The organism is Planctomicrobium stercoris, from assembly GCF_051465655.1.
Classification (GTDB): Bacteria; Planctomycetota; Planctomycetia; order Planctomycetales; family Planctomycetaceae; genus Planctomicrobium.
The window spans coordinates 2,998,924-3,056,594 of record NZ_CP195791.1; the positions used below are offsets into that span (position 1 = coordinate 2,998,924).

The window sequence follows — 57,671 nt, forward strand, 5'->3', positions numbered from 1 at the left end:
GCCGGCATTGAGCAAGGGGACCACGAGCTTCGGCGCTGCGGTGATCGGTGATGACCTCTACATTTACGGTGGGCATCTGGGTGGAGCGCATTCCTATGCAGTGGAAGATCAGTCCAATGAACTGCTGCGATTGAATCTGAAACAGCCTGAGAAATGGGAAGTGCTCGAGGGAGGTCCGCGCCGCACAGGTCTGGCGATGATCGCTCATGGCGGGAAGCTGTACCGCATCGGGGGTTTCGAGGTTCAGGGAAGCGAAGAAGAAAATCTGCGATCGCAGGCCGATTTTGCCCGCTTCGATCCCGCAATCGGCAAGTGGGAAGAACTCGCTCCGCTGCCGGACCGCCGCTCTTCTCATGACGCCGTTGTGATCGGCGACACGCTTTACGTGGCGGGTGGCTGGACGATGACTCCCGGTGATGAACTCGAACATGATTGGCTGAAGACCGCCTGGAGTTGCGACCTCTCACAGGCCAAGCCCGAGTGGAAGGAGATCACGGCCGTTCCGTTCCAGCGGCGTGCTGTCTCTCTCGCGACACGGGAAGGAAAGCTCTACGTCATCGGAGGGATGCAACCGGACGAAAAGACGACGACGCGAGTCGACATCTACGATCCCGCGACGGGAACCTGGTCTGTCGGTCCTTCGATTCTGGGGGCTCCGCTGGATGGATTCGGAACATCCTCCTTCGGATTGAACGGCCAGCTGATCACCACCACGATGTCTGGCTCGATTCAGCGACTCTCCGCTGACGGTTCGAAGTGGGAATTCATCGGGCAGCTTGCCCATCCCCGTTTCTTCCACGAAATTACTCCGTGGCAGCAGAGCTTGATCGTGGTCGGGGGAGCGAGCATGGAAACCGGCAAGGTGAAAGAACTCGAGCGCATCCCGGTCGATCACAGCGACGCTGCTGATCAGAAGGCTGCTCTCGTCAATTAACCGACCTCCGTTGGGGTTGATGACACGGTTTCGCTGGACTTTGGCACGTGCAGCGAAACCGTTTTGATTGTGGCCGAAGGCAAGGAGAAAGATCACGACGGAGACACTGAGGCACGGAGAATGGCCAAAAGAATCCAATCTTTGAAAATCATGAGGTATGAGGGACCAGACGAGCGTTTGGGTTTTCTGTTGGTTTCAATCGGGCTGATGATGACCTCTTGAATCCTCTCCGTGTCTCTGTGCCTGCGTGGTAAAACCTTTTTACGTTTTTTGAATCGGCCAACCGGAAGTGAATGCCTGCCCGTGGTCATCCACTTCCGGTACATTTGTTGATGATGACCTGTGGTATTTCCGTCTGGCGAACCGATGTTCTGGAGCAGAAGATGAGTTGGAGTCGTCGAGCTTTTTGTCTTGCAGCATTCGCACTGCTCACGGCTGCAAAGCTGAGTTTCGCGGACTGGCCGGGATTCCGAGGCCCCGCCCCTGCAGAGTTGAGCGCCGAAACACTCCCGGTTTCGTGGTCTCCTTCGGAACACATTCGCTGGAAGGCGGAAGTGGTCGGGGACGGACAGTCCAGTCCCGTGATCTGGCAGGACCATGTTTATCTCACCAGCGTGGAAGGACCTAATAAGGATGTCTATCACGTCCTGGCTTTCAACCTGAAAACTGGAGAGAAGCTCTGGCAGCAGTCTGTCCAGAATGCTTCGCCCATCGAAAGTTCGAATTACGTCAGCAAAGCGGCCCCCACGCCGATCGTCTCGGAGCAAGGGGTGGTCGTCCTCTTTGAAGGAGGAAATCTCCTGGCCTTTCAGCATGACGGCACACAGCGATGGGCCCGAAACCTCGTGGAAGAATACGGCAGCCTGGAGTCTCGACACGGTTTGAGTTCCTCGCTGCTGCAGTCAGGGAACCGTGTGATCGTCTGGATTGAGCGTGAAAACGATCCGTACATTCTGGCCATCAATCCGGAGACGGGAGAAAACCTGTGGAAGGTCGAAGGGCTCGGAGTCACCTCCTGGAGCACCCCCATCGTGCTGACCGTGGACGGGAAAGAGCACTTCGTCTTTTCCGGCATGGGACTGATGCGGGGGATCGACCCGGAAAACGGTTCGATTCTCTGGAAGCTGGCTGGGCTGACCGGTAACGCCACTCCTTCACCATCGGCAGTCGGGGACGGCAGGCTGCTGATTGGAGCCACGGATGGTCGTGGAGAAGGGGGCGGCGGAAAGGCAGCCGACTCCAACGGACTGGTCCAGGTCACTCGCACCGAATCCGGCGAGTACGAGGCCAAGATCCTCTGGCGGGCCAAGCGAGCCACCTGTTCATTCGGTTCACCAATCGCGCATGACGGGTTGGCCTACTTCGTCAACCGGACGGGAATCGTCTTCTGTCTGGATCTGGAGACGGGTGAAGAAGTCTATGCAGAACGGACTCCCGAAAGCTGCTGGGCGACGCCGCTGGCTGTGGGGGACCACATTTATCTCGTCGGGCAGAAGGGGACGACCACGGTGATCAAGTCCGGCCGGCAGTTTGAAGTCGTCTCCGAAAACCGTCTGTGGGAGAAAAACCCTGAAGAGGGCCCTCCGGCAATGGGCGAAGGACAGATCCAATACGCCGTCGCTGCGATCCCCGGCTCTCTGCTCATCCGCACGGGCGAACACCTGTACTGCGTCGAGCGATAATTTCCATCAGTACTTCCAAGTTCTCCGAGCAATCATCGTGAGAGGTCAGAGGTCGGAGAACAGAGGTCAGAAAATTGCTTGTTTTCCAGTGTTTTTCTGACCTCCGACCTCTGTCCCCTGACCTCTTGTTTCGATCCGATCAGACTTGGAACTACTGTCAATCACTGAGCTGAAAACCGGGGGAGCGGACTTAATGCGTTCATCCACCCGGTTTTGGCATTCAATTTCCCAGAACGGATCGAGCCCATTGAATTCCCACCGCTCCCCAGAACAGAGCACTGTAACCCGCCAGCAGGACCACGGTTTTTCAGAGGGCACTTTGAAAATCCGCGGCCGGAGCATCCGATTTCTCCCTGATTCCGCTAAACTTCGCACCCAGTTTGAAACGTTTTGATCTGGCGGTTTTTGCGGATACTGGTGCAGGCATGTCGACGGAAGTGGTGTTGATCACGGGCGCATCATCTGGGATCGGCCGTGAGTTGGCCCGGCTTTTTGCTGCTGATGGTGCTGAGTTGATTCTCTCCGCACGGCGGGAAGAGCGGCTCGTGGAGCTGGCTGAACAGCTCAAGCGAGCGCATGGGACCGTCTCCACCATCATCCCGCTCGATCTTGGTCAGCCGGATGCTGCGCAGGAACTCTTTGACAAGGTTCAGGCCGCCGGCAAACAGGTCGATGTGCTGATCAACAATGCCGGCTTCGGGCAGTTGGGACAATTCTGGGAGATCCCGTTGCCACGGCAGTTGAACATGATTCAGCTGAACATCTCTGCGCTCGTGGCCCTCACCCATCTGTTTCTCCCCGGCATGCTGCAGCGGAAGAGAGGATCAATCCTGAATCTCGGCTCGACCGCTGCGTTTCAACCGGGACCAAACGTCAACGTCTATTATGCGACCAAGGCGTTTGTCCTCTCCTTTTCCGAAGCCCTCTGGAAGGAGCTTGAAGGGAGTGGTGTGTGCGTCACCTGTCTGTGCCCAGGGCCGACGCGGACAGAGTTCGGCGATGAATCCAACATGCACGACACGCCGGTCTTTCAGCACAATGCCATGCGGGTTGAAGACGTCGCCAGGGCTGGATTTCGAGGAGTGCGGAAGAAGAAGCGACTGGTGATGCCCGGCCTGGTGAACAACCTGCTGTCCTTCTCCGTCCGACTGACTCCCCGCTCCATCATTCTTTCGGTGATGACGTTGCTGCAGCCGAAAAAGAAGTGAACCGGGGCTTCAAACAAAGCCCCGAGTGACGAAAGTTATGATGGCCGCGCAAGGTGCGGCTGCAGGCTGGGGAGCGCTGGTTGCATGGGCCATCCCGCTGCGATCCGGCTGGCGATCTGGGACCAGGGGCGTACTCCACTGACGGCATCAGCCGCTTCCACGCTGGCAGCTCCGACGGCCACTGCGCACTGCACGCAGGTTTCCGGAGCGTCCCCGCGGGCGAAGGCAGACAGAAATCCGGCAATGGTGCAGTCGCCGGATCCAGTTGTTCCCACCACGTCGACAGCGAAACAGGGAGAGTAGATTTCGCGATTGGTCCAGGCTGCAATGTCTGCGGGCATTCCACGTCCCATCGATTCCAGTCGCTGCTGGTCGGCACTGGTTCTCAGGTAGATTCCCTGATTTCCAAGCTTGATCAGAACTGCGCCTGCCCCGAGCTTCAGGCTTTCTGCGGACAGTTGCCTGAGCAAGTCTCGATTCACATGTCGGGCCGGATCGAACCCGTCCGCTGCGACCGCGCGATCGAATGCGGGACGGTCGAGCATGAACATCAACTCATCCACGCTCGGGCAGAAGAGATCAACCGAAGGCAGGACACGACGCAGCAGCGAGTGCCAGTTGACCTGTCCGGCTGGTGACTGCGGATCGACCATGCACAGATCGAGAGAAACGGTCAGTCCAGCAGCATGGACCTTCTGCAGCAGCGCCGCGAGTTCACGTCCGTCGTCGGCATACATCCTCTGCATGAGAGGAGGATAGCCAAAGTGAAACAGGCTCGCGTCGGCCAGCGATTCCACCTGAACTTCGTCCGCGACAAAGGTGTCGTTGGCTCCCGGGCAATGCAGGAACGTGCGGTCGACTCCCGGAGGATTGATGACGATGGAGTAGCTGGTGGTCTCGCCGGGAACGCGGACCATTCCCTGGGAAAGTCCCGGTCCCTGCGCATCGAGCAGCCGCAGGATCTCTTCTCCGAAAAGATCGTCTCCAATCTTCCCCAGCAGCCGGACCGGTGTCCCCAGTCGATGCAGTGCCAGCCCGGTATTGGAGACCGCTCCTCCGGTGGAGCGGACTGCCGGACCAACATTGATCAAATACCCGGGAAGGATGGCCGGGGCCGGCTGCCCTTCGCGATGAACAAACGTGGGAATGACATCGAGGCAGACATGGCCGGCCACGATAATCGGGTGAACGCCAGTGGACATGGAACGCTCCACTCAAAATTGCTGAAACACTTCCGATATCGCTCTCTTCGACGAAACGTCGTCGTTACAGAGCGACGGTCGACTGCTCGGCATGGGAACGAAGTGCCGCTGTGAAGATCGCGTGTGTCTGTGCGGCTTCTTCAGGAGTCGCACAATACAATGGCTGGCTCATTCCATCGCGCCCGTGTGTGAGTTCATCACAGAAGGCCGCCCACATCTGCAGAATGGAATCGCTGAAGCCGAATTCAAAGATGCCGCCGGTGATCACCGGATAGCCCGACTTGTGCGGCACGTCCGCCACCTGCCAGGCCTGCGATCCGCCGCTGGTGTACGGCATCGACAGAAGCTGCTTGGGCTGCTGCGTGCTGTAACGGGCACTGAAATCGGTTCCATACACATTGAGGAACCAGCTGTTCGAATTCCCCGGAGCAATGCGCTTGGTCGAAATGGTCATCGGGAACTGCTGTGAATCGGTTTCGACTTCACAGGCGAGAATGGCATTGTCCCAGGTCTCGCACGGCACCGGCTTGCCGTCGGCGCCGGGGCGCTGGGTGATGATGTTCGAGAGCAGCGCACGCACATTCTTCGGATACCAACCGGATCGAAGCGGCACATGCAGCGGGTGCATTCCGAGGTCTCCCATGCAGCCGTACTCTCCGTTGATGTCGATCATCCGTTTCCAGTTGATTGCTTTGTTCGGATCGAGATCGCTGGAATGCCAAAGGCCCGCTTCCACTTCAATGATCTTTCCGAAGCGGCCTTCGCGAATCCACTGGGCGATCTGATATCCCCCCGGAAAGAACGGAAGTTCCGAAGAACATCGGACGAGAACATCAGGATTCGCTGCGATTGCAGCATTGATCTTCGCATTGGCAGCCTGGTCGATCCCGAACGGCTTCTCACCCAGCAGGTGCTTCTTGGCTGCGATAATGTCGCAGTAGATCTGCGCGTGAAGATTGTGGGGGACGGCACAATAGATGGCATCAATCGAATCATCTTCGAGCAGCTGCCGATAATCTGTCGTGATCCGGGCAACGCTGGGAACGCGGTCCGCGAACCAGGCGGTTGCCTTCTCGCTTGGGTCGCAAACTGCGGTGATCACCGGTTCGACATCGGTCTCAGCGAGGTGGCACCAGCGTCCTGCCGCTGAGGCGAATTCCTTCCCCATCAGGCCGCAGCCGATCAGTCCAAACCGAATCTGTTTCTTCTTGCTCATCGCAGGGTATCCAATACTGATTTCAGTGAATGTGCGGGGGCAGATTCGCACCTGCTCACTGTCCGTGGCAGCGATCGCCTGGTTTCGTTCGGCCACGGACAGGGCAGAGTGCAAAGATCCGAAAGCGTCTGTTGCTCAGCCGCTCTCAATTCGAATTACTTCAGGAATTTGGCTGCTTCGGCCGGTGTCGCTCCATCGTGGACGACAGCCATCAGCGCCCGGGTGATGCCGGCCGGGTTGGCGTGCTGGACCACGTTTCGACCGTAGACAATCCCTGCTGCCCCTTGCTTGATCACTTCCGCGGTCCGGACCAGCAGCTCTTCATCGCCGACTTTTCCGCCCCCTCTCACGAGAACGGGAATGTTGCCGGCGGTCTGAATCACGCGATGGTAATCAGCAGCGTTGTCGGTGGGGTCGGCCTTGATGATGTCCCCGCCCAGTTCCACAGCCTGCCGGACGAGCGGAACAATCTTGTCGACGTCGCCATCGACCATGTATCCGCCGGCTTTCGCGTTCGGCTGAAAGACGAGCGGCTCAATCATCAAGGGCATCCCGTAAGCCTCGCACTCCGGTTTGATCTTCAGAATGTTCTGGATGCACTGATCCGTCACTTCGGGTTCGCCGGGAATTCGGAACAAGTTGACGACCACGCACGTTGCATCCAGACGAACAGCCTGCAGTACCGGTTGTTCAATCATCCGGCTGAACAACGAACGGGGCAGATCTTTGCCATAAACATTGGCAATATCTGTTCGCAGCACCAGCGAAGGCTTCTGGCGACCCGCAATCGCCTGCAGGTGAACCGCCTGGCCGATGGTCAATTGAATCGCATCCGGAGCAGCTTCAACCAGCACGTCGATCGCCTTGGCGATGTCTTCCAGGCCAGCGAGAAACGGGAGTTCGTTGAAGAACCCGTGATCGATAGCCACATCGAAGCAGCGGCCGGACTTGGCATTGAAGAGACGATTCAGACGAGCAGTTTTCATGAGAGTTGGTTGCTTTCAGTTGTCAGTTTTCAGAAGTCCGGGAAAGAATCTCCAGATCCCGGGTTGCTATCCACGAATTCCTAATTCGTTGCGAGAATAAATTCGGTGTTCTGAGCGGTGATGGATCGAATCTCTGATTTGCTGAGAGACGCATCCGTCACCACAGCGTTCACTTTGCTCCAGGGTGCAAAGGTGATGGCCGAAGGTTGTTTCCACTTTCCCTGGTCCGCCACGATCACGGACTTGCGGCTGCGCTTGATGATGGCCTGCTTCACGGCCGTTTCCGAAATTTCGGTCGTGCTCGCGCCGTCGGCAACGCTCAAACCGGATGCCCCTAGAAACGCGATATCGCACCTCAGGTGATCGAGCCATTGCAGGCAGAGCCCTCCGACCAGCGCCTGGCTGATCGAACGGTATTCGCCTCCCACGCAGGTGATCCCTGCTGCGCAGTCACCCATTTCCAGCAGCAGTCCGACGGAATGAGTTACGATCCGCACATCGTCCCGGGCAGCCAGCTGTCGGCCGACTTCCACACAGGTCGTCCCGGCATCCAGATAGACAACGCTTCCCGATGGGACCATCGCTGCCGCCGCTTTCCCGATGGACCGCTTGGCAGCCACCGATTCCCGGCCCCGTTTGTCGTACGAGGGTTCGCCTCGCAGCGAGTCCCGGTGCACGACACCCCCATGCGTGCGGACGATCTCTTCCTGCTCTTCGAGTTCGAGAAGATCCCGGCGCAACGTCGAGCGTGACACTCCCAGCGTTTCCTGCAGCTGCGTGACGCTGCTGGTCGGATGCTTCTGAAGGTAGTCGAGAATGCGTGCGTGGCGCTCATGAACAAACATGAACAAATTTGAACAAAACGTCCACGCGTCGTCAAGCGGCGGTTCAATCTCCTGTTGGAAATCAAAAACGATCGCGCAGAGACGCAAAGCCGCGGAGAGGAGAAACAACGAGCACTCAAACGATAACATTTTTTCTCTGCGGCTCAGCGTCCCTGCGCGAGAACGTCTTTGCATCAGATGCTGGTCTCACCCTCTCAAGCCTTGTGAACAACAATTCTGCATTACCCTAAAGTCAATTCAGCAATCGGACTTCTGCCTCTTCATCAGTGGGGCTGAATTGCTATGCTGGAACGCCTCAGGAACACTTTTGCCACGACAGACCATCAGTGGCCAACTCACATTCAGAAGCGTCCCTTAGATGGAACTCAATATGAACACCTCCCCGCAGCACGTCACCATCAAGCAGCGGCTGGCCAACCGCGAACGTGTTAACGTTTTCGCAGTGGGCCGTTCGTTTCATCCCAATCAAGTCGAAATGTATGGCCTGCAGGGAGGGTTCAACGGATTCTGGATCGACCACGAACACACCGGTTTCACAATCGATCAGATTGAATCGGCAGCCAGAGCAGGTCGGGTCTGGGGCCTGGATTCTTTCGTTCGCGTCGCACCGACCGACTATGCGCTGGTGACCCGCTGCCTGGAATCGGGTGTGTGCGGAGTCATGGCGGCTCAGGTGTTCACCCCCGAGCAGGCGGAGCAGTTTGTGCAGTGGGCGAAATTTGCTCCGCGGGGCGTTCGCGGGCTGAATAGCGGAGGACACGACGGCAAGTTCGGACTTCTTCCGACCGCCGAATTCTGCCGGCAGGCAAACGAAAACAGTTTCGTCGCGATTCAGATTGAAACCCGGGAAGCTGTCGACCGCTGTGACGAGATTGCCGCGATTGACGGCGTGGACCTGCTCTTTATCGGTCCTGCGGATTTGAGCCAGGCCTACGGCGTGCCCGGCCAGTCCATGCACCCGGACTGCCTGATGGCGGTCGCGAAAATCGCTCAGGCCTGCGAGAAGCACGGCAAAACATTTGGCTCAGTGAGTGTGACGCCGGAGCACACCACCATGCTCCTCGACCAGGGCTGCAGCATGATCTCGATGACCAACGACATCCGCACCTTCCAGGACGGCATTGCCACAGTGAAGCAGCGGTTCCCGATGCTGTTCCCGTGAGAGCAGGCTCAGCGGTTACCTTGGCTGTGCGTATTCGCCACTGACCTGTCGAATGACCGGCCGGATGGCAGGCTGAGCAACTTCCGCTTCGGGGCGAACTGTGGTGGCCGGGAACGACTCCACCGTTGTGGTGATTCGTTTTGTCTGCCGGAAACTGAGCGAATTCTGCATCACGACCGTCATATCGACGATCCGGTCGACCCTGCTCTCTTTGGGCAGACCGGTATCTCGATAGATGGTGCAGCTCCCCAGCGTACTGCCGCCGTTGACCGTCACCTTGACACTTTCACCGCCGTCGGGGGAATGGAGTGTCGTTGATGGCGTAATCGTTCCACGCACGTCGATGACCGCAAGGCTGTCGCTCAGATCCTTAAGCGTGTACATGTTGCTGACATGCATTGGGATGGGGCGCGAAATCTGCTGCTGTCGTTCCCAGGAATCGCCCGGAGTCGTACGCCGACCATAGGGGAGCAGTCCGATGGTGTTGTCGACGAAGTTTGCAATTCCGGATTCCCCAGAGCCCGCTTCAATCCCCAGCATGACTTCCTGGCGGTGCTGCGGCGGAACATTTCGCAGGCAGCGGTCGACAAATTCGGAGAGCCCTTCGACCTCCACGATCTGGTTGTCTTCGCCGACCCAGAACGCGAACCCGTCGTTCACCATGTCCCGGTAGGCAATCACCCCCAGCGGCGCACTTTGGCTCGGCACGGTGGAGTCGAACTCGACACGCTCATCAGCCACTTCATGCTGATATTTCACACGATGGTAGCGGACCGACAGTTTTGTCCGTTTCTCGCGCTTTTCCTGGACACTGATGGCCATCATCAATTCCAGCCGCGAATAGTTTTTCACTGGTTCGCCCGACGGGGTTCCCTGGATCAGTTCCTGCTGGACAACTTTCCTGAGCGGAAACTGGTCGCCGGGATTCAGATTCAAGCCAAGTTCAGCAGATGGCGATTCGCTCGCTGCCCGGGTTTCTTCGGCAGCTCGATTGCGGGCACCCTCCTCGGTCAGCCAGGCCGGGAGTTCCACGTCGGCTTTATCGCTCTTCTTCTGCGAATTACAGGCGTACAGAAAGAGGCACAGGATCCCCGTGAGAAAAACAGTTCCCGAATGACGTTTGCAAGTTGACACGTGATCCTCCTGATCCTGAGCGGGAGCGACCCGCCTGATCCGGGACCCTCGTGGTCCCGGTACTGTCCGTAGATGCGGAAGCTATCACGAGATGGGGCAAGAGAGCCAGAGGATTTGGCCTAGATGGTGCCACCGAACAATCGCATCAGTTCGGAGCAGAATCGCGACTGCCAAAATGGCTTCAATCTTTTCTGCTTATGATTCATCTTGCGGTGCCACTTTGGCATTTGTGGTCTTTTCGCAGATCTTCTTCCTGAAATTAAATAATTCTCCCATATCAACTTGCGTCAACAAGAATTCCGAGACATGTTGGTATGCAGATTGCTTTCCCCGTTCTCAGCTTTGAAGGGAGCAAATTCTATGGCTTTTAAAATGGAGAAACTGACCGCCAAATCTCAAGAGGCGGTGCAGGCTGCACACGAAATCGCACGGGAGATGAATCATCGTCAGCTGACCCCGCTGCATCTACTGAAGGCCCTGTTGCAGGAGTCCGAAGGGATTCCCCGCGCGATTCTGAGCAAGCTGGGAGCGAACGTTTCCCAGTTGCAGAAAATGGTCGATGGCGAGTTGGCACGACTCCCCTCCTCCACAGGGTCGAATGTCGAGATTGGGGCCTCGCGCGAGTTGATGCAGGTTTTTGAAGAGGCGCAGAAGTTCGCCTCGACGCTACAGGATCAGTATGTCTCGACCGAACACCTGTTTGTCGCGCTGACGCGCGTCGAGGACGCTGCCAAGCGGCTCCTCCAGCTCAACGGGATTGAAGAAAAAGATATCGTCGAAGCCATGAAGGCGGTCCGGGGGGGCCAGCAAGTGACAGATCAACATCCTGAAGACAAGTATCAGTCGCTGGAAAAATACGGCAAAGATCTCGTGGAATTGGCACGCGCCGGAAAGATCGATCCGGTCATCGGCCGCGATCACGAAATCCGCCGTGTGATTCAGGTGCTCGCCCGTCGTCGGAAGAACAATCCGGTGCTGATCGGCGAACCCGGTGTGGGAAAGACCGCCATCGTAGAAGGTCTGGCACACCGGATCGTTCTGGGAGACGTTCCTCAGGTCCTCAAAGACAAACGGGTGATCGCTCTGGACATGGGGGCGCTTATCGCTGGGGCCAAGTACCGAGGCGAATTCGAAGATCGCCTGAAAGCGGTTCTGAATGAAGTCGAAAAGGCCTCGGGAAAGATCATTCTTTTTATCGATGAGCTGCACACTGTCGTGGGTGCCGGCAAGACCGATGGAGCGATGGACGCATCCAATCTGTTGAAGCCCGCACTGGCACGCGGCGAGCTGCACTGCATTGGCGCGACGACACTGGATGAGTACCGGAAGTACATTGAAAAGGATCCCGCGCTGGAACGACGATTCCAGCCGGTCACAGTCCGCGAACCGACGGTGGAAGACACCATCGCCATTCTGCGGGGACTCAAGGAGCGATACGAACGCCATCACGGCATCCGTATTCGTGACGCAGCTCTGGAAGCTGCAGCCACGCTGTCGGATCGTTACATCAGCGACCGGTTTCTCCCGGACAAGGCGATCGACCTTGTGGATGAAGCTGCGTCCCGGGTGGCGATGGAATTGAACTCTGTCCCGACGGAAATTGACGAAGTTCAACGCCGGCTCACACGATTGGAAATTGCTGCCCGCCAGCTGGCTGAGGAAGATGAAGAGCATGCTGCCAAAGAGCGGCAGGAAATTCAGGAAGAATCTGATAAGCTCAAACAGAAGCTTGCCAGCCTGAAAGAGCAGTGGGAATCCGAGAAACTGGGACTCGGCGACGTGAAGGGAGTCCGTGAAAAGCTCGAACAAGTCGAACTGGAATACGCTCAGGCGGAAGCAGCCATGCGTGAAAAGCAGGCCAGCGGTCGGCTCATTGACGAAGCGGATTACCAGAACCTTTTCAAGCTCGATCAGCAACGCAGCAAACTTCGCAAGCAGGTGGAGGCTCAGGAAGAAGAGTCTGAAAAGCAGGCTCAAAGTGATCTCGAACACCGCACCCGGCTGTTGAGAACGGAAGTCGGCCCGGAAGAGATTGCGCAAGTGGTCTCTGCCTGGACGGGTGTTCCTGTCAGCCGGATGATGAAGACCGAGCGGGAGAAGCTGCTGTTAATGGAAGACCTGATTCATCAGCGCATGATCAATCAGGAAGAAGCGGTTTCCGCTGTCGCCAACGCAGTTCGTCGATCCCGCTCCGGACTTCAGGATAAGAACCGGCCGATCGGTTCGTTCATCTTCCTGGGGCCAACCGGTGTCGGAAAAACAGAGCTCTGCAAAGCGCTTGCTGAGTTCCTCTTCGACGACGAGAAGAACATGATCCGCATCGATATGAGCGAGTTCATGGAACAGCACTCCGTGGCCCGCCTCATCGGGGCACCTCCAGGTTACGTGGGATACGAAGAAGGAGGACGCCTCACCGAAGCAGTTCGACGTCAACCTTACTCCGTGGTGCTGTTCGATGAAATCGAGAAAGCCCACCGGGACGTGTTCAACGTGTTGCTGCAGGTTCTTGACGACGGTCGCCTGACCGACGGACAGGGCCGGACTGTGGACTTTACAAACACGATCATCGTGATGACGTCGAACATCGGTTCACAGCTGATCCTGGAACTTGCCGAAGAAGGAGACGAAGAGAAGATTCGCGAAGTCTGCATGGAAGCGCTGAAGCGGGAATTCCGACCGGAGTTCCTCAACCGGATCGATGAAGTGATTGTCTTTCATCCGCTGGATCGAAATGACATTCGCAAGATCATCGAACTGCAGATCAAAAAGCTTCAGCGGCAGCTTGCCGAACACGAATACGGACTCGAAGTTTCCGACGATGCCAAGACGTTGCTCGCCAATGAGGGATACGACCCGGTCTACGGGGCGCGCCCCCTCAAGCGGGTCATTCAGAATCGCCTCCAGAACGCGCTTGCGAACGCAATTCTGACCGGCGAGTTCGCCGAAGGATCCACGATCCACGTCGGCACCCAGCACGGCGAATTGACGTTTGAGTAACGAAGTGAAATGTTCACCCCTGGCGACCCGCTTCTAGCGAGTCGCCGGGCGCATTTCTGGCTGTCAGAGATGTCCTCGAGGAATTTGAAGAAGATTCTTGACAGCCTGCCCTGGTCCCACTAAGTTTCGTTCGCACAGCGTGCTGCGGAAAAATCCGTCAGCCACGCACATTCGGTTCAACACTCAGGTGCGGAATGCCGAATGTTAGTGCGGAGAAATTGAGAATCACTCCAGTGGAATGGTTCTCAAACAGGCCCAACCCGGGGGATTAGCTCAGTTGGGAGAGCGCTTGCATGGCATGCAAGAGGTCAGCGGTTCGAACCCGCTATCCTCCACTCGAGAAAGCCTTGAACCGTAATGGTTTGAGGCTTTTTTTGTGGCTTCTTTCGGTACCGCCGGCAGATCGATCTTTAAGAAGGCCCGGTCGGTCATCTCTTGTGGGGGCGAAACTCCGCTGCTTCGGAGGGAGAATTGTTTGTACAGACCGTGGTTGTCGTCCGGCCACTGGGGGTGAGCACGGGCTTCCCTGCAGGATGGTCTCGACCCGCAGCGGGGAGCGGTTCAGAGCCTCTTCCCAGCCAGCCCCCGGAGGTCGCTACAGCTTGCGTTTGAGGCTGCGTGCACATCGTCCGAAATGGTGAAGATGTCCTTTGATCTTTTTGCGCTATGCCCCGGTGGCGTGGGGTGAGAGCGGAAAATCCGGAAACCCGCTGGGTGGTCGCCCCACTTTCCATTGAGGCTTATGACGGTGAGCCTTGCGGCGACGGGATGGTGTGGTAGACTGCTCCACCATGCGGCATCTCCTGATTGAGGGGATGATGCACCGGCTCGCTGAGAATACAAATTCTTGCAAGCCATGCGGTTGAGTCGAACAGTGCTGTGCTGGACGGAGCTTGCAGCGTCAATGAGACGTCAGAGTGTCCGTGGTGCGGTCGGAGAGGTGGCAGAGCGGCCGAATGTACCGGTTTCGAAAACCGGAGTGCCGGAAACGGTACCGGGGGTTCGAATCCCCCCCTCTCCGCTTATATTCTTCGCCTGATTCCGTAACTTTCATGTTCAATGGGGGTTACGGGATTTTTGCTTCTCTGTAGGCGACCTCCCGGTGCAAAGATGGTGCACAATTCGTGCGCGGGAGCTGAGGAACTCGATCTGGAAATGGGGTGACTGCATGTGCGGAACAAAGCAGAACTCGGTTGGCGGGTCAAAACCCGAAAGGAACGGTCGGTTCCGTTGGTTTCCGAACTGGTCGCTGTCCTGCGACACATCATTGGGAACTGAATGGCGGGGCCAGTGTTCCTACGAAAATCCTTGACGGAAGATCGCCAACCTTCTGTCATCGGTGACCGACGTCAACTGACGGCCGTCCTCAAGTCTCAGCTGCTCACGGCATCCACGTCCACATTGTCTCGGGACCAACAGTTTCGACTCGCCCGTGGAGTCTGGAGGGACGCAGCAGCGATTCGCTTAGACAACGGGCCTTCAGCTTCACGAAACAGTTCCCGCCGAAGTTGCGTCAGCTTCCCATTCAGCCGCTTCATGATGTGAAATCGATCAAACACCAACTCAGCATCCGGCAGGTTGTCCATCACCGCACTGATGTACGCGGACTTCCGGGACCGTGCAAACGAAGAATCGCCGGGCCAATCGTACGCCGAGGAATCGACTCCCTGGATCCATTCAATTTCAAAAACCGCATCTGATTTCATCCCGGGCTTCAGAGACTGGAGCCATGCGTCGGTAATCCCTTCCTCCGACTCATCGGATGAGTCCCTTTAATATCGATGAAAGAGCAATTGCAAGGGGGACGCCGTTGATGTCAATTGGATCGAAGTAATTGATTTGCTTCCCGTGTCTTCTCTCCGGTCCTGGACTCGGTGGCAGGGACATCGATCGTGATGGTCGAATCACTGGCAGGAAGATCTTTCTCGAGCTTGTAAGGAGGGAACAACGTTGTTCCATCCGGAGCAAAGACCCCGGGAGGTTGCACTCCATCGAAACCCGAAATGGTGAGGACATGTGGCCCACCGATGACTCCCTGGGGCCGAGTCATCGTAAAACGTCCCTCTTCGATTCGGACGAGTGTTCCAGGGCCGGAGTTTCCTTTCGAATCATCTGGAGCGAAGAGGACACTCCCTTTCGGCACAGGCACGCCATTGAAGTTGACGTCTCCTCGAATCACAAACCGTTTCGGGCCCTCCTGGTTCCCGGCTCCACATCCGGTCATCGAGAGGACCGCCAATAGCAGCACAATTCGTAATCGCACCCAGGTTCTCCATCTGACTCTTCAAAGCGTGAAACAGGGAAACGTTCTCAGAAGGCTTCAATGGGGAGGCCATCGTTTCGAATCCCCATTTGCTGGTAGGCGTTCAAGTGCATGTTCTGACTCATGAAGTGAACTGATCCATCGCACTTCAGAAAATGAACTCCCCCCGGGTGAGGACTGGAGAAGTAGGCAGACTTCTGGTGACCGGTGACCCCTGTATTCATGGGGTAATAGGTCCCGCCGCTGTTGACAGAGAATCCCCAGTCCTGGTTGTAGTCATTGTCAGCAGATGACCAACCCAGAGCCTGGTTGATGTTCGAACTGGGACCATACATTTTATCCCATTCTCCAACGAGGAAGACGTTCGTCGTCCCGTCGGTGATATCGCGTATCCGGGTGTTTGAATTGTGAGAGAGGACCCCATTTTTGTGAAAGGCGGGGTTTGCTGTATCAGAAGTCACGGAGCAGAAGTTGTCGCCTCCTCCGGAAACTCCTTTGTAACTCGACTTGTTTCCCCTTGCGTCATTTGTGTCCGAAGGGCAGAGATATTTGGCCAGTGGCTTTTCCCATGCCGAGTGATTTCGCGTTGATCCCCGCTCGTTGCGGGTGATGGTAAAGTGCTCCTCGGTACTGAACTCGTTATAGCGCGCGGTCTCTTCGAGAGCAGGGAGGATCGCCACTGTCCAGGGAGCCCGCCGGGCGCGGTTTGCGTGCGCAACAGTTGCAGAGCTGGGGGTGAAGACACAGGCACCCGTACTGCTGAATGTCAACGTGGTTCCTCCAGCCCCGCCCGGCGGAAACATGAAATACAGGTCGTGGTAGTTATGGAGCGCCAGTCCAATCTGTTTGAGGTTGTTCTTGCAATGACTGCGCCGGGCTGCCTCTCTGGCCTGCTGCACCGCAGGAAGCAGTAACGCAATCAAAATCGCAATGATCGCAATGACGACCAGCAGTTCGATGAGAGTGAATCCTCGTCGGGTCTGGGAACCACATTGAGTCCTGGTACGGGGCATATTCGCTTCCTGAACGTGTTGAACTGAATTAATCGATCACAATAATGCGAGTCTGATCCTGGTATTCGGGTGAGTCCATTCGAAAGAAGAACGACACGGTCCTTTGATCGTCCGAGATGCGGAGTTCGTCATACTGTTCCAGCCCGCGAGAACGGCGAGTCTCATACTTGATTTGAGGAGATCCCAGCAGAGGGTCGGTCTGCTGTAAGGCGTCGGATCCCGTCACGACAGCGGCAATCTTTCCGAAGAAGGTAATTGAACCGCGAGGAGCAAATGATGCCGACGAAGTTGGATCGTAGTGCACGAGGTAGCTGCTGACCGACGTTCCCGCCGCGATCCGTTTTCGTCCTTCGGCCGTGTCGACTTCCAGATCTTCCGTCAGAACGAAATGTCGCTTTTCAGGGAGAATCAACATGTGGTTGGGGGTGGGCGTTTCTTCGACGAGCAGCGATGCGGGAAGTTCAGTCTCTGTTCTGAACTGACCGGTGATTGAGCGGATGGTTCCGCGGGTTCGATCGACTTCCCGGAACGACTGAGGATCGAAAGCTGTTTCTGTCGCGAGTGCACGGGAGCGTTCAAAGCGGGCGGCTCGCGATGTGGTCAGATCCAGAATTTTCGAAGGGGCTCCGCTGTAATCCAGCAGACTGACCCTGGCTTTTCCCCGCCGGACAGAAACTTCGGTTCCCTTCAGCAAGTCATAACGGACCGAAAATTCAGTCCCGAGATCCACAATCTCCGCATCATTTGTCGAAACCGTGAACCCTTCTCCTCCAGGAAGGACGTGGGCCGTTAATGTTCCGTGGAGAAGCTGTACCCGCGTCTCATCTTTCAGTTTCAATTGAGCAGGCCCCACCAGGTCGAGGACCACGTGAGCGAGTTCAAAACTCAGAACTCCCTGATCAACGGTGATGGTATCTCCTGTTCGAACCACCTTTCCAAGTTCCAATGAACCGGAAGAGGTGACCGTGCTGCTCGTAAGGTGAGTGATGCGTCCTAATGACGAGCCCGAAAACGGGTTTGCAAAGAACATCCAGCTCAGTCCGCAACCGACCAGCAGCAAGGAAGCGGCCGACAGAAGAATGTAATTCCGGAAGACCCGATGTTCCCGGCGTTCGCAGGCCTCTGAAAACTCTCTCAACACCGACAAAGTCGCTTGTTCATCCGATTGCGGATCGGCTTTCTCGAGAAGTTTCCCATGAAAGTCAGTCCGTTCGACATAGGCATGCAGACAGGCCATGTCTGTGTCAAGCAGATGCTCAAGGCGCGCAATTCCTTCCGCATCGATGTTGCCGTCAAAGTAGGCATCTGCGAGTTGAAGAACTTCAGTAACGCGAATCTGGTCTGAACTCATCGTTGTTCTGAATCATCCTGAGCTGAAGACGTTTCTCAGGGAAACGCCGTACTCTTTCGAAAGACTTCCCATAAAGCTGAAAGTGAAACGCCGGCCAATGTCGCCGACGCTCTGATCCCCGTCCTTCAGGGCTCAATATTTCCCATCGCCCTGGTCACACACTCAGTCAAGCGTTTTCTGAGTCGCTTCAGACGGGTGTAAACCGTTGCGATGGGAATTCGAGTTCGGTTTGAAAACTCCACGAGATTTCGATGGGGGCGATAGCAATTCAATAAAAACTTCTGCTCTTGATCGCTCAGTTTTGCGATACATTCATCAAGACATTCGCGGCGCAATTCAAAAAGCTCTGCCCCTGCCGTCCGAACCTTCGCGACCTTGTCCAGAATCCCTTCGCGAAGCCCCAGTCCTCCCTGTCGGCGGCGATCGCGAACAAACGCTTTCGCCGATTTAAAGGCGACGGCTGTGGCCCACTTCGTAAAATTTGTCCCCGGTGTGAACTCCCAGTACTTTTTCCAGATGATTGCGCACACTTCCTGAACGACGTCGTCAGCGTCCGCTCGATTTCCGACGATGGAGAGTGCACATGCGTAAATGGTGCGGTATGCTCCCGACAGTTGATGCAGGAACTCGGCTTCATGTGAGGGCTCACTCAACTCCGCACGTAATTCATCGATGTCGAATGGATTCTGCATCTCAGTGACCGAGCTCCCGCCCGCAGGGAGGCCACAAGGGTGGTTCCATCACTGGAAAGCATTGAAACACGCATCTACCTCGTTTCCGATCCTCGTCCGACACTGGGAAGCCTATCTTCGATCTTCTCAATGGCCCGCACTGAGTGTTTTGAAATGAACGATCTACTAAGCAATGACAAAAGTCAGGAGCATTGGGTCAACAATTTCGTGTTTCTACTCACTTTTTTCGGGAACGAACGGACCAAGATTTCATCCTCGACGGAAACTGAGGTGAGATTGAGGTTTCCGTGGGATGGGACATCACAGTGGCGGAAAGATCCCGACCGCTTGGCAATGAATTTCTGTTCCAGGAGCCGGGAAGGAATCTGATTCTCATCCTCGATCTCGCGCCGGAGAAGATTCTTGAGCTCATCGCTCAGCTCACCCGACGGTGTGCTGAGCTTGACGAACAGTTGATTGCTGTCGTCGAAGTCTGCGGGCTCAATGACTGGCTGATCCGCATGCTGCGGGACTGCCGTTGTCACAGGGTGATCCTCATTCAGCCGGAGGAACGCAAACGCTGCAAGACCGATCGGCCAGCGCGGGCCGATTTGGTGACCACTGTTCTCCGATTTCGGCCACTGCCTGCCTCTCTTCTTTAGGAGCACAATCGGATCACATGGATCACGTGATCACGCAGCTGCCGGACGCTTTGGCGGTGGCGGTTGTTTCTGGTGCCATTTACCTGTTCCTGGGATTGGATTGACGTTCATGCGAGTAAGCTCGGCATGTTCGTATTTTCTTCTTTGGTCCCGGTTTCAGTTCAGGAGCCGGGTGTCCCAGGTCCGACATTGCGTGGAATGCACAATCTCACCGCTTTGTCGGTTATCGGCTCCGATTTTCTCAGCGGCGAGCACTCATTCGTTCGGTGGCCGATGTGAAATTTCTGAAGATCAGGAATTTCAAAAATTTCCCATTTTCAGCCGGGAAGAAGTCGAGACATGCGGAACACCCTCGATGATGCGTTCATCTCCTGCCTCTTGTAACCCGCCCTTCTCATTGAGAATTCCTGTGGAGCCTTCCCCATGTTGCCATCCAATCGACTCAGATCTGGTTTTACTCTGATCGAGTTACTCGTCGTAATTGCGATCATCGCGGTGTTGATCGCGTTGCTTCTCCCGGCGGTCCAGCAGGCTCGGGAAGCCGCCCGCCGTTCGCAGTGCAAGAACAACTTGAAGCAGATTGGTCTGGCTCTTCACAACTACCATGACAACTTCAACTCCTTCCCGATCGGTGCCCGGCACGGTCAGGGAGAGGACTACGGGGTCTCTTGGTGGGCTGGCCTGCTGCCGGGTCTTGATCAGGCCAATCTTTTCAACGCCCTCACGTTCGAAGGGCCGAATACCGGTCTCGACAGCAGTCCGGGAACTGAGATGATCGGGCGAACCAATATTTCCGTTCAGCTGTGCCCTTCAAGTCCGATGCCTCAGCCGGCTGACTGGCAGAAACGCTCGACTTACATCGGGATCTCCGGCGCGTCCAACACAAGTACATACACTCAACCGGCCAGCAGACTTGCCGGAGCAGCGGCAAACTGCTGTCCAGACACTGGCGATACAGGCGGCGGCTACCAGTCGACCAGCGGAATGTTCGAACGGAATGCGGTCGTCCGGATGCGAGATGTCACTGATGGGCTTTCCAATGTCATGATCGTTGGAGAGGTCGGCGGGTACATGGTCACTTCAACCTTCGCATCGACGATCGGCACGACCGGAGGGGGTTACGCGGCACACACCATCAGCGGAAACCGGGTCTACACCGGCGGTTCGGGGCCACACTCGTGGTTGATGGGGACGAGTGGGAACTGGGCTCCAGGGCCCTCAGTGACTCGAGTGTTCAACCTGACGACCGTGCATTATCAGCCCAATTCACCGAATTACGACCAGCCGGGGATCAATGTCAATTTCGGACCGAATAACCCGCTGAGCTCTCAGCACACCGGGGGCGTTCAGGTTCTTTTCGGAGATGGCCATGTCACGTTTCTCAGTGACAACATCAACCTGGACACGTTGAAATACTTCGCCATGCGGGACGACGGAAACGTCGTCGGCGAATTCTAGACCAGTTTGGTCTATCATGTGCAGGCGATTCAGGATTTTCACCGCATGAAAGTCCATATGATCGCCTGCGGAACGTAATAGATTATTGGCAAAACCGCTCTAACTCGCGGGTACAGCCACTCCGCTGAAGCAATCTACTAGGGATGACACAGTGTTGCTCCGGTAGGTCCATAAGACGTGTCCGTCACTCTCTCGGCATCAGATGACAGCGAATTTCACGTGTTCGAGAAGAGCGTGACGTGACGGCACATCACTTCGAAAACGATTTCGTGATCATGAAAAAACAGGTGCGCGGTTGACTCATTCTGCACAGCTGCGTCTCGGGAGCATCCTGGGATTCGCGTTTCTTGTCTTTCAGGTTGGATGCGGTCCATCTGGTCCCGCGATTCGAGGAATTTCGGGGACGGCGACTGTGGGCGGGAAACCGCTCCCAGAGGCATGCGTCCTGACATTTGCCGCCGAAAATGGAAATGACACCTTCATCACTCGAACAACCCAAGATGGACAGTACCGGTACGTCCCTGCTTCCGCTCTGGCGATATCGCCAGGGTTATATCGGGTCGTGGTCGCTCCTCCAGGGCCAAAAACGGTGATGATCAACGGGATGCAGAGCCCTGATCCGAGCTACAAGCCCGATCAACAACTGATTCCGAAGAAATACCGGTCTGTGGAGACAACTCCCATCGAAATCAAGATCGGAAAAGAGCACGTTGAATTCGACGTTGTCCTTGAACCTTGAGATCGAGCTCGACGATCGCCCACTACGTCTCGGGCAAAAGATTGAGTTCGTCACACACCAGCCTCCATCAAAAGGGCTGCTTCAACTTGGGCGGAGAGCTGTGGATTCATGAGCTTACAGATTGGATCAATTCCCCGACTGCATTCCTGCCAGGTCATCATCTGTCTGGTATTGCTCAACGTCGCCTGCGCCAGTGCAGAACAACCTGCAGCGAAGCCGCCTCTTGAAGAAACGCTGCTGGCTGAGGCACCCGCTGCTCTTGCACAGTCGGCCAGGACTACAGGCGACCCCCAACGAGGTGCGCTTGTCTTTCACAGTCCTCTGCTCGCCTGTTCGAAGTGCCACAGGACTGGACAGGAAACAACCGGCATCCCTCAGCTTGGACCCGATCTCACTCAGTACGACGCAAAGCTTTCCGATGAAGAGATTGTGAAGGCCGTTCTGACACCCTCCTCATCGATTCGCAAGGGGTGGGAAACCGTTGTCGTCGCCACCGACGATGGGCGAACATTCACAGGTCTGGTCGACGATGAAACGGACGAATCAATATCCCTGCGTGATCTCCAGACAAGTCACGTCACTAAGATTCCACTCTCAGAAATTGATGAACGCAAAAAGTCCAACGTCTCCATCATGCCCCCCGGTCAGGTGAATCTGCTCGAGGACCGCGAGTCGTTTTTGGATCTGATCAGCTACCTGATTGCGATTCGCGATGGCGGAAAGGAACGGGCTCGCGAGCTTCAGCCCTCTGCAGAACAGCTCGCATTCCGACTGCCGGAATACGAAAGCCGCGTCGATCATGCTGGGATGATCCGCGCATGGAACGGTGAGTCCCTTGAACGAGGCCGGCAGATCTACGAACAGACCTGCCGGAACTGCCATGGGGATACCGAGCATGTCGGTTCCCTGCCGACGGCGTTGCGATTTGCGGAAGGACGATTCAAGAAGGGGAACGATCCATACGCGATGTATCAGACCCTGACTTCCGGATTCGGCATGATGGTCCCTCAACGATGGATGGTTCCTCAGCAGAAGTATGACGTCATTCACTACATTCAACATCACTTTCTTCAGGCGCATAACCCGAGCCAGTACTTCGCGATTTCGGACGACTATCTGAACCGGCTTCCCCAAGGTGACACGACAGGCCCCGAACCGGTCCGTTTCGAGCCATGGTCCCGGATGGACTACGGACCGACTCTGACCCACACCTTCGAGTCGGGCGAAGATGGAACTAATCTCGCTTACAAAGCGATCGCCACTCGACTTGATGATGGTCCGGGCGGGATTGTTCAAGGCAGCGCCTGGGCAGCCTTCGACCATGATACGCTGCGACTGGCATTTGCCTGGCAGGCGGACGCCTCACAACCGGCGAACCGATTCATCGACTGGAACGGAATTCAGTTCAACGGCCAGCACTTCAAGCATCCCCATCTCGTCGGACGGAAAGTGATTGAAACCCCGAACGCACCGGGGTGGGCGAATCCGGCAACCGGTCACTTCGATGACAGCGAACGAGTGCTGGGCCGGGACGGACGCCGGTACGGGCCCCTGCCGCGGGAGTGGGGAAAGTATCATGGGCATTACACTCACAACGGTCGGACTATCTTCAGCTACACCGTTGGAGGCACTTCCGTCCTGGAGATGCCCGGGCTCGCACCGCGATCCGAACACAGTGATGACCAGACCCCTCGCGTCTTGACCCGGTCGTTTGAAATCGGTTCACGTGAACGAGAGCTCAAGCTGCTGGTGACTGCACGACGAGACGCTGTGCAGTTGACACAACTGAGTGCTGCGAGCGTGGAACTTTCTCCAGTCGCTCCTGCGGAAGGGGAGACGTTTGTCGCTGCGGTCTCACCCCCGCAGCAGCAGTGGAGATGGAGCCTTGAGGATGGACGGCTTTGCTTGACGATTCCAGAGGGAAAATCGCCGCTGAAATTCACGCTGACTTTTGCGAACTTTGCATCCGGAAGCGAACGGGGGCTGATCGCGGTCGAAGAGGGTACCGTCCCGGAATTGAAAACGCTGTTGCAGGGCGGTGCTCCAAATTGGGGTCAGAAGCTGACCACCCCAGTGCTTCGCGGCACCGAGGACGGGGCATTCGCCGTTGACACCATCACCCTCTCCGACGACAACCCCTGGTTTGCCCAGATGCGACCGACTGGTCTCGACTTCCTGCCAGACGGGGACCGGATGGTCCTCTGCACCTGGGATGGAGATGTCTGGCTGATTTCCGGCATCCTGAGCACCGAGCAGTCTGGACGGGTCACCTGGCAGAGAATCGCCAATGGTTTGTTTCAGCCACTGGGAATTAAGGTGGTCAATGACCGGGTCTACGTGACCTGCCGGGATCAGATTGTCGTTCTCAATGATCTCAACGGTGATGGTGAAACGGATTTCTACGAGTGTCTGAATAACGACCACCAAGTCACCGAACACTTCCATGAATTCGCCATGGGGCTGCAGGTCGATGAGCAGAAGAATCTTTACTACGCAAAGTCTGCACGACATGCCCTCGAAGCGGTGGTTCCGCACCACGGTACGCTCATTCGCGTTTCCGCCGATGGCGAACGATCGGAAGTGATTGCACGAGGATTCCGTGCTGCCAACGGCGTCTGCCTGAATCCCGACGGGACGTTTTTCGTGACGGACCAGGAGGGCCACTGGACTCCGAAGAACCGCATCAACCTTGTTCGTGAGGGGGGCTTCTACGGAAATCTGTTCGGGTATCATGAATTGAACGAACAGGAAAAAGGCCAGATGGAAAACCCCGTCTGCTGGATCACGAATGCATTCGATCGTTCCCCTGCAGAACTCCTCTGGATCAACAGCCCGGCCTGGGGGCGTTTGAATGGAAAGCTTCTGAACCTCTCCTACGGCGAAGGGAAAATCTACATCGTTCCGATTCAGTCGCTGAGTGGTCTCGAGCAAGGGGGAATGTGCGAACTCCCAATCCCAGCAGCGCCGACGGGCCTGCTTCGCGGCAGGTTTCATCCAGCGGACGGCAACTTGTATGTCTGCGGGATGTACTCCTGGGCGGGAAACCGCCAGCAGCCAGGAGGTCTCTATCGAATCCGCGCGACCGGCAAGCCGAGTTATGTTCCGATTCAGCTTGATGTCCTCCCCAGTGGAATCCGCATCGAATGGTCGGATGAACTTGATTCCGAAACTGCCGGCGACCTGAACAACTATCAGGTTCGAGTCTGGGATCTGAACAGAACAGCCAACTACGGATCGGAACATCTGAATGAACGATCGCTCGCTGTTCAGGGGGCTGCGATTTCCAGTGACCGCTTCTCATTGAACCTTCAGATTCAGGACATCGCACCGACCTGGTGCATGGAAATACGATGCCGGATCCGGGATGCTCATGGCCATTGGCACGATCGAGTGATCCATAACAGTATCCATGAGGTTCCCCAGGCTGAATGATGAAGACCGTTGACAGGCACGAGTTGTTTTTCGGTGAGTACTCCCACCATGAGCCCGCCATCCGTGCCTTTGTGCGGCGGCTGGTTCCTCTGCGTTCCGACGTCGATGACGTGATGCAGGAGGTGTCAATCGTGATGTGGGAGAAGTTTGACGAGTTCTCACCCGGAGACGATTTTCGTGCGTGGGGATTTCAGATCGCCCGTTTCAAAGTTCTCGCCAGACTGCGTGATCTACGACGTGAACGTCTTGTCCTCGACAACGATGTGGTCGAACTGATTGCAAATCGATCCGAGGAACTTGAACCCGCGCTGCAGAAGAAGCGAGTTGCACTCGAGTCGTGCATCCAGAAAGTTTCAGCAGCTGACCGGGATGTTCTCGTGCAGATCTATCAACCCGGTTCGCGGGTTGAGGAGATTGCCGCCTTGACAGGCAGAACCGTGAAAGCGGTCTACCAGTGGTTGCATCGGATTCGTCTGTCGCTGCGTGACTGTGTACAACGCGAAATTGCTCGTGAGTGGCCAACATGAATCAATCTCGAACCCTGTATCAACTCGTTCAGCGCTATATGGAAGGGACGATCTCATGTGACGAGATGGCGACGCTCAACTCGCGCCTCCGGGAGAATGAACGTGAGCTCGACGAATTTATCGAGACCCTGAATCTTGATTCAGCGATTGCCGAAGTTCTGGCGGAAGAGGTTTCCATTCAGAAGACCATACAGACTCCCCACAGAGTCCGGTCGCGCTCCACAGTCGGCAGAACGATGGTCAGTGGCGTCCCGTGGGTGATCGCGACGCTCCTCCTGGTTGCGATCGGTGGAGTCTATGCGTTTCGAACTCAGCCTGCTGCGTTTGCCATCATCAGTATCTCGACAGCGGGAGATGAGTTCCCGGAGGGAATGCCGGTTCACAAAAACTGGATTCACATTTCCGCAGGGGCCATGGAGATTGTCACGACCACAGGTGCGAGAGTTGCTGTGGAAGCTCCTGCAGAGCTGCGGCTTGAGTCCCCTCAGAAGCTGCACCTGAAAAGCGGGCGTCTTGCTGCGGAGATCCCCCCTTCCGCAAAGGGCTTCACCGTTGTGACACCATCCGGGAAAGCGGTCGATCTCGGAACGACCTTTGGCGTCGATGTTGCGAATGACAAGGAAACTGAGATTCACGTGTTTAAGGGGGAGGTGATTGCTGAAACCGGGGAAGACAACAAGTCGCAAAGTCTGCTCAACGGTGATGCCCTGAAGATCAACGGAGCCGGGGGCGTTTCACGCGACTTGCGATCCGCAGCATTTATCCGGCCTTCGGAAGTCGAGCCGATGCGGGCAGCCCTCGCTTTTGGCAGGAAACGACATGCCGACCTTCTCTCACGCACGCTGCGCGACGACCCGGATCTCATCTCGCTTTTCGACTTCGAGTCAGACGTTCGCTATGAAGGTGTCTACCGCGTCGTGCAGGGGCGATGGCCGGGATCCCATGCACCCGAGTTCAAATCGCAGGGAGATCACATCAAGCTGAAAGTTGAAGAGGATCGCGAATTTCCTCAGCTCACAATGGCCGCCTGGATCCGTCTGGATGAGCTGCGGAATCCCTATCAGTCGCTTCTGCATACCGACAACTGGTTTCAGGAGGGTGTCTCAGGACAGATTCACTGGATGGTGACCGATGCCAAAACGATGCGACTGGCGATTCTCAATAATCAAACCTCTTCGGAGGAAACCGGTCAACGCTGTGATGCCGATTCGAAAAGGCCCGTCTTCTCCAGCCAGCAGCGTTGGATTCACCTCGCTGTCACATACGATTCGGAAGCTCGCGTCGCCAGGTTTTATCTCAATGGAGAGTTCGACAACGCAGTCCATTTCGATGTCGCGCATCCAGCTCGCCTGGGCCCCTCACAAATGGGCAACTGGAACGCAGCCGACAGGAAGCTGAGTGGCAGAATTGATGAGCTTGTCCTTCTCTCTCGAGCTGCAAGCGATGAAGAGATTCGGGCATTCTACGATGCAGGAAATCCCTACGCCTATTAATACCACACTTGGATGGTGAGCCTCTGGCTTTGTAGCGAGATTTCAACATGCCCGTCTGCTGACTGTTTCATTGCGCGACCAGAGCGGCGATCTCCTGCTGGCTCGCCAGGTGTCTACGCAGCCGGAGAAGATTCTGGAGTTCTTTGACCAGTTCACCCGGCGATGTGCTGAGCTGGAAATACCGTTCATTGCTGTCGTTGAAGGCTGTGGGTTCAATGACTTTCTGATTCACGCTGCGGGACTGGGAGCTGCTTCAGAAAACCGAAGGGGCCTTTTTTGACTCACTGACGTACGTCGACTACGGAACCGTTCCTGAAGGAGTTACTCAAGCGGGAAAGAATTTTCCTGGTGCGGGTCTGTTAGGCAACCGGCGGGCGATCACATCAGGCCAGAATGGACTGGATCACTTTTCCACCGACATCTGTCAGGCGGAAATTGCGACCTTGGAAGCTGAACGTCAGTTGCTGGTGATCAATTCCCATTAAATGCATGAGCGTTGCGTGAACATCATTGATGCTGACTTTATTCTCGACGGCGTGATAGCCGAAATCATCCGTGGCACCGTAGCTGAACCCGCTCTTGATCCCACCCCCCGCGAACCACATTGAGAAGCCGGCGATATGGTGGTCGCGGCCGTTCCCCTGAGCCATCGGAGTACGGCCGAATTCGGTTCCGAAGACGATCAGAGTATCCTCGAGCATCCCGCGCTGTTTCAGATCAGTAATCAGTGCGGCAGCGCCGCGATCCACTTCGGCAGCAGTCCCCGCGGAATGGTCTTTCACCGAACCGTGATGGTCCCAGTCGCGGTGATAAAGTTGAATGAACCGCACGCCCCGTTCCGCGAGTCTACGAGCCAGCAGGCAGTTGGAGCCGAACGAGCCATCGCCTCCCTGGGTTCCATAAAGGTCGAGAATGTGCTTGGGCTCCTGGCTCACGTCCATGAGTTCCGGAACGCTGGCCTGCATCTGGAAAGCCATCTCGTACTGGCTGATCCGGGTTGCAATCTCTGGATCATTCACAGACTCGTTTTCCAGCTGATTCAGCTGCTGAACAGCGCGCACAACATCCCGCTGTCGATTCCGGTCGATTCCTTGTGGATTGCTGACATAAAGAACGGGATCTCCCGTGCTGCGAAATTCAACTCCCTGGAACCGGCTGGGGAGAAACCCGGAATGCCATTGTCTGGCGGCAATCGGTTGCTTCTGGCCAAACTTGCCCGTTGAAATCATGACGACGAAGCCGGGCAGGTTTTCGGTTTCGGTTCCCAGGCCGTAATTCAACCAGGCTCCCGCACTGGGCCGTCCTGAAATCATGCTCCCGGTGTTCATGAGCGTGTGTGCAGGATCATGGTTGATCGCCTCTCCGTGGAGCGATCGGACGATGCATATCTCGTCCGCTGCCATCTGTCCAAGCAGAGGAAATATTGTGCTCATCTTCTGGCCGCTTTGGCCGTACGTTTGAAATTCATGCTGAGGGGCAAAACAGTTCAGCTTCTGTCCCTGGAGCTGTGCGATCTGCTGTCCCTGGGTGACGCTTTCAGGCATCGGCTGACCATGCAGCTGTTTCAGCAAAGGCTTTTCATCGAACGTTTCCAGATGGGACATCCCCCCCGCCATATAGAGCCAGATGACCCGTTTGGCACGCGGCAGAACGTGAGGGGGATCGACAACACCCCGCCAGCGGTCGGTCTTTTCGGCGGAGAGAGCAGCAGCGGTCAGCGGCGCGTTGAGCATCGAAGCCAGGGCGACGGTGCCGAGTCCGTGAGCGCTGCGGCCGAGGACAGCGCGGCGTGTAAGCAACTTTTCGAGTGTGGCAGGTTCCATGTTTCAGTTTCTGGTGATCGTGGAATGAAGATTCAGGATGACTCTCGCGACGCTGGTCCATGCCGCCAGTTCGACGGCATCCTGATCCGCGGGTGGCGGTTGTACGCCGTTCTTGAGCACGGACGAAGCCGACTCGGGATCGTTACGGTATTCGGCAGAATGCTGGTCGAGTAACTCCGACAAGACGGCTGCTTCAGAGGCGTTTATTGACCGCGATAAAGCCCGCTGATAGGCAAAGTCGAAACGCTGTTGCCTTGAGTCTCCGGACCTGATGATCAATTCCGCGAACGCTCGCGCCGCCTCCACATAGGTCGGATCGTTTAACAGCACCAGCGACTGCAGTGGAGTATTGGAACGAACGCGTAACGCAGTACATTCCTCACGATTGGGAGCATCGAACGCGAGTAAGCTGGGATGCAGATACTGCCGTTGCCAGTGTGTGTAAAGTCCACGGCGATAGAGATTGGCCCCTTGATCGTTTCCCCACTCGCGTTCCGGGAAGTTGAGATATGCCCAATACCGCGGCGGCTGATACGGCTTCACGCTGGGCCCTCCCACCTTCTCTTCGAGAAGTCCACTGATCCAGAGGGCATTATCGCGAATCACTTCCGCATCCAGACGGAACCGCCCTTGTCGTGCCAACCAGAAGTTGAATGGATCCTTCTCGTCCAGTTCAGGCGTGCTGCGAGAAGTTCTCCGATACGTCTCTGACATGACGATCTCTTTAATGAGCTGTTTGACGTTCCATCCGCTTTTGATGAAATCCGCTGCCAGCAGATCGATCAGCTGCGGATGCGTTGGCCAGTCTCCCTGTGCGCCTAAGTCGTCGAGCTTGCGGGAGATTCCTGCACCGAACAAAAGATGCCAGATCCGATTGACGAACGTTCGGGCGGTCAGCGGATTCTCCGGCGAGACCAGCCAGTCGGCCAGATCGAGCCGGTTGAGTCGACCTTCCTTATGGATGATCTGCGGGAGAAACTCCGGAGTGCCCGGCAGCACGACTTCACCCGATTCATCCATCCAGTTTCCGCGAGGAAGCACTCGGACCACCCGGGGCTCGACCTGGATCGTCGCGAGCATTGTCGGCAACGTCTGTTGAAACTCAACCCGCTCCTGCTGCACGGTGGCCAGCTGAGCACGGACGGGTTCGAGCATCGGCGCAATCGATCGATAGTATTTTGTGAGCTCGGCGTTCTGGTCGTTGTCCCGTCCGGATTCTTCGATCGAAAGAATTTCTCGAATATTCTTGGGAAGTTGGTCTACTGCCCATGGAGCAGGCGGTTGTACCACGGTTGTCCCGGAAATCCGGAAATGCCCAAGAGTGTGCTGCGCGTGTTCAGAATGAAATGACAACTTGATCGTCAGCTCCTCTGACTCTGCAAGGTTCAGAGGTGATTTGAACTTCAGGACGGCTCCATGCGTTTTTCCAGTCTGCGGAAGGATCGCCCAGCCCAGCTTCGATTCGCTGGCATTTGGAGCAATTGCCGATCGAATTGACCACTTGCCGTACGGGTTCCCGTTACCTGTGAAGTCCTGTTCGAAGCTGGCCGAAGCGTTGACCAGAGGGATCGTTACTTCGGAGTTGTCCTTGTGTTGAGTCGCGACAATTTCACTCAGCACGAAATTTCCATTCGACGAACGCCCGGGCCCTTGTTCGGGAAATGATGCATCAGGAAGAGCGTCGAGGCGAAGAGCGGTCAGATTCGGGATCGGACCAGAAAAGCGAACGAGAAAGTTTTCCTTTGCCGGATTGGGACCGCTGGCGAGAATCTCGCCTCCCTCACGCACGCTCAAGATTGTTCCCTGCGTCGATTCTGCGTTCAGTGGTTTGAGAACAATCCATTGGACGGGATCCTGCAGCCTGGCTTCCCAGTCTGTCTGCGCCTGTTTGAACTCAGGGGTGATTTCATTCAGCTGCCGATTCAATTCGGCAATCCGTGCATCAAGACTTGCAAGTCGAGCGCTCTGCTCCGCGTTCGTGATCAGCGTGGTCGGTCCGAATGTTCCCCCGGTGTAAAGTCCCTGTTCCTGAATATCCGCAAAGAAGGCTGCGAGTCGATAAAAGTCCCGTGCCGTGAGGGGGTCGAATTTGTGATCGTGGCATTCACAACACCCGGTGGTGAGCCCCAGCCATGCTCCCCCGATGTTTCGCACTCGTTCAGCAGCATATTTGGCGAGATATTCCTTCGGCTGAGCTCCCCCTTCCTGAGTCATCATTCCCAGTCGGTTATAGCCAGCGGCGATTCTCTGCGCGAGATCCGGATTCGGGAGCAGGTCTCCCCCTAGCTGCTCCCGGGTGAATTCGTCAAAAGGCTTATTCTCGTTAAACGAATTGATGACCCACTCTCGAAACGGATAGACGTCAACCGCCTGGTCTCCATGATAGCCAACGCTGTCTGCGTAACGCACAAGATCCAGCCACCACATCGCCATACGTTCGCCGAAGCGAGGCGACGCCATCAGCTGATCGACGACAGTTTCATAAGCAGAGTCGCTTTGATCAATCGCAAGCATTTCAACTTGCTCCGGTGTGGGAGGAAGGCCGGTCAGATCGAACGCGAGGCGGCGTACGAGCGTGACAGGGTCTGCCTGCGGAGCAGCTTGCAGCCCCTGCTCAGCCAGTTCCTTCAAAACGATCTCATCGATTGGACGCCTGGCACTGACGGATGCACCTTGCGAATCCAATAGCACCGGTTTTTTGACGGGCAGAAACGACCAGTGGTCTTCATATTCTGCTCCCGCATCGATCCAGCGTTTCAACAAGCGAATCTGCTCTGCAGTGAGAGTTTTATGGCTGCTCGGAGGAGGCATCTTTACACTGGGGTCTTGCGAGGTCACCCGGACCATGAGCTCGCTCTCATGACTTCTCCCAGGCGAAATCGCCAGTAGACCGGAGTCGGCTTCGACGCTCCGGGAATGAGCAGTATCGAGTCGCAATCCCGCTTCGCGATGCCCAGCGTCAGGTCCATGACAAGCGAAACAGTTCTCCGCCAGGATCGGGCGGATGTCGCGGTTATACTGGATCGGAACGGGATTCTCTTGTTGATCCGCGGCAGTTGGTCGAACACTCAGCACGAACAGGGCAATGCCAAGCGAGAAAGTCCGCCTGCGGTCGACATTCATAGAAATCAAGCTCCGTGCTAACACCAACTGAATCCGCTAACAACCATTCGACGGTGCCACTTGCGCAGTCTCAGCATCAAGTATGATCATCATGATGTGAGCTGATATGCAATTTCGGCATTCTTGAAAAAATACAATTCTGAGTCTTGTGGTGACTTTTCTGCAAGATACTTTTTCATCAAATCGATCACCGTTGCATACGGAGCGACACGATTACTCACCGGCCAGTTACTTCCGTAGATGACTTTGTCCGCACCAAAAATTCTCCAGATGTCGTCCAGAACCGGACGGTAGTCCTCCAGTTCCAGAGAGGGCGCTGGATCCGCGGGGTCCAGAACTGCCGAGACTTTCGCATAGATTCCCGGGAGCGACCCCAGCTCGGCCAACGCATCTTCCTCCCGTTTGCTTTCATCAGCATGTGGCGAAAACCTGCGAGGAAGATGTTCAACAACAATTCTCAAGTCGGGAATCTTTCGTTTGACTTCGAGTATGTCCTGATAACCGGCAGCGTCGCCATTCACATCCATGGTCAGTCCCGCATTCGCGATCAGGCGAAGATCGTCCAGAAACCGGGGGACGCCACCCTGCCGGGGGAAAGGGGTGTTGATTCGCAGGCCCTTGAACAAATGCGATGCACAGAATCGCTTCAGATTTATTGCAAACTCGGGATCGCCGGTTTTCAAATTGCCGACGACTCCCAGAATCCAGGGAGTTTCCGCTGCCAGATCAAGGATCCACTGATTGTCTTCGAGCCAGGGACTGGCTTCAACCACGATCGCTCCTGTGACTCCATTCTGCAGTGCGATGTTCTGAAAGTCTTCCGGCATGGTCTTGCGATACAGAAGTGGATCATCGGGACCTGGCCAGGGAACCCCTTCTTGCCGGGTGGGATTGTAAAAATGCAGATGTGTATCAATGATTTGTGACGAATACTTATTGAAAGGACGCGGTGCCTCTTGCGCGTGTGTCGACAGCGCGAATAAGGAAGATGTAAGAACACCTGCTCGCAAAAACTGCCGTCGCGAGACAACGGTTTGTTTCATGCTGATGAAGCCTTTGTCTGCCCTTTGTCGATGATGAGCGGGAACTGGCATATTACGGCCAATGCCTGCGACTTAGGAAGTCACAATGTCGGATGAGTTGTCGTAAGGCGGGAGAATCAGGAGCGGCGGACTGATAAAACCCAATTCCTGGCATCACAGGGAATAACTCTTTCACTTCCGTCACTTTCTCGCTCAGCCACTTCGTCTCCAGGTGCGTTCCCTGGCCGTTCGGCTCGTCGGCCAGCGACTGGCGATTGGACGCGGTGCAGTGAGGGAGGCCATCAATCGGCTCACAGGTCTCGGTCTGGTTCGTACGCATGATCGGTCAGGCACGCGGGTTGAAACTGGCAGCGACCCATCGCAACGAGAATCATCTTGAACAAATGAGGGAAGCACAGCAGGTCATTCAGAACTCTCAGTCGTCCATTAATGATCTCGTGGCGGCGGATCTCGAGTTTCATTCCGCTTTCGCAGATGCCAGCGGAAATCCTCTTTTTGATGTGCTGCTCGTTCCCATTCAGAAACTTTTGATCCAAAACCATTTCAGAACGTTTGCGAGGCTTGGAAGCAGCTGCACTGTTGAAGAGCACGAGGCGATACTCAATGCCGTCTCAGCGCAAGACGGAGTCGCCGCAGCACGCGCAATGCGATTGCATCTGAGGTCTGTGATTGAGCACGTCCAACAGATCATTTCTGGAGCTGAACCGGCGGAGCCCTCCGGGATCTCGGTATGGACTCTCTCAGCAGACCTGTTGAAAGGACAGGATGCGACAGACGAATAACAGGTCGTTGCCGCTTGCGGAAAGCGACATTTGGACTACGTCATCGCGGGGTTCTGCAAATACTGCATCCGGCACCGAAGCCACATGGGCCGGGGACATCTGCCACCAGTGATCGACGAACCGAGGAAATCGAGACACTACGCCTCGATGAGATCGAGCTGAAATCGTTTGTCGCAGGGTTGGTGAAGGGGTTGGAACGTAAAGCTGCTTGACGCGACTGAGTTATTAACGTCATGAAAACCACTGCAAACTGGAAGTCGATACAGAGCCGCGAGTTTCAGGCACTGGCAGCGATTCTGCGAGAACGAACGGCTACGAATGGACGTCATTGGGAAACTGAATTCCGACTCGCTCAGTTTTCGGCGCTGATTTCTCGTTGACACTCGTTTGTCGACAACATTTCCGCGTCGTTTACATCAATTCGACAACGTCACCAGGGCCAATCGACCGTTGTTCCCAACCCGGGACCACGCCCCGGGCTGGGTGCAGCAACATGTCCAGTCGATCGTTCGATCGCTGAGTTACTTCTTCTTCGTTGCCTGAGTCGAAGGAACGTCGAAATTCACGATGTCATCTTTCATCGGGAGATCTTGTTGAATTTCGAATGAGCGAAAAAGAGGCGCGCCATTGGAAGCGATCATCTCAGGCTGAACAACACCGTCATATCCGGAAACCGTCACGAGATGCGGACCACCGATCACTCCTTGATTGTCTTCCATTTGGAACCGGCCATCGGTGATTAACACCATCACTCCCGGTCCAAAGTTTCCTTTGGCATTGTCAGGCACGAACATCAGCGTCCCCTTCGGAACTGGCTGACCAGCAAAAGTGACCTCCCCTTTCAGGAGAAACCGGGCCGGACCGCTTTCCTCTGCTCTGCACCCCGCCCAAAGCAGCAGGGCGAGCATCATCAGAGCATTCCCAATATTCACCAGATTGCGATAGCGTCTCATTGCCATCCCCCGACCGGCAGAGCGTCGTTACGAATTCCCATCTGCTGATAAGTCGGCAGATTCATGTTCTGGTTAACAAACTGCACTGACCCATCGCCGAGCAGAAAATGCGCACCGCCGACATGATGGCTTCCGAAATACCCGACAGTGTCATGCCCGGGGGACTTTGTGTTCAACGGGAAAGTCGTTCCTCCGGTATTTGTAACGAATGACTCAAAATGAGCAGACGCCCATCCCACACCGAAGCCATCGCCATTCGAAGCGGAATACTGGTAGGGACTTTCCCCGACCAGAAATACATTCGTCAATCCATCCGTAACATCGCGCACACGCGTATTGGAGTTATGGTACAAGATTCCGTTTGTGTGAAAGGGATACAATGAATAACCTTCTCCAAGACAGAATGCTCCTGTTCCTCCGCCGGAAACACCCTTGTAGCTGGAAGTCGTTCCGTTCGGAAAGTTGACATCCGAGGGGCATTTATACTTCGGCATCTTCTTCTCCCACGCCGCGTGATTCGCAGCTGATCCCCGGAACGCCGCCATCGAAAGGATCGTAAATTCCTCTTCGGACTTGAACTGGTTGTAAAGTGCGGTTTCTTCGAGAGCAGGAAGAATCATGACAGTCCAAGGGGCTCTTCGTGTGCCGGGTGATACCGGCGACCAGGTACACGTTCCAGAAGAGCTGACAAGCGAACTGCCGCCGCTTGACCCTGGAGGAAAGGTGCTAAACAAGTCGTGGTAATTGTGTAACGCCAGTCCAATCTGCTTTAAGGTGTTCTTGCACTGTGAACGGCGCGCCGCCTCTCTCGCCTGCTGCACCGCGGGCAAGAGCAGAGCGATCAGTACCGCGATAATTGCAATCACCACAAGAAGTTCGATTAATGTGAACCCACGACGATTTTGATTGACGTTGATTAGCATGCGACCATCTTTTCAAGAGTTAAAAATGTAATGACGTTAGTCATTACGAAGAACGCAGAATCAGTCTGGAGCGGCTTGTTGCTTATTCCCATAATTCAAGATCGAATGAATCTACAGAATCATCAGACATTACGTCTTTTCATTAAGTGTGATCCGGTTTACTTCCCATCATGCGAAAAAACGAGAACACGTACCTGGTCAAGATAAGTGGGAGCCTCCGGTAACTCCTTCGTACCGAAAGCGTCTCATGCGATTTCTCCGTTGCGCCGGTATGTCCCGCGGGTTTGGATTTCTGCTGACAGCTCTCTTGTCCGGGGGGATCGCCTTTGCGGAAAACGTCCAGGTTGCCCCAGCGGACACGCCACAGCGATCCATCAGGTCTGTTATTCCGGCTCATGCAATTGCCGCTGCGTGGATCAAGCCAGCTTCGCTGATTCGCGATACGGAATTCGAGATTTTGGGAGACATTCCATTTCTGGGACAACTCCCGATTCCTCCTTCGGAGATTGAGGAAGTCGCCGTCTGGGCGGAATTAGATCCCCAGTTTCCGGAACCCGTCCTCTGTCTCGCAATGAGATTCCGTCACGAAATTCATCCATCCATTCTGGTGCACTGGCTCTCTCCCGGGGCTGTTGAAATCGAGGGGAGCCAGTTGGCATCTTTCCGGCATGGGGCAGGAGGGGGCAGCGATCTTGTCTTTCGTGACCCATTCACCGTGCTGATGCTGCCGAACGCGGACTTCGCATCGCACATCTTCTCACGGTTTCAGACTTCCATCCCACCGGATTCGCTCGGATCACAATTCGCATCGCTTCCCGAGAGCGTCAATTTCGCGATGTCGGTGGATGTCGGACAAATCCGACAAGCCGTAGACCCACTGTGCCGTCCGACGCCAGACGGCTCGTTCGTAAGGCTGCTGCTCTCATTGCCCGTGGAACTTTCCCAGGTGCATTTGACCGCGGAGATCCTCAAGCGAGGAAGCCATCTGGATGTTCATTTCACCAAGCGGCGGGACGTCGCCGATTCCGGAAACTTTGAACGCTGGCTGCCGTCGGCCAGCCAGGCCGTCGCCGAAATGATTCAATGGTCCTCGGAAAAAATCCAGAAACGGCTTTCGGCTGAAGAAGACGCTCAGGTGGTTCTGGCGGAACAACAGATCCTGACCTATCTGCAGCAGCTGAAGCCGAGTCCCGAATCTCCGGCGCACTGGACGGATCCCCGGCTCCCCTCCATCAGCCGGACAATGAAAGATTCCGGCCGGATCCTGCTGCCTTTTATCCTGATGTTGCGACATGCAGCGAGGGACTCGCAGCGGAGCAATAACTTCAAGCAAATCTTACTGGGCTGGACGAACTTCGAAGATCAGGAAAAGCGGCCCCCCACGAACATCGTTGATTCTCAGGGAAAGCCACTGCTGAGCTGGCGGGTGCGTTTACTGCCATTTCTCACAGAGGAAGCGCTCTATGCCAAATTTCACCTTGATGAGCCCTGGGACAGCCCGCATAACCTGGAGCTGCTGGCTGCGATGCCAAGTTGCTATCGCAACCCATTTGACCGCAGTGGAAAACCGGTGACGCATTTTCGAGCCTGGGATGGCCCGAATACGATCTTCGGCGATGGTGCTACCCTTCGGAACGTGACTGATGGATCGAGCCAGACAATCGTCATCGCGGAGACACTTGATTCCGTCCCATGGACGAAACCGGAAGACCTGCTCCCTACCGCACAGGAGATTTCCAAACAAGTTGCTCCCGGACAACGAAGGGACATTCACATTGGCTTTCCGGGACGGCCATATCGAACGTCATCGATTGAAGGACGATGACGTCTGGCGGCGGCTCTTCAACTACCACGATGGTGAACCTGTCAATCTGGACGAACTCGAAATTGAAGACCAGACTCCCGCGCCGGCTCCTCCCATCCGGTCGCTGGCGGAGTGTCTGACCAGACTGAAAGAAACCAACATCAATGACCGGGACGCCATTGCATTGATTCTCAGCGAGCTGCGGCAGCACATCGACGAATTCAATCAACCGACCCTGCAGGCCTCGATCACCGGCGTTCTTGTTGACCCCGCTGTGTTGAAGCAGATCACCGCGAACCAGGAGGCAGTCTGTAGTGGAGTGGCTCCTTTGCTCAAATCTTCGGACGTCTACGTTCGCATGTGGGCCGTTCCAATTTTCCACATGAACTGTCCGGAGGAACAGCTGGCCGATTCGCCGCTCAGTGAACTGAAGAATGATCCAAATCCCGATCTGCGGGCCAGAGTTCTGCGATTGTTTCACCAGTTGCCCGGTCCTGTTTCAGGAGAGCCGATTTCCCAGGTTCTTCTGGGCTGGCATTTCTATCATGATCTCCATGGTCATTTTCCGAGGAACATTGTCGCTTCGGACGGGAAGCCGCTGCTCAGTTGGCGCGTGGCAATTCTGCCGCTGATCGACCAAAAGGAACTCTATGAGAAATTCCATCTTCATGAGCCCTGGGACAGCCCGCACAATCGCCAGCTGATTCCCCTGCTGCCCAGAATTTATGAGACCTCCGGGCGAGCCCCGGATGACTTTACCACGCGTCTGCAAGCGGTCACGGGAAAAGGGACGGTCTTCGGTGATTCCGTGAGCATCTCCCAGATCACTGATGGAACCTCGAATACGCTTTGCCTGGTGGAGTCGGACACCGGCGTGACCTGGACCCGTCCGGACGATTTCATCATTCCTGCCAGCGACATTTCCCGACATCTGTGGCGGCGGTCAAACGGGACATTTTCGATCGGGATCGTCGATGGAACACGCAAGTCCACTGAGGTCCTGGAGGATGCCCTCTTCCAAAATCTCGCCAGTTATGCCGGCGGTGAACAAAGCCTGTCGGAACAGAGGCACGAGCTCCTGAAGAAGTTTCAGCAGGAGCTGAACTCCGAGACACCGAAAAACGCATTGAACACTGCCCGACAAATTCTCAGGCTGGAAGAAAAAATCTACGGAGAAACTGACGATGTTCCTTTGGATACCATCGTCTGGCTGGCGGACAATTCATATCGCCTCGGGGAAACCGCATTAGGCCGTGAGTACCTGAGCCTGCGAAAGGATCGTCTGGCGAAACGTTACGGTGCGGAAGATTATCGAGCAATTGAAGCCGCGATGGACCTGCAGCTTCTCGACCGGCGCCTGGCGATGACTGAAGAACAACGTCAAGCCGCAGCCCAGGCAGAGACGGTGCAAAAGGAAATCGAGGAAGCCTTTTCTCAAAACGACTTCCCCGCTGCGCTGAAACTCTCGCAACAAAGGCTCAAACTGATTGAGACTGCTTATGGAGAAATCAGTCCGCATGCGATCGGAGCATTGAGGGCCTGCAAGGAATTCCAGGCCCGCACGGGGGATCTCAATGGCTCCATCGCTACGGCGGAACAGATGTTGAAAATGAGCAGACAGATTCTCGGTCCCAGCCATCCTCGCACCCTTCAGGACTTCGCAGATTACTGCATGCTCTTGAGAAATGCCGGACAAAATGACAGGGCTGTCGAACTGCTGACCGGTTCTCTGGATGCAATCCTACGATCCTGCGAACCGGCATCTGCCATTCCTCTCTGCGAGCTCCTGGGAACCGATTCCATCCGGCATGGACAATTCCAGCGGGGCCGCCATCTCTTCGGCGATGCAGTCAGATTCTGTGATCTGCACAAGAATCCCAATCGGGCGGTTCTCCTTTGCAAGACGCTGGGAGTGCTCCTGACTGAAGCCGGACAGTTTGATCTGGCGAAGTGTGCGCTCTTTGAAGCTGTCTGGCGGGCGGACCGAACGGAGACCCCCCTGGAGTTTCGTTCGAACTATGAGGCCCTGGCGGCGCTCTTCTCCTCACAGGGGATGTCCCATCTGGAACTGGGCTTGCGCCAGACCCATCGCCAGTTGATCGAGGAAGCTCTTCCCGCAGGCCGTGTCAGCGTGATGGAATATTCACTCTCATTTTTGAATCTCAGCCAGCTTTTTCTTGGCATGGGCGATTTTCCCAATGCAGAGAGGAACTTTGCGAATGTCATTGCCGTGCTTAAGCAATCCGATCCCAATGCCGCCCCTCCCGTGACCGTTCTGCTGGGGTTGGCTCAAGTGGAGCAATTTAAAAAGCGGCCCGACCTTGAAGAGGCCTATCTGCTCCAGATTCAGAAGATCCTGGATAATCCCCACGAGTTGCCTGTCACGCTGCAACGCAGATGCCGCCGGGCGTTAGCGGACCTCAGGTGGCGTCAGGCGCGCATCGCGGAAGCATTCGCGGAATACGAGAAAATTATGGCACTTCACGCGGATCCGAACTCCGTGGAGGGGCTGGGAGACAGAATCCGCGCCGCGAAGCTGACGCTCGAGTCGGGCCGGAGTGAAGCCGCTCTCACGCTGGCCCGGGGGATCGAATCCTCATTGGCCGCTTGGAAGACTCCTCCGGGACCTGACTTCCACGTCTGTTCGGACCTTTCCGAACTCCTGGTGCTCTGCGGAGATCAACAAGCGGCGGCGCGATGGTCAGAAACAGCATTGGCTTCATGTCAAAAACGCTTCGGCAGCGACAGCAGGCTGTTTGCGGAGAGCCTGCTGAAGTCCGCCTGGGTTTCATTCAAGTGCGGACAGACCGACAAGGCAGCGGAGCAGGCCCAGAGAGCACTCGAAGTGTCACGAAAAATCCTGGATCATTCGATGTATGTGCTTTCTTCCCGACAGCAGATGCTTTTGCGTGAGCAGATGCGGCAGAGTCTTGACCTGCTCATTACCGTTGAATCTCAACGCGGTTCCGATGCTCCGGCCATCTTCACCGCGATTTATCAATGGAAAGGCGATGCTCAATTGCGGCAACGCAACCTGCAGGATTTGATGCAGGATGCGGACATCAAAAGTTTCCAGGAACAACTTTCCTCAATTTCCAACCGGCTTGTCAGGGCCGCCAAAAGAGCGTCGGCCCAGGCCCCACAGCAGGAACACGAGCATCTGGAAAGACAGACGCAAGATCTCAGCGATTTCAAGGAGTTGCTGGAACAGCAACTCTCCGCTGCCCAACTGGCCTATCTGGATACGATTCCCCGTCAACCCTTGCAGGAATTTTTCCGGTCGATTCCCGAAGATGCTGTGTTCGTAGACTTCTTCGCTTATCGAAACATGGCTGCGGGGACGCATGGAGCGCCCGACCATCTGCTGGCAACGATCATCCGTCCCACAGGAAAAACGCTCGTCGTTCAACTCGGGTCCCTCAACAGCATTCAACCCGAGGTCGAACGTTGGCGCGAATCGTTCGGATTAGGCCAGGAGGGGAAAGAGGCTGGAATCAAGCTGCGAAATCTCCTGTGGGAGCCTCTGCTGAAGCACGTCAGTGATGCCCGGTTGATTTTAATGTCGCCCGACGCGACTCTCGGCAAGCTGCCCTTCAATGCGCTGCCAGGGAAAGCTCCCGGGACCTATTTGCTGCAGGACCATCGCCTGGCGGCAGTCCCGGTGCCGCAACTGACCGGTTCGATGCTTTCGTCGCTGAATGCAGACCCGGGAGCGAGGTCTCTACTCATGCTCGGAGACATCGACTACGACTTCTCAATTCCGGAACAGCCATCGTCAGGCATTTCCAGCGGTTCATTGCTCACGTCGCTTCGAGGGGGACAGCAATTTCAATCTCTGCCGGGAACCGCGACTGAGTTGCGGGCAATCGAGGGACTGAGCGAAAAGACCGGGAAGATCAATCGCGAAGGAATCCAAGTGCTGGTCCAACAGCAGGCCACGGAATCCGCATTTCGAAAGCTCGCTCCGGGATTTCATATTCTGCATGTCGCCACCCACGGATACTTTGCCACGTCCGCGGGTTCGAAACCTGCGGGACAGGATCCCGGTGCGCAGGGTCAGGGGTTCAGCGCCAACGAGACGATTGAAAATTACCATCCCGGCCTGCTTTCAGGCCTGGCAATGGCCGGGGCAAATTCACCCGATGCGGGCGGGGAGGAGGACGGCATCCTGACGGCCGACGAGATTGCCACATTGCCGTTATCCAATGTCGATCTGGCAGTGCTTTCGGCCTGTGAAACAGGCATCGGACAGTTAACCTACGGAGACGGTCTGATTGGAGTGCAACGCGCTTTTCAGATTGCCGGTGCCCGCTCCACCATCGCCAGTCTCTGGAAGGTCAACGACCACGCCACCCAGGTTCTGATGACCCGCTTTTATCAAAACTTGTGGGACGGATCACATTCCCGCCTGGATGCACTGCGTGATGCACAGATCTGGATGCTGGAGCATCCTCAGGAAGTCTGGAGTTCCGCGTCCGCCGAAGCCCGAGGCATCAGTCGCGTTCCTAAAAAGAGCACATCCGATTCGACCTCCACCCAGCTGTCTCCTGAATATTGGGGCGCATTCGTGTTAAGCGGCAACTGGAACTGAGGAGGTCAGCCGGTTGCAACCCGAAACTCGCGCTGCAGGTCCGCAGGGATCACCGCGCGGCAACTGGAACTGAGGAGGTCAGCCGGTTGCAACTGCAGATTCGCCGAGTGAACTACGGACCTCGGCTCCGGGAACTGTGCATCAAGAAGATCAGTCGGCAATGCGTCCGGAACATTTTTTCCGCTGTGACTGCGCCATCATTTGAAAAATGCACTCGCTCACGCTTCGTGCTCTGGCAGATCATTCATTGAGTTTTTCAAGAAGTCGAACTGTCGCACTAGCATCTGAGCTCCACTTCCTGCACACCCTCCAGTTGATTCAGTTGCACGGTCAAGGGGAGCGCGGCGTCCGCGTTCAACAATCGCGTGTGATACGACAGGTCCAGCGCCGCCCCCTGTTTGGCTGTCGCGATCGAATTCAATTCCCAGCGTTCCAGGTGAGAGCGAAACGTCGGTTCCAGGACCGCATTCACATCCCGTCCCAGGCCGATGCGGATATTCAATGTTCGGTCCAGGTTTTCTTCGGGAGAAACATTTTGACGTGGGCGGAACAGGTAGGCTGCCAGTGTCGTCACCGGGATCCCAACGATTGCCATCTCAAAATAGCCTGCTCCCACCGCCATTCCGATTGCAACCGCAAAGATCACGAAGGCCGTGTCACGCGTGTCTTCCACGACGGTTCGAAACCGGACGATCGAGAGCGCGCCGACGAGGCTGAACGCGCGGGCGACGCTATTCCCGATGGCCAGCGTCACCATGGCGATCAGGATCGTCAGTAAGACCAGCGTCGCCATCAGCGACAAGGACCGCGTTGACAACCGCCCCTGCGTGATCCGGTAACTGCCGGCGACGAGAATGCCGAAGACCAGTCCAAGTCCGAGCCGGAGAACGAGGAGCGGAAGCGAGAGTGACGTTTCTCCCGCAATTGGAGAGGTCAACCAGTCAGGCATACTTCACTTCCGGTTCCTTGAGACGGGACATCGCACCACAGGCATCCAGACACCGGCGATATTTGGAAAGTCCGGTTGTATTCAACTGAAGCTCTGCCACCAGTTGCTTGAATGCCAACGGCATCGCCTCCCGGAATTTCAGTTCCAAGACCACTTCTCCCGGCAGTAAGGGAAGCGCCTGCTCTCCAGTCTCGAGATTCCAGCTGGAAGTGAGCAGTCCCCGGATCTGACGGTCGAGTGTCAGCCTCAGAGGGCCTTCCGGACAGCTCCCCACAAACGCCGTTCGCTGATAAATCAGCAGGCCTGTCGGGACCAGCGATTTCCGCAACAGACTGTGATGAAACCAGTGCCCCTGCCAATCCGTGATCGCCAGTGTCTGCGCGAGAAAGTGGAGGTCGCTTTCCGGAACCGAGGTGCGGCGCTTGGCAACACGTTCTCCCCGACGCACTTTCCTTTCCAGATGAATCGTCGGTTCGTTTCCATAGCGTCTCAGCCGGTATTTCCTGCGGCGATATTTCGGAGTTCGATGATAAACATCCAGACCCACGGTATCGGTATAGAGACTGGTCACCTGATAGCTTCCGCTCTGTGCCGGATGGCCGTGCGGATCCGGCTCCATTTGCCGCGCGGCCCACGCTTCGACCTTCAACGCGACCGCTTCATCGATCAGAAACTTCACTTCGAAAGCTGTTGCTCCCTGGGCACGAGCCGTCAGGGAGGGAGACAGCGATGAAGTCGGTTCAGCATCATTGCTCACATCGAACCTCTCTTCACTCATTGGACAACTCATGACAAACTGCTCGCCGACCGGTCACACAGGATCAACGGGCAGTCGGTGCGGCGGTGGCTTTCAACAGGAATTCCTGTCGCTGATCGGCGAACGTGCGCAGCGGAAGCGTGCGGGTTTTCACGGAGTCGGACGGGCTGTCCGCGGTTGCGTGCACAAAGGCTTCGTAGGTGGTCAGCTTCCGGGTGTCCGCGTTCACCTCGTCGTTGAGGAGTTCGCGATATTCCGCGACCAGCGGTCCCAGAGAATTCCAGTCGAGTTGCTTTTCTGCGATCTCCCGAATGTTGGCGAGATACTGCTCTCGAAACTTCGGGACCGCGAGCAGTTTGCTATGCAGGGGCATGCGAGGGTTGTTGATTGCGACCAGGGGATCAACCGTGACGCTGGGGCGCATCATTCCCCCGCGCGGACCGCCTCTCATTCCTCCACCGCCGGGAGGTGGAAAACGCTCATCTCCTGGAGGCGGGAAACCGTTTCTGCCAGGTGGAGGACCTCCGGACGGCCTTTCTGGCCGCTCTGGCCCATCTGATCCCCCTGGTCCCTCGCGTTCTGGTGGTCGTCCATCGGGTGGGGGGAAGAAGTCTCTTCCGAATGGTGGTCCATCCGGTCCACCGGGACCCCCTCCTTCCGGTCGCGGCCCTCCGAATCCCGCCTGGCCATTCGCTGCATGGAAGGTTTCGTTCATGTCGTGAGGAATGACATGAAACTTCCCGTGAGAATCCAGATACAAGTTGTAATCACTCGCTCTGGTCCAGTACCCATCTTCGTTCACCAGGGCGATGTCATAAGCCAGAAACCAGAGCACTTCATCGATATCAAGAATCGGCGCCAGGGCTTCTTCGAGTTTCTCCGGGGGAGTCTGTTCGAGCACGCGGCACAGATTGATCAACGCCTTCCAGGAGTCTGGTTTATCTTTTGATTTGATCTCGAACCGCTGCTTGTAGTCCGAGATGTTCTCTCCGAGGTAACGCAGACCAGCGTCGGCTCCGGGATTGCCGGAAGCTTTCCAGCGGGCGCCGTCGGTCTCCCCGTAGTTTTCCTGCAGAAAATCCTTGTTGAACTGCTGGGCATTGGCATAGATTCCCCAGCTTTCTCCATTGATCACCACTTTGACGAAATTCACCTTCGGGGCAGGAATGTGTTCCCGGACCAGTCGCGAGTAGAGCGCGCCGCTCATCATGGAGGGATCGCCGTTGCAGTTGAGCAGGTTCAGGGTTTTATAACCGTACAGTTTCTGCTCCGGTTGCTGAAAATCGAGCGAGAGCTTCAGCGACCGCTTGGAGCCAGTGGGGATCATCATGAAGGAGGACATTCCCCGGAAACTGACTCCGATCTCGGGATAAGTCGTCCCGTCGACCACCAGTGTGGCCGGGACTTCGACGTCGGTATTCTTGAACGCCGCCAATTCGTCTTCCCAGTCATCATGCTCGAAAGTAACGAACAGCGTCCGGACGACCTTTGGCGAATACAATGGTTCACCCGGAAATTTCTGGACGTCCTCCTGCGAGACCTTGGGACCGGGCGTTCCCGCCACGCGCTCTCGTTCCCCCGGTGGACCAAAGCCACCCGGCGGCGGACTGAAGCCACCTGGAGGACCAAATCCACCACCTGGCGGGCCAAATCCATCAGGAGGAGGACCAAAGCCGCCGCGACCGCGACCCAAGCCGCCACGCCCACCGGCTCCCTGATCCGACAACCACTTTCGAGCGGCCTGCCGTTCCTCGTGGTTCAGGATTTTGTCTCCGTCCTTGTCAAACTGCTTGACGATTTCCTGATCCTGTGGCGGTCCAAAACCTCCCGGCCCCCCCGGTCCGACCGGCCGATTCCCTTCCGGCCCACCTGGACCAAAGCCTCCCCGTTCAGGGCGAGGTCCGCCCCTTTCAAGATCGCGTCCCTGTTCCGAAGGCCCCGGCCCCTGAGGTCTCTCCTGGGCGAGGAGAACACGGCTCTGTTCGAGAGACCATCCCGAAAGAAACATCCAGAGCAGTGTCGATCCGCCGCAGATCACCAGTGTGAGTCCAGTTGATTTCATGTTGTTCTTCATCGGTGGTGTCCCTGTTCCAGAGAGTGAAATCGAAAACCACCCGCTGGGAGCGGCGGCGGCAGACGTTGCAACGGCTCGGTCAGCGGTTCCCCGAGCAGTTTCTGCCAACGAGCTTGCTGTTCAGCGGAAAGAACTTTCTCCAGTTCTTTGTTGACCCTCTCAATGTTGCCTCGAGCAAACTCTTCCCCCGGCCCGTAGGGAGGCGGAGGGCCAGGAGGAGGGGCCATTGTGGAGAAGCTCAGTTCTCGCTCTGGCGGGGGACGAAATGGAGGAGGGCCTGGGCGGGGAGGGAGATATTCCGCCAGCAAACGGCGAATCTCTCCCCGTTGCTCAGCGGTCAGTTCCAGTTTTCCCGACAGGGGGCCGTCTTCCAATGCCAGCGGCCCCGCTTCCCGCCAGGCGATCTGCTGAAACCGCTCCTGCTGCTCCGGAGTCAGAACGCGTTTGACTTCCGCGTCCTGCCGCCGGGCCAGTTCCAGTCGCCGTTGTTCCCGCTGGGTGCGTCCCAGAGATTCCTTGTCATGGAGCATTTCATGCCAAAGGTCGACTACGGTCTGCAGCGATGCCTGTTGCTCCGCTGTGAGCTTCAACTCCCGTTGCACCTGCGGATACTGCAACAGGCGGTATTTCCCGACTTCGATGAGTGTGGTCATCTCGTTCAGGATCAGTTCCACCTTGGCAAGGCTCACTTCCAGTTCCCCTTGCAACGTAGCATCGTCGCGATGCTGATCGATGAAATTCTGATAGTACGTCAGCGCGGTTTCGAGCATCCGGAGCCGGGCTGTTTCCATCACGGGATGGCTTCCGAGCGTTTCATCCGCAATCCGGGTGAACTCATCCACCGCAGCCCGTGCCTGTTGGAAATTCCGTTCTGCCCGCTCGTGCTGTAAGGCGGCTTCAGCCGCTTTCGCACGTTCCCGATCATAAGCTGCGGCAGTCATCCACGTGGCGACGGACAGCCCAGCGACGGTTAACGCCAGCGCCGCGACACCGGAAACCACAATTCCCCGATGCCGCCTGGACCATTTCGCCAGACGCTCAAGCAGGGAGGGAGTGCGGGCACGAATGGGGAGATCTTTCAGGAACCGTTGCAGGTCCTCGCGCATTTCGCGGATGGAGTCGTATCGATCGCCGGGACTCTTGCCTAACGACCTCCGCGTGATGATGTCCAACTCCCGAGGGATCAAACGATCAAACGATCGGACCGACCGCGGTTCTTCTTCAAGAATGCGGTGCAGGAGTCCCCTCCGATTCTCCGCTTCAAATAAGGGACGAAGGGTTAACAACTCGTATAACGTGGCTCCCAGAGAATAGACGTCGGTCCGGTGGTCGACTTGCCCGGGTTGTCCACCTGCCTGCTCCGGGCTCATGTAGCGCAGGGTTCCCAGCAAGTCTCCAGTGTGAGTTAAGGTCTGGTCGGTTTGGATCTGCGCCAGTCCGAAGTCCGCCACCCAGACCTTCCCGCCATCATCGACGATGATGTTCGCCGGTTTTACATCACGATGGACGATCCCCAGCGAGTGGGCATAATCCAGCGCGTCCGCCGCCTGAACGATCATTTCCGCAACGGTGCGGTAATAAATCCCCTTGCGATGAACCCGTTGCGTCGTCAGTTCCGCGCTGAAGACCTGTCCTGTTTCCGCAGGCAGTTCCCGTTTGACCGGAGTCTGCGGTTCTGCCAGTCCAGCCGCAGAGGACGAATCGAACACCGTGGCTGGATGTACTTCTGCCTCTTCCTGCAGCCTGCTAATAAAGGATGCCAGATTCTGCCCTTCGATCAACTGCATGACATAAAAGTGGACTCCCCGTTCGCAGCCGACGCCGTAGACAGGCACGATATGCGGATGATGAAGGGAGGCGGCAGCCTGAGCTTCGTTACGGAACCGCTGCAACTGCCGGGCGTCAAGAGCTGCGGCGAACGGCAGCACCTTCACCGCGACCTTGCGACTCAGTGACAGCTGAACGGCTTCGTAGACCACTCCCATCCCGCCGCGACCGATTTCCCGGACGAGTTGAAAGTCGCCGAGCGGCTTACCCTCGGGCAGGGGGGCTGCGGACGCTGCATGTTCACCGGCAGCGCCCGACCGATCGCGCAGTTGTGGAGCGGCGGCGTGTAACATCTCGATCGCATCAAGATACGGCTCCATCGTCGCAATGAGATCAGGATACCGTAACTCCAGCTCTGCCCGGCTGGGATGCTCTCCCGCTTCGATCTGCTGGAGGTACTGCTGCACGATCTGAAAGACCTGTGAGCCCTCATCATCACCGGGAGGCATCAGCGGCTCATTCATCGTTTGTCTCCCAACTGCTGACGGAGCTTGGCCAGACCACGCAACCAGAGTTTTTCAACGCTGTCTTCCGTTTTCTCCATCCGCCGGGCGACCTCTTTGAACGGCAGTCCCTCCAGATTCCGCAACACGATCACTTCACGATAGTCGCCCGGAAGCCGCGCGAGCGCGTCGGCCAGCCTCACAGCCTCTTCATGACGACTGGCACGCTGACTGGGAGACGACTCCGGTGATACAAGGCCGACAGCGAGGTCGGCACCCAGCCGGACCGTCGAACGTCCCAGTTCTTCATCAATCCGCTGCTCCAGACGGAGGTCTCGCTGCTGTGTCCCGAGATAGTGTCGGAATAACGTCGCGAGCCGGGTCGCCAGAATCGACCGCAACCATTCCACCAGTTCCGCTTCACTCTCCCCACGAAACTGGGGAAACCCACAATGAGCGGCCAAAAATGTCTCCTGAACCAGATCGGATTCATCTGCCTTGCCCCGGAGCTTCGGACCGATCTGTATTCGGGCAAGGAGTTTGAGATACTGCCGATACGGCTCCAGCAACTCTTCGATCCGGGCGGAGTCCCCTGCCCTGGCGACGCGAATCTGATTGGAATCCACCGACATGTTCCCCGCCTCTCCGGAGCACTCCAGACGCGCCCCATACAGGACTGGTTGCGAAGCCGCCGGACAAACCGCCGCAAAAAAATGGAGGTTCGCGTATTTTTCGTTCATTTCCGAGAGACCGGAAGTGACTTGGACAACGGCAGGGGAAAGAGTTTGCTTCAAATCAGTCGAGATCAGGGATCACTCAACCGCGATAAACACTCCCAGCCAGATTGTTGACTCGTTGGCCGATGTCCACTCGACACGATGCTTCCGATGGGCGGGAATCAGCAGATGGTCCCCCGTCTTCATCGAAATTACTTCACCATTGTCGAAAGCCAGCTTCGCTTCTCCTTTGAGCACAATGACCCATTCATGCTCATCCTGATCATACCAGAACCCATCAGGGCTGCTGTGCCCCATTGAGACGATCCGCTCAATACGAACATTCTGGTTTTCGATGAGTACTGTGAAGAGTTCTTCAGGGAGCTGGGAAGGAAGGCCGTTAAAGAGATTTTCAGGGTGCAGAGTAATCATGATCGCCTTCTCGTTTCAGGTGGAGGCATCGTCTTGGCTCGACGCTCATCATGAACCTGCAGACTTTGCTGGCGAAACGACACTGTCCCCGGCGTGGCACGTTCATTGAGGAGAAAGAGAAAGACGGACATCTGGCGGAATGACTCACCATTTCACGGTCAAAAACTCTTACCAGCCGCTCTTCAGTCCCCACAGCCCCGGTGTGATCAGTTCAACCGAGTTGCCAGCCGGATCACGGAAGTAAATTGACTTGCCGCCTCGGGGCCACTCCATTTCGTGTTCAATGGCAATCCGGTGGGCGGTCAGATACTCCCGCCAGTGATCCAGCGAGGATGCATCGATTCCCATCGCAAAATGGCTCGGTCCTTTTGTCCCGTGAGCCGGGAATTGATCTCCTTTTAATGTGGATTCCGGTAGGAACGCCAGTAAGACGCTGGAATCCCCCACCTCGAAAAAGATGTGACGCCCAGGCTCTTTCCGGATGACCGGTAACCCGAGCACTCTGCTGTAGAAATCTTCTGCAGCGTCGAGGTCGTCGACATAGATTCCAGTTTCCACAACGGAGAGGATTTGAGGAGGCATTGCAAACTCTTTCTCGGTCTCTGAGTGTTGCGACGGTTGCCCGGAACAGACCTTCTCCGTTGCCGTCTTCCTCCGGACGGAACGCCCAGCTGAAGTCTGGACTGAAGACAACCTACCACATGTCTTTTCCTGCTGTGATCTCCAAAGGTGGCGTTCGAGATGGAGTCGACGACCACTTCTGAAGGGTTGGTCTAACGGAATTGAATTTCGATGACAAGATCCGGAGGAAAGTTGGTCATTGTGTCTGGATGATGTGCCTGAAGGTCAAGTTGATTCGCTCGCCGACGTTCACCCTGGTCTTCGGAACTTCGTGCTTCCAGAACTGCTGCATCGTCCCGGCCATGATGATGAGAGTGCCGTTGCCGACCTGGAAACTCCTCGTCTCCCTCGACTTGTTGTGTTTGATCCGAAATGTCCGGGTCGCTCCCAGCGACAAGGATCCGATGACGTTGTCCATTTCCGGTTCGTCGTCGGCGTGCAAGCCCATGCTGTCCTGGCCAGAACGGTAGCGATTCAACAGGCAGTAATTGTATTGGCCCTGAATTGATTCGATTTTTTGTTTGATCTCCAGCAACGTCGCCGTCCAGGGCAACGCCACATTGTCCCGGCCGGAATACCGATAGATGATCCCTGGCTCTCCATAGGATGCGATCAGCCGCGGCTGCAGATGACCGAAGATGCCTGGCTTCTGCTCCCACGCACACTCGTCCCGCAACTCAGCGAAGTAACGGTCTGCCAGCTGGGGTGTCAGGAAGGCTTCGTTGTAGAGCAGAATGCCGCCATCGTTCAGTTCGATCGTTTCCATCATCGTCGTCGTTGTCGTTCGTACGAAGACTTCCGCCTGCCGCAGACTTCCGTGTAGAAGTGTATTACGGGGATTCCTGTTAGAGAGAATGCAATGATAACGAACTTCCACGGTTCGTTCGGGCATACCCCCTTGAATTCTTCCCACCGGGCGTTGGCGTACGACTGCGATTCGAACTTCATGCCATCGGCTGGAACGATCAACGTGTCGATCGCCCCGGGGCAGTTCTTCGCCGCTCGATGGGCCCGGGATTCGATCACCCCCGGACGACCTGCCGCTTCAGCTCCCGGGAGATACGACTGACCGACGTGCACGGTCATGTGATTTATGACATCCTGACGTGTAGCGGGGGGGTTGGCAGTACCATGACGGAGCATTCGATTTCGCAGCGACAGATCACTTTTGACAAATCGTTTGTCACTTTTGCCATGTCGGTGATCCCGTCTCCTTCAGACAATGAGGGACCTGGTCACTCCATAGTTCCTTCTACAGTTCGTCGCATGGTCGGCATTCTCATGAGTTATCCTCGCATCGCCACACTGAAGAGCGCGTCTTTGTTTCGTGAACATCTCGATCGTCTTGGGATTTCACTCGCGTTTGATGAGGCCCTCGAATCTGGACCGGACGCTCCTTTGGCCCGTCCGTTGATTCGCAGCCAGGGGACGATCGGCAATCGCTTCTGCATTCTTCCGATGGAAGGCTGGGACGGAACCGAGAAGGGTTGCCCTACGGAATTGACGCGGTATCGCTGGCGAAACTTCGGTATCAGCGGAGCGAAGTTGATCTGGGGAGGCGAAGCGGTGGCGGTGCGTCATGATGGACGCGCGAATCCCAATCAACTCCTCCTCAACGAACAGACGCTGCCCGATATCTCCGACCTGTTGCAGCTCCTCAGTCAGTCACACGCGGAGAGATTTGGCCGCACGGATGATCTTCTGGTGGGTCTGCAGCTGACTCACTCCGGGCGGTTCGCACGTCCCAATGACAAGCGACGCCTGGAACCCAGAGCCCTGTATCACCATCCGCTGCTGGCTTCCAAGTATCGAATTCAGGATGATGCCGCCCTGCTGAGCGATGATGAAATCGCACAGCTGGTCGACGACTTCGTGATCGCAGCGCGGCTTGCCCAGCAGGCGGGCTTCCAGTTTGTCGACATCAAGCACTGTCACGGATATCTGGGACATGAATTCCTCTCGTCTTATGATCGCCCCGGCCGATATGGAGGCTCCTTTGAAAACCGAACGCGATTTCTGAAAGAGATTGTCGACGGCATTCGAACCGAAGTACCGGGGCTGGAGATCGGCGTGCGAGTCAGCATTTATGACTTCGCCCCGTTTCACGCGGGACCGGAAAACGTGGGCGAATCAATGTTTCTCGCGGAGGGTCTGTATCGATATGCGTTCGGGGGAGACGGGACAGGGCAAGGAGTCGACCTGACGGAGACGATGAAGTTCTTCGACCTGCTGCAATCGCTGTCGATTGAACTTGTCTGCTCGACAGCCGGGAGTCCGTATTACAACCCGCACATGCAGCGACCAGCTGCGTTTCCTCCTTCTGACGGATATCTTCCTCCGGAAGATCCGCTTGTCAGTGTCGCCCGCCAGATTGAAATGACCGCCAGGATGAAAGCCCGGTACCCCGGCCTGCTGCTTGTCGGCTCCGGCTATTCCTATCTGCAGGACTGGCTGCCGCATGTCGGACAGGCGGCCGTTCGAAACCAACTGGTGGATTCGATCGGTCTGGGGCGGATGGTGCTTTCATATCCCGAGTTGCCGGCCGACGTGCTGAGTGGAAAGCCGATGGTCCGAAGGAGAATCTGCCGGACATTCAGCGACTGCACGACAGCTCCGCGCAACGGGATGGTGTCGGGATGTTACCCGCTGGATCCCCTTTACCGGGAACGCCCTGAGCGGGAACTGATTGCCCAGATCAAGAGCGAGCAGCTGCAGACTCGGTCCGACGCAGCCCCTGCGAAGTGATTCGCAAGTGCGTTCCCTCTGCGGTTGAGGCTGAAGAGCGAACCGCAACTGGCGTCACGCTTCCCTGATAAAAGTGGGCCGAAAGGTTGTCCGTCTGCTGGGCAATGCATTCGTTGCAGCTGCTGATTCTGAGTTGTCGGTGAACCGTAAAGACTCCCTTGGCCGAACACCGGCAGAGGATCCGTCACATGGAACCGCTACAGTCGTTGTCATGGCTGCTGCGATTGGGGAGACTTGAGAACCTGTCGCCCGTCCTTCTACGATCCATCACCAGATTCGATCCTGCGTTCCGCCGTTCCCACTTGAATCGAATGGGTCTCCATGCCGAGCTGCTTCGACGAACTGTGTCTGGTCGAGCCGAGTCCGATGGCGCGTCGACTTTTGTGGCATGTCCTTTCTGTGGGAAGTGTCTGGCGCGACGAACTGGAGTCGCATGCAGCCCAGGATAAAGCGGGAGCCTTCCTCTTCTGGGTGAAATCGGGACAGGGTCAGCTGCAGATCGGCCGGATGAGCTGGGAGCTGAGTCCGGGAACGCGCTGCTGGCTTGTGGACCTGAGTACTCCCCGTTCCTATGTGCCGGACCTCGGGCAGAAGTTGATGACAACCGGGATTCGCTTCTCCGGACCGGCACTCGACACCTGGTTAACAGCCATGTCGCAAGGGGAAGAGTTCGACTTTGGTCGCACTGCCGAGGCCGCGCGCATTCATCGTGAACAGGCGCGAATTCAAGATCTGGTCACGCGACGTCCAGCGTTGTTCGAATGGGAAGTTCATCTGTCGCTGAATACCATTCTGGGGAGCCTGCTGACACTCCGGAACATTCTCGATCCCGAAACATCAAAAGCCGCTCCCTCGCCTGTGAAACGGGTATTGAATGCAGTGCTTGAGGACCCGCTTCGCGACTGGCGTGCGGCCGAACTCGCCCAGACCGCACGGATCAGTTACTCCGGCCTGAGAGCCATCTTCCGGGAATCGCAGGAAGAAAGTCTTTCCACCTTCCTGCAGCGGACCCGGTTACATCAGGCCCGCATGCTGCTGGCCAATGAAGGGCTCTCCATCAAGGAAATCGCAGCGAAGGCTCACTTTTCCAGCGTCTTCTACTTCAGCAAGTGGTTCCGCAGACAGACCGGCCTTTCACCAACACAGTTCCGTCAGTCGCTCCGGCATTAGCCCCTGAGACAGGGGCTTGTACTCCGCGATTTGGAAATATTGCATTGAATCAAAAAAAGATCGGTGAAACCGCGTTCGGTTTTGGTCGCCAGATTCGTCATCCATCAAGGCAGGAAGTCATTCGACCACACTGTCAGAAATGCGGCCCCATGCGGAGCGATGGGGTTGCGTATCGGTGACATGCAGGGCTCTGCCCCTCCCACGGATGTATGGGAGGGACGTCCAGAGTTTGTGTGCATTGATCTCTGCTTCTCTTACGGGGCCAGGAGAACTTCAGGTCATTACCGTTCTCAGTCTTAGGATCAAACACCCATGAAGGATCTGAATTGAACCACTCACGGTTTCAGAACAACTCCTCAACGTTTTCATGTTGCGAACCTTCCGTTGATCAGCGTTTGAGGGTTCGGGAGTTTGTACACAGGTGACGAGCTTCATCCATATCCCGGATTCGTCCGCATCGTCAATTGAGAGCCTCCCTGAAGAGATCGTCGTGTCCGCGCAGCCAAACTCGCCACCGACACACCTCGACCTGATCAATCGGATGCGCGAGGGCTGCGAAAGCAGTTTTCAGACCCCGCCAGGAAAAACTGCGGACCAGTTGTAACTGGAAGCCCAGGCCCGGAAGGCTTGGGAGCAACGGCAGGCTCCAGTCGCTATTATCGGGGCCATCAGTCAGGTTTCACTGCAGCATCAGCAGCAGAAGTGGCAGCAACAGCAGATGCAGCAGTTGCAGTTGCCGCAACAGCAACCGTGGGTGCAACCGAGGCGACCGTAAGGAATCGGTTCGATCGTGAGAAAGTCAGGGGCAGTTCCTTATCACACGGTATCTCCAGGACCAGTGATCTGAGATGATTTCAACTTGACTGAATTCGCAATGTCCAGGGGACACACGGAACGATGTGTCCCCTTCTTGCGTTTGTTCATCCGATACGGAAACGGTTCTGCGATGGATGGCTGGTCTCCTTGAAGCGATCACACGGGATTTCACTTCGTTCATTTTCCATAATCCATGCACGAGAGTCACTGCACCGAACAAGCAGGTTTCTTTTCCAATGAATTCGATCCTTCGATTTCTGGTCCTGATGGCGGTGATCGCCACGTTCACTTGCTCCAGCGATCTGTGTGCTCAGCAGAAGGAGCCCGGAGACGACGTTCGTATGACTCTGGTTCAGTATCGCGCACTGATGCAGCGTGATCTGCATCGATTGAGGGCGTATGGGGCGATGGCCAGGATGGATGGTCCGCTGGCAGCTGCAGAGTCTCGACTGGCCCTGCGAAAAGAGCAGGAAGTCTTCGGGGGGGACTACCAGGGCTCCCTGGAGACGCGAAAACTTCTGATCCTCTGCCTGTTGAGTAATGACGAAACCGACGAAGCAATCAGAATGTTTCCGCAAGAATCTCTTCTGAGAAAGATTCTCCGAAATTCCAATGACGAAGTGCGGACCCTGCGTCAGTTCAAGCGATTCTTCCAGGTGACCATCGACGTTCTGCTTCAGTCTGCGGGGCGCACGAACGAATTCTCGAAGGCTCCGCTGGAAATACTGGAAGAATGGCACCTCCTCGCCCGGGAGTTAGAGATACTCAGCTTGTGCCCGATGATTCCGCAGGCTGTCGCGAAATCGAAAATGACCGCGGGAGACTTACAGGGAGCACTCCCTTACGCACGAATGGCTTTCCAGGATTTTCATGAGGCAGATTTCGACCCCGAGAAGGCCATGGGTGACCTCATGGAAATACGAGAAACACTTTGCCAGGTTCTCGACCAGACGGCCGCTCTTCGAGAACAGGAAGGGAAATGGGAGGAGTCAGCTGAACTTCGTCAGGAGTCACTGTGTGTTATCGAACTCGCTGGAGGAAACACCGACACCGCGCGTCGTGCTCTGGACAGAACCCGTCTGATCGCGGGGTTGGATGCTGAAAAGCGATCCCAGTTGCAGAAGGCCGATGAGCTGCGCGAGGAAATGTGGCGGCAGGTCGAAAATTTTCAGATCGAAGTAGCCCAGAAAATCGCAGCCCAGACCTGCGAGATCTATGAAAGGATTCTGGGAAACGAATCCGTGGATTTTGGTCTGGCCAGCCGAGCCATGGGCTATCTCAACTGGCGTCAGAGGAATTACCGTCCCGCATTTGGCCAGATGGTTGCTGCGACAAGAGTTTTTCTCCTGACAAATGGGCCTGAAGACGAGTTGACCCGGGGGGTCGTAACCGATGCGATTGTCAATTTCACGCAGGCAGCGGCGATTGCGAATCCACTGGAACCAATCAGAAATGAGTTCGACTCATTCCATCAGCTGATCGCCAGTTCCTATCCGGAGAATCATCCGTCGTTGGCAGCCGTTCAAACCGCGGCCTTGCATCTGGAAAATCTCGAGAAGTTATCTCTGGAGCAACGGCAGAAACTTGCGGCATTACATCCGAAGCAGCAAGAACGGGATCAACTGCGCCAAGCCGGGAAATATGCCGAAAGTGAGGCCATCGCCAAAGAGCTGTGGACTCAATCGCGGGATCTATTGGGCACACGCGATCACTTTGTGCATCAGCAGTTGTTTGCGTTAGCAATGATCCAATCGGAATTCGAGAAGTTCGACGAATCCGTTTCCAATTACGAACTGCTGTTTCAAATCAGTGATCAGGCCCCTTTTAATCTGCTTGCGGAGTTCGGAGACCGGTTCCAGTGGCAAGCCGGCCTGTATTTTCGACTGAACCAGCCGGACCGGGCCATGAAATCCGTTGAACGAGGTTTGCAGGCGATGGACGCCGCCCAGGTTCGTGGGACGCCGTCCCACGCATGGCTGCTCCAGGTCCAGGCCCGTATCTGGCACAATGCGTATGCCAAACCAGCCATTGCCTTGCCGATTCTGCAAGAGGTTGTCGAAGTCCTGAAGAAGACGCGGGGCGCGACACATCTCGACACAGCGTTTGCGGTGGTGGAACTGGGTGAGTGCGAAATGACGCTCGGTCGTTTTGCAGACGCACGAGGTCATCTTGAAGAAGCGATGAAGATCTGGTCGGACTCCCCCGACGCTCGCCCCGTGACCCAGATCCAGAGCCTGAACTCGCTGGGGCGGGCCTATCTGAAAACCGGAGAATTCCAGTTAGCTCAGCGATCATTCCGAGAGGCGATCGAGCTCCAGACGAAAATCCATCCGCAGTCGAAGGAGTTGGCTTTCATCTATTCGAACCTGCTGCAGACCTCTTTCTATCAGCAGCAGCCGGCAACTTCGGAGAAACTGGTCAAGGAATTCCTTCGATCTCGCGAGCGAGCCTGTAAAGGGCAGCCACTGCAGGCGGAAAAGCAGATGTTGCTGCTGACGAAGGATTTGACGGGCGATTTCTGGGCTGCCCCGGACTCTCCGATGTCGAAGGCATGGGAAGACTCTATTGAAAAAGTGCTTTCACGGGCAGAGAAAGGCTTTCAGGATCACGCATCGGATTCCGGCAGTGAGTTGATTGAAATTCAAGTCCGAAGAGGGGTGGTCAAGCTTGGTCGAGGAGCTCCAGAGAAGGCCATGGCATTCCTGAATCAGGCCCGCGGGCTTTCGGTCAATACGCCTGATGTTCCGCCGTCGCTCATTGCCCAAATCAGTGCGAATCAATCAACTGCTGCAGCCATGCTCGGTGACTACTCCAAAGCGATTCTTTATCGTCGGGAAGCAATTGCGGCAGAATTGGCTCGCGGACAAACAGCAGGGTTACTTGTGGCTCGCAACCTGATCGAGCTTGGGAAACTTCTCAGTGTTACTGGGGATCTGGATCGAGCAGAAGATTCGTTGCTTCAGGCAGAAGCAATATTCAAATCAAGCGGACTTTTCATCGGTTCTGAGCATGAGCTGATACTGGCTGAAATCTATCTGCAGTCCGGACAGTTCGAACGCGCGGAAACATACGTGCAGAAGAACTTTCGTGACGCCGCGGAAACG

Annotated in this window: 45 protein-coding genes, 2 tRNA genes and 1 pseudogene (2 of these 48 only partly in view); 21 read left to right on the plus strand and 27 right to left on the minus strand. The window is 56.2% G+C overall.

Annotated features, from left to right (window positions below; translation table 11 throughout):
• The 3 genes from SH661x_RS12335 to SH661x_RS12345 all read left to right on the plus strand — a co-directional run.
• On the plus strand, positions 1 to 934 hold the 3' portion of the coding sequence (locus SH661x_RS12335; RefSeq protein WP_437221767.1) for a Kelch repeat-containing protein. It extends 728 nt beyond the left edge of the window; only the last 934 of its 1,662 coding nucleotides appear in the window; its start codon lies off the left edge, out of view; the stop codon is at positions 932 to 934.
• Between the two features lie 383 nt (positions 935 to 1,317).
• On the plus strand, positions 1,318 to 2,616 hold the full coding sequence (locus SH661x_RS12340; RefSeq protein ID WP_437221769.1) for a PQQ-binding-like beta-propeller repeat protein: 1,299 nt from the start codon (positions 1,318 to 1,320) through the stop codon (positions 2,614 to 2,616).
• 425 nt (positions 2,617 to 3,041) lie between these two features.
• Complete coding sequence (locus SH661x_RS12345; RefSeq protein ID WP_437221772.1) at positions 3,042 to 3,824, plus strand: SDR family NAD(P)-dependent oxidoreductase; 783 nt, start codon at positions 3,042 to 3,044, stop codon at positions 3,822 to 3,824.
• 35 nt (positions 3,825 to 3,859) lie between these two features.
• Here the strand turns inward: SH661x_RS12345 and SH661x_RS12350 are convergent, their stop codons facing one another.
• The 4 genes from SH661x_RS12350 to SH661x_RS12365 form a co-directional block, all read right to left on the minus strand.
• Entirely contained in the window at positions 3,860 to 5,026 is a 1,167-nt protein-coding gene (locus SH661x_RS12350) for a carbohydrate kinase family protein (RefSeq protein WP_437221775.1), read from the minus strand.
• A 64-nt stretch (positions 5,027 to 5,090) separates the two neighbouring features.
• Positions 5,091 to 6,242 (minus strand): Gfo/Idh/MocA family protein, encoded by a 1,152-nt coding sequence (locus tag SH661x_RS12355; protein ID WP_437231192.1) that lies wholly within the window; start codon positions 6,240 to 6,242, stop codon positions 5,091 to 5,093.
• 155 nt (positions 6,243 to 6,397) lie between these two features.
• On the minus strand, positions 6,398 to 7,228 hold the full coding sequence (locus tag SH661x_RS12360; RefSeq protein ID WP_437221778.1) for a class I fructose-bisphosphate aldolase: 831 nt from the start codon (positions 7,226 to 7,228) through the stop codon (positions 6,398 to 6,400).
• An 80-nt stretch (positions 7,229 to 7,308) separates the two neighbouring features.
• Entirely contained in the window at positions 7,309 to 8,073 is a 765-nt protein-coding gene (locus SH661x_RS12365; RefSeq protein WP_437221780.1) for a DeoR/GlpR family DNA-binding transcription regulator, read from the minus strand.
• A 370-nt stretch (positions 8,074 to 8,443) separates the two neighbouring features.
• Here SH661x_RS12365 and SH661x_RS12370 point away from each other — a divergent pair, with 370 nt between their 5' ends.
• A complete protein-coding gene (locus SH661x_RS12370) occupies positions 8,444 to 9,235 on the plus strand; it encodes an HpcH/HpaI aldolase family protein (RefSeq protein WP_437221782.1) in 792 nt (263 codons plus the stop codon).
• A 15-nt stretch (positions 9,236 to 9,250) separates the two neighbouring features.
• Here SH661x_RS12370 and SH661x_RS12375 read toward each other — a convergent pair whose 3' ends face one another.
• Complete coding sequence (locus tag SH661x_RS12375) at positions 9,251 to 10,369, minus strand: DUF6263 family protein (RefSeq protein ID WP_437221784.1); 1,119 nt, start codon at positions 10,367 to 10,369, stop codon at positions 9,251 to 9,253.
• Positions 10,370 to 10,729: 360 nt separating this feature from the next.
• On the opposite strand from SH661x_RS12375, the gene clpB reads away from it, so the two are divergent.
• Positions 10,730 to 13,366 (plus strand): ATP-dependent chaperone ClpB, encoded by a 2,637-nt coding sequence (gene clpB, locus SH661x_RS12380; RefSeq protein ID WP_437221786.1) that lies wholly within the window; start codon positions 10,730 to 10,732, stop codon positions 13,364 to 13,366.
• Positions 13,367 to 13,628: 262 nt separating this feature from the next.
• Positions 13,629 to 13,701 (plus strand) — tRNA-Ala (locus SH661x_RS12385).
• 329 nt (positions 13,702 to 14,030) lie between these two features.
• Here the strand turns inward: SH661x_RS12385 and SH661x_RS12390 are convergent.
• A complete protein-coding gene (locus tag SH661x_RS12390) occupies positions 14,031 to 14,159 on the minus strand; it encodes a hypothetical protein (RefSeq protein WP_437221789.1) in 129 nt (42 codons plus the stop codon).
• 141 nt (positions 14,160 to 14,300) lie between these two features.
• Here SH661x_RS12390 and SH661x_RS12395 point away from each other — a divergent pair.
• Positions 14,301 to 14,387: transfer RNA gene (locus tag SH661x_RS12395), tRNA-Ser, on the plus strand.
• A 352-nt stretch (positions 14,388 to 14,739) separates the two neighbouring features.
• Here SH661x_RS12395 and SH661x_RS12400 read toward each other — a convergent pair.
• The 5 genes from SH661x_RS12400 to SH661x_RS12420 form a co-directional block, all read right to left on the minus strand.
• Positions 14,740 to 15,072: a transposase gene (locus SH661x_RS12400; RefSeq protein WP_437221792.1), complete on the minus strand. Its 333-nt coding sequence runs from the start codon at positions 15,070 to 15,072 to the stop codon at positions 14,740 to 14,742.
• A gap of 110 nt (positions 15,073 to 15,182) precedes the next feature.
• Positions 15,183 to 15,629: a hypothetical protein gene (locus SH661x_RS12405; RefSeq protein WP_437221794.1), complete on the minus strand. Its 447-nt coding sequence runs from the start codon at positions 15,627 to 15,629 to the stop codon at positions 15,183 to 15,185.
• Between the two features lie 47 nt (positions 15,630 to 15,676).
• Positions 15,677 to 16,642, minus strand: coding sequence for a DUF1559 domain-containing protein (locus SH661x_RS12410; protein ID WP_437221796.1), 966 nt, complete (start codon positions 16,640 to 16,642; stop codon positions 15,677 to 15,679).
• A 28-nt stretch (positions 16,643 to 16,670) separates the two neighbouring features.
• On the minus strand, positions 16,671 to 17,993 hold the full coding sequence (locus SH661x_RS12415) for a FecR domain-containing protein (protein ID WP_437221798.1): 1,323 nt from the start codon (positions 17,991 to 17,993) through the stop codon (positions 16,671 to 16,673).
• A 125-nt stretch (positions 17,994 to 18,118) separates the two neighbouring features.
• Entirely contained in the window at positions 18,119 to 18,685 is a 567-nt protein-coding gene (locus SH661x_RS12420) for a sigma-70 family RNA polymerase sigma factor (RefSeq protein ID WP_437221801.1), read from the minus strand.
• A gap of 305 nt (positions 18,686 to 18,990) precedes the next feature.
• On the opposite strand from SH661x_RS12420, the gene SH661x_RS12425 reads away from it, so the two are divergent.
• The 7 genes and pseudogenes from SH661x_RS12425 to SH661x_RS12455 all read left to right on the plus strand — a co-directional run bounded on the left by SH661x_RS12425 (position 18,991) and on the right by SH661x_RS12455 (position 26,975).
• Complete coding sequence (locus SH661x_RS12425; RefSeq protein ID WP_437231243.1) at positions 18,991 to 19,326, plus strand: hypothetical protein; 336 nt, start codon at positions 18,991 to 18,993, stop codon at positions 19,324 to 19,326.
• Positions 19,275 to 19,424 (plus strand): annotated as a pseudogene (locus tag SH661x_RS12430) (Na+/H+ antiporter NhaC family protein); the annotation flags it as partial. The gene SH661x_RS12425 and the pseudogene SH661x_RS12430, both read left to right, overlap by 52 nt.
• Positions 19,425 to 19,749: 325 nt before the next feature.
• The gene (locus tag SH661x_RS12435; RefSeq protein ID WP_437221804.1) at positions 19,750 to 20,784 is read left to right on the plus strand and encodes a DUF1559 family PulG-like putative transporter; all 1,035 of its coding nucleotides are present in this window, start codon (positions 19,750 to 19,752) and stop codon (positions 20,782 to 20,784) included.
• 295 nt (positions 20,785 to 21,079) lie between these two features.
• Positions 21,080 to 21,523, plus strand: coding sequence for a hypothetical protein (locus SH661x_RS12440; RefSeq protein WP_437221806.1), 444 nt, complete (start codon positions 21,080 to 21,082; stop codon positions 21,521 to 21,523).
• A 108-nt stretch (positions 21,524 to 21,631) separates the two neighbouring features.
• A complete protein-coding gene (locus SH661x_RS12445) occupies positions 21,632 to 24,955 on the plus strand; it encodes a DUF6797 domain-containing protein (protein ID WP_437221809.1) in 3,324 nt (1,107 codons plus the stop codon).
• The gene (locus SH661x_RS12450; RefSeq protein WP_437221811.1) at positions 24,952 to 25,482 is read left to right on the plus strand and encodes a sigma-70 family RNA polymerase sigma factor; all 531 of its coding nucleotides are present in this window, start codon (positions 24,952 to 24,954) and stop codon (positions 25,480 to 25,482) included. Before SH661x_RS12445 ends, SH661x_RS12450 begins: the two co-directional genes overlap by 4 nt.
• Positions 25,479 to 26,975 carry a LamG-like jellyroll fold domain-containing protein gene (locus tag SH661x_RS12455; protein WP_437221813.1) on the plus strand — a complete coding sequence of 499 codons (1,497 nt, stop codon included), beginning with the start codon at positions 25,479 to 25,481 and terminating at the stop codon, positions 26,973 to 26,975. The genes SH661x_RS12450 and SH661x_RS12455 overlap by 4 nt, the downstream gene beginning before the upstream one ends.
• A gap of 67 nt (positions 26,976 to 27,042) precedes the next feature.
• Here the strand turns inward: SH661x_RS12455 and SH661x_RS12460 are convergent, their stop codons facing one another.
• The 5 genes from SH661x_RS12460 to SH661x_RS12480 all read right to left on the minus strand — a co-directional run bounded on the left by SH661x_RS12460 (position 27,043) and on the right by SH661x_RS12480 (position 33,283).
• The gene (locus tag SH661x_RS12460) at positions 27,043 to 27,207 is read right to left on the minus strand and encodes a hypothetical protein (RefSeq protein ID WP_437221816.1); all 165 of its coding nucleotides are present in this window, start codon (positions 27,205 to 27,207) and stop codon (positions 27,043 to 27,045) included.
• Positions 27,208 to 27,358: 151 nt separating this feature from the next.
• Positions 27,359 to 28,798, minus strand: coding sequence for a DUF1501 domain-containing protein (locus SH661x_RS12465; RefSeq protein ID WP_437221819.1), 1,440 nt, complete (start codon positions 28,796 to 28,798; stop codon positions 27,359 to 27,361).
• Positions 28,799 to 28,801: 3 nt separating this feature from the next.
• The gene (locus SH661x_RS12470) at positions 28,802 to 31,921 is read right to left on the minus strand and encodes a PSD1 and planctomycete cytochrome C domain-containing protein (RefSeq protein WP_437221822.1); all 3,120 of its coding nucleotides are present in this window, start codon (positions 31,919 to 31,921) and stop codon (positions 28,802 to 28,804) included.
• A gap of 89 nt (positions 31,922 to 32,010) precedes the next feature.
• The gene (locus SH661x_RS12475) at positions 32,011 to 32,964 is read right to left on the minus strand and encodes an amidohydrolase family protein (RefSeq protein ID WP_437221824.1); all 954 of its coding nucleotides are present in this window, start codon (positions 32,962 to 32,964) and stop codon (positions 32,011 to 32,013) included.
• A gap of 52 nt (positions 32,965 to 33,016) precedes the next feature.
• On the minus strand, positions 33,017 to 33,283 hold the full coding sequence (locus SH661x_RS12480) for a hypothetical protein (RefSeq protein WP_437231244.1): 267 nt from the start codon (positions 33,281 to 33,283) through the stop codon (positions 33,017 to 33,019).
• Here SH661x_RS12480 and SH661x_RS12485 point away from each other — a divergent pair.
• Complete coding sequence (locus SH661x_RS12485) at positions 33,233 to 33,343, plus strand: hypothetical protein (RefSeq protein WP_437231193.1); 111 nt, start codon at positions 33,233 to 33,235, stop codon at positions 33,341 to 33,343. The two genes, SH661x_RS12480 and SH661x_RS12485, sit on opposite strands and share 51 nt — an antisense overlap.
• Positions 33,303 to 33,746 (plus strand): FadR/GntR family transcriptional regulator, encoded by a 444-nt coding sequence (locus SH661x_RS12490; RefSeq protein WP_437231194.1) that lies wholly within the window; start codon positions 33,303 to 33,305, stop codon positions 33,744 to 33,746. Before SH661x_RS12485 ends, SH661x_RS12490 begins: the two co-directional genes overlap by 41 nt.
• A 521-nt stretch (positions 33,747 to 34,267) precedes the next feature.
• On the opposite strand, the gene SH661x_RS12495 is transcribed toward SH661x_RS12490, so the two are convergent.
• Both SH661x_RS12495 and SH661x_RS12500 read right to left on the minus strand, forming a co-directional pair.
• Complete coding sequence (locus SH661x_RS12495; protein ID WP_437221826.1) at positions 34,268 to 34,699, minus strand: hypothetical protein; 432 nt, start codon at positions 34,697 to 34,699, stop codon at positions 34,268 to 34,270.
• A complete protein-coding gene (locus SH661x_RS12500; protein WP_437221828.1) occupies positions 34,696 to 35,622 on the minus strand; it encodes a DUF1559 family PulG-like putative transporter in 927 nt (308 codons plus the stop codon). The genes SH661x_RS12495 and SH661x_RS12500 overlap by 4 nt, the downstream gene beginning before the upstream one ends.
• A 247-nt stretch (positions 35,623 to 35,869) precedes the next feature.
• Here SH661x_RS12500 and SH661x_RS12505 point away from each other — a divergent pair, with 247 nt between their 5' ends.
• Entirely contained in the window at positions 35,870 to 37,447 is a 1,578-nt protein-coding gene (locus SH661x_RS12505) for a DUF1559 family PulG-like putative transporter (RefSeq protein ID WP_437221830.1), read from the plus strand.
• Positions 37,368 to 42,017 (plus strand): CHAT domain-containing protein, encoded by a 4,650-nt coding sequence (locus tag SH661x_RS12510; protein WP_437221832.1) that lies wholly within the window; start codon positions 37,368 to 37,370, stop codon positions 42,015 to 42,017. The genes SH661x_RS12505 and SH661x_RS12510 overlap by 80 nt, the downstream gene beginning before the upstream one ends.
• Positions 42,018 to 42,294: 277 nt before the next feature.
• On the opposite strand, the gene SH661x_RS12515 is transcribed toward SH661x_RS12510, so the two are convergent.
• From SH661x_RS12515 to SH661x_RS12555, 9 genes are all read right to left on the minus strand, one after another.
• Positions 42,295 to 42,966, minus strand: coding sequence for a DUF4956 domain-containing protein (locus SH661x_RS12515; RefSeq protein WP_437221835.1), 672 nt, complete (start codon positions 42,964 to 42,966; stop codon positions 42,295 to 42,297).
• The gene (locus SH661x_RS12520) at positions 42,959 to 43,744 is read right to left on the minus strand and encodes a polyphosphate polymerase domain-containing protein (RefSeq protein ID WP_437221837.1); all 786 of its coding nucleotides are present in this window, start codon (positions 43,742 to 43,744) and stop codon (positions 42,959 to 42,961) included. The genes SH661x_RS12515 and SH661x_RS12520 overlap by 8 nt, the downstream gene beginning before the upstream one ends.
• A 43-nt stretch (positions 43,745 to 43,787) precedes the next feature.
• Positions 43,788 to 45,785, minus strand: a complete 1,998-nt coding sequence (locus tag SH661x_RS12525) for a CotH kinase family protein (protein ID WP_437221839.1) — start codon at positions 45,783 to 45,785, stop codon at positions 43,788 to 43,790.
• 8 nt (positions 45,786 to 45,793) lie between these two features.
• On the minus strand, positions 45,794 to 48,088 hold the full coding sequence (locus SH661x_RS12530) for a serine/threonine protein kinase (protein WP_437221841.1): 2,295 nt from the start codon (positions 48,086 to 48,088) through the stop codon (positions 45,794 to 45,796).
• Positions 48,085 to 48,699, minus strand: a complete 615-nt coding sequence (locus SH661x_RS12535) for a sigma-70 family RNA polymerase sigma factor (protein ID WP_437221844.1) — start codon at positions 48,697 to 48,699, stop codon at positions 48,085 to 48,087. The genes SH661x_RS12530 and SH661x_RS12535 overlap by 4 nt, the downstream gene beginning before the upstream one ends.
• A 180-nt stretch (positions 48,700 to 48,879) precedes the next feature.
• Positions 48,880 to 49,215, minus strand: coding sequence for a cupin domain-containing protein (locus SH661x_RS12540; protein ID WP_437221846.1), 336 nt, complete (start codon positions 49,213 to 49,215; stop codon positions 48,880 to 48,882).
• Between the two features lie 168 nt (positions 49,216 to 49,383).
• Entirely contained in the window at positions 49,384 to 49,797 is a 414-nt protein-coding gene (locus SH661x_RS12545) for a VOC family protein (RefSeq protein WP_437221849.1), read from the minus strand.
• A 235-nt stretch (positions 49,798 to 50,032) separates the two neighbouring features.
• Complete coding sequence (locus SH661x_RS12550) at positions 50,033 to 50,605, minus strand: alpha-ketoglutarate-dependent dioxygenase AlkB family protein (protein ID WP_437221852.1); 573 nt, start codon at positions 50,603 to 50,605, stop codon at positions 50,033 to 50,035.
• Complete coding sequence (locus tag SH661x_RS12555) at positions 50,602 to 50,922, minus strand: hypothetical protein (RefSeq protein WP_437221854.1); 321 nt, start codon at positions 50,920 to 50,922, stop codon at positions 50,602 to 50,604. The genes SH661x_RS12550 and SH661x_RS12555 overlap by 4 nt, the downstream gene beginning before the upstream one ends.
• A 195-nt stretch (positions 50,923 to 51,117) precedes the next feature.
• Here SH661x_RS12555 and SH661x_RS12560 point away from each other — a divergent pair, with 195 nt between their 5' ends.
• The 3 genes from SH661x_RS12560 to SH661x_RS12570 all read left to right on the plus strand — a co-directional run.
• Positions 51,118 to 52,581, plus strand: a complete 1,464-nt coding sequence (locus SH661x_RS12560; protein ID WP_437221857.1) for an NADH:flavin oxidoreductase — start codon at positions 51,118 to 51,120, stop codon at positions 52,579 to 52,581.
• 321 nt (positions 52,582 to 52,902) lie between these two features.
• Positions 52,903 to 53,751, plus strand: a complete 849-nt coding sequence (locus SH661x_RS12565) for a helix-turn-helix transcriptional regulator (RefSeq protein WP_437221860.1) — start codon at positions 52,903 to 52,905, stop codon at positions 53,749 to 53,751.
• Positions 53,752 to 54,803: 1,052 nt separating this feature from the next.
• Positions 54,804 to 57,671: the 5' portion of a CHAT domain-containing tetratricopeptide repeat protein gene (locus tag SH661x_RS12570; protein ID WP_437221862.1), read on the plus strand. 2,121 nt of this gene lie beyond the right edge of the window; 2,868 of the gene's 4,989 nt are visible here — the first part of the coding sequence; its start codon is at positions 54,804 to 54,806; its stop codon lies off the right edge, out of view.

Excerpts from the sequence above, each read along its gene's own strand:
- SH661x_RS12340 (WP_437221769.1), top strand. The coding sequence starts at position 1,318 with ATGAGTTGGAGTCGTCGAGCTTTTTGTCTTGCAGCATTCGCACTGCTC.
- SH661x_RS12345 (WP_437221772.1), top strand. The coding sequence starts at position 3,042 with ATGTCGACGGAAGTGGTGTTGATCACGGGCGCATCATCTGGGATCGGC.
- SH661x_RS12350 (WP_437221775.1), bottom strand. The coding sequence starts at position 5,026 with ATGTCCACTGGCGTTCACCCGATTATCGTGGCCGGCCATGTCTGCCTC.
- SH661x_RS12355 (WP_437231192.1), bottom strand. The coding sequence starts at position 6,242 with ATGAGCAAGAAGAAACAGATTCGGTTTGGACTGATCGGCTGCGGCCTG.
- SH661x_RS12360 (WP_437221778.1), bottom strand. The coding sequence starts at position 7,228 with ATGAAAACTGCTCGTCTGAATCGTCTCTTCAATGCCAAGTCCGGCCGC.
- SH661x_RS12365 (WP_437221780.1), bottom strand. The coding sequence starts at position 8,073 with ATGTTTGTTCATGAGCGCCACGCACGCATTCTCGACTACCTTCAGAAG.
- SH661x_RS12370 (WP_437221782.1), top strand. The coding sequence starts at position 8,444 with ATGAACACCTCCCCGCAGCACGTCACCATCAAGCAGCGGCTGGCCAAC.
- clpB (WP_437221786.1), top strand. The coding sequence starts at position 10,730 with ATGGCTTTTAAAATGGAGAAACTGACCGCCAAATCTCAAGAGGCGGTG.
- SH661x_RS12390 (WP_437221789.1), bottom strand. The coding sequence starts at position 14,159 with ATGGTGGAGCAGTCTACCACACCATCCCGTCGCCGCAAGGCTCACCGT.
- SH661x_RS12400 (WP_437221792.1), bottom strand. The coding sequence starts at position 15,072 with ATGAAATCAGATGCGGTTTTTGAAATTGAATGGATCCAGGGAGTCGAT.
- SH661x_RS12410 (WP_437221796.1), bottom strand. The coding sequence starts at position 16,642 with ATGCCCCGTACCAGGACTCAATGTGGTTCCCAGACCCGACGAGGATTC.
- SH661x_RS12415 (WP_437221798.1), bottom strand. The coding sequence starts at position 17,993 with ATGAGTTCAGACCAGATTCGCGTTACTGAAGTTCTTCAACTCGCAGAT.
- SH661x_RS12420 (WP_437221801.1), bottom strand. The coding sequence starts at position 18,685 with ATGCAGAATCCATTCGACATCGATGAATTACGTGCGGAGTTGAGTGAG.
- SH661x_RS12435 (WP_437221804.1), top strand. The coding sequence starts at position 19,750 with ATGTTGCCATCCAATCGACTCAGATCTGGTTTTACTCTGATCGAGTTA.
- SH661x_RS12445 (WP_437221809.1), top strand. The coding sequence starts at position 21,632 with ATGAGCTTACAGATTGGATCAATTCCCCGACTGCATTCCTGCCAGGTC.
- SH661x_RS12450 (WP_437221811.1), top strand. The coding sequence starts at position 24,952 with ATGATGAAGACCGTTGACAGGCACGAGTTGTTTTTCGGTGAGTACTCC.
- SH661x_RS12455 (WP_437221813.1), top strand. The coding sequence starts at position 25,479 with ATGAATCAATCTCGAACCCTGTATCAACTCGTTCAGCGCTATATGGAA.
- SH661x_RS12465 (WP_437221819.1), bottom strand. The coding sequence starts at position 28,798 with ATGGAACCTGCCACACTCGAAAAGTTGCTTACACGCCGCGCTGTCCTC.
- SH661x_RS12470 (WP_437221822.1), bottom strand. The coding sequence starts at position 31,921 with ATGAATGTCGACCGCAGGCGGACTTTCTCGCTTGGCATTGCCCTGTTC.
- SH661x_RS12475 (WP_437221824.1), bottom strand. The coding sequence starts at position 32,964 with ATGAAACAAACCGTTGTCTCGCGACGGCAGTTTTTGCGAGCAGGTGTT.
- SH661x_RS12480 (WP_437231244.1), bottom strand. The coding sequence starts at position 33,283 with ATGCGTACGAACCAGACCGAGACCTGTGAGCCGATTGATGGCCTCCCT.
- SH661x_RS12495 (WP_437221826.1), bottom strand. The coding sequence starts at position 34,699 with ATGAGACGCTATCGCAATCTGGTGAATATTGGGAATGCTCTGATGATG.
- SH661x_RS12500 (WP_437221828.1), bottom strand. The coding sequence starts at position 35,622 with ATGCTAATCAACGTCAATCAAAATCGTCGTGGGTTCACATTAATCGAA.
- SH661x_RS12505 (WP_437221830.1), top strand. The coding sequence starts at position 35,870 with ATGCGATTTCTCCGTTGCGCCGGTATGTCCCGCGGGTTTGGATTTCTG.
- SH661x_RS12515 (WP_437221835.1), bottom strand. The coding sequence starts at position 42,966 with ATGCCTGACTGGTTGACCTCTCCAATTGCGGGAGAAACGTCACTCTCG.
- SH661x_RS12520 (WP_437221837.1), bottom strand. The coding sequence starts at position 43,744 with ATGAGTGAAGAGAGGTTCGATGTGAGCAATGATGCTGAACCGACTTCA.
- SH661x_RS12525 (WP_437221839.1), bottom strand. The coding sequence starts at position 45,785 with ATGAAATCAACTGGACTCACACTGGTGATCTGCGGCGGATCGACACTG.
- SH661x_RS12530 (WP_437221841.1), bottom strand. The coding sequence starts at position 48,088 with ATGAATGAGCCGCTGATGCCTCCCGGTGATGATGAGGGCTCACAGGTC.
- SH661x_RS12535 (WP_437221844.1), bottom strand. The coding sequence starts at position 48,699 with ATGTCGGTGGATTCCAATCAGATTCGCGTCGCCAGGGCAGGGGACTCC.
- SH661x_RS12540 (WP_437221846.1), bottom strand. The coding sequence starts at position 49,215 with ATGATTACTCTGCACCCTGAAAATCTCTTTAACGGCCTTCCTTCCCAG.
- SH661x_RS12545 (WP_437221849.1), bottom strand. The coding sequence starts at position 49,797 with ATGCCTCCTCAAATCCTCTCCGTTGTGGAAACTGGAATCTATGTCGAC.
- SH661x_RS12550 (WP_437221852.1), bottom strand. The coding sequence starts at position 50,605 with ATGATGGAAACGATCGAACTGAACGATGGCGGCATTCTGCTCTACAAC.
- SH661x_RS12555 (WP_437221854.1), bottom strand. The coding sequence starts at position 50,922 with ATGACCGTGCACGTCGGTCAGTCGTATCTCCCGGGAGCTGAAGCGGCA.
- SH661x_RS12560 (WP_437221857.1), top strand. The coding sequence starts at position 51,118 with ATGAGTTATCCTCGCATCGCCACACTGAAGAGCGCGTCTTTGTTTCGT.
- SH661x_RS12565 (WP_437221860.1), top strand. The coding sequence starts at position 52,903 with ATGCCGAGCTGCTTCGACGAACTGTGTCTGGTCGAGCCGAGTCCGATG.